We start from the raw sequence: 57671 nt of genomic DNA on the forward strand, positions 1-57671 counted from the left end.
ATTATAAAGAATCTTAAAGTTCAAGAATAGTTTTTTGTTTTTTTACTCCTAAAGTCAATCCACCACCGCGTCATCTCGAACATGCCAGTCAAGATGTGTTATTTGAGATAAGCGTGTGGCATGGAGACCCTGAATCAAGTTCAGGGTGATATGTTATTGAAGTGATTTAAACCGATTCCCCATAATTTCCCAATATTTATCACGACTTTCTTCTGATAAAAACGATACGTCAATTAAATATTTTGCCATTGATTTTTTCTGTTCAAACCGGCTAAAAATATTCTGTATCTGTTTGTTATTCAGCCCCAGGTTGCTACCAAATCTTTCAAAATGTTGACGATTTAATTTTCTTTTCTTTCCTTCTAAGCTAAGTGCCAATTCCTCGTTATCAGATGGATTTGCCAAATTCACATTAAGCAAGTCGTATGCAGGAGATAGCACCCAATTCCCATCCTTTTGGATCATGGAAAAGTTCTTCAAGTGCATATCATTATTGCCAGTTAAAAAGCAAAAAATAACCAGCTCGAAATATTTTAATTGATCCATAAGTGTTTCTGCTGAATATTGTCGCAATGCTTTGCCTATTCGTTCCATTGTACTCTTGTATTTGTCTACTGCTTCAGTAATTTGAAACATATCGAGCATATGGATTTTTTGACCTTCCATGGTTCTGTCAATTCTTTTGGTGATGTATGCTAATTCACCAGAATTAAGCTTTATCAAACTTGATGGAACAATTTGGATACCAAATAGCTCCGCAATTTTCATCGTTAGATGTTCATTTTCTGGCATTTCAGGGTAGTTGCTTGAAGGGGGTTTGAAAATATAATTTCCACCCAATGCTCCCACCACGGTAAGTCTTGTGACATTTTTTTGGTTTAATGTCTCATTAATTAGCGAAAGTGAAAGTTTGGGCTGTACTCCTGGTACGGCGATATGATGAGAAACCACCTCTTTAGCCAACTCATTCATTTCGTTTAAAGAATAGTTTAACATTGGAAGTGTCTTGCTGCCAAAAAAAGCCAGACTACATTTTGGGTGGTAATTAAATTGCTCTTCTGCCAATTCACCATAGCAGTATAAACATTTCTTATTCATTTGCTTGATTTAAAGGTTTTACGCTTACGGCTCCGATGCAATTTTGGCAGCATGCTAATAATAAACCCATTCGATCGTTTGGGTTGATTTTATAATGAGTTTTCGCAACATCCAAAAGCCATCCCTCGGGTATAAGTCCTTCAAAAAAAGGAAACAAGTATTTTTCATAATAGGGATACTTGCTTACTGGCATAGTGAATGTTAAAAATTGATTAGGATGATTATTTATATAGTGTTCATCATATTGAAAAATGAAATGACCTTCATTTGTTTCTGTTAAAATACCAGCCAGTACGTCTTGATAGAATATTTCAGCTGTTCTCATTATCTAAGCTTTTATTTATTTCAATTTCTTTGTAGGCTATAGGTGCCAGAGTATATCCAAACATGGAAAGCACATGGTTTACCTTTTCTAAATTGAGGTTCCCCTTGCCTTGTTCAATTTTTCGGATTACTGTGAGCGCAACACCAGCTTTTTCCGCAAATTCTAATTGCGTAAGTCCAGCTTGTTTTCTTTTTTCTTTGAGAAAGGTACTTAGCAGTTTCATTATATGCTTTTGCAGTTATTTTATCAAAAATAGTCATAATATATCTAATTACATATAATATATTAGATTATGCATATATTATATTTTAAAGCATATAATATTTATTAGTAATGAGAAATTATATTGAATATGTTTTAACCTAACGACAAAAACCACCTTGTCATTATAAACATGCCAATCTAAATGTGTTATTTAAGATAAGCGTGTGGCATGGAGACCCTGAATCGAGTTCAGGGTGACAGGCTATAAAAAAATTCAAATAAATTTAATGCTAGAAATAAGTATTGACTGCAAATTCAAACTGTTCCATAAAAAGAGTTTTAAATGCCGAAATGTTGTTTTGTTCATAAAACAAGAGCATAGCTTTTTTATACTCGATAGAATCAACAGTCCTAAATGAAATTGGGCAATGTTTATGGTGGATTAAACAGGCATTACTGACAATCCTAGCCGTCCTTTTATTGCCATCATCAAATGCTTGTAAATAGGATAAAAGTACCAAAAGTAGCAAGGCCTTTTCAAAAACATTTTGTTTTACATTAACCAAGTCACACATCAGGTTCAAGGCCTCCCTTAATTGATGTTCATTGTCTAATGGTTTATAGTTGGTGCCCGAAATACCAACCCGGTGATTCCGAATATTTCTCTTGATCCCAAGCTCTTTTACAAGTATGCTATGGATGTCTTCAATGCGATTAACTTTTATTGGGTTTAGATAATCTGGATGCATGATTATAAAATCAATGGCTTCTTTATGATTGAGTAACATAACGGCTTCTTCCTTTGTTTTTCCATCTGCTGTCAGCTTTTCTTTTAACAATCTTTCTGTTTCTAGTAGAGAGTAGGTATTGCCTTCAATTTGTGAGGATTTCCAGCTTAAATCAATTGCTAATCTTTCTAATTCATTTTCATATTGGGAAGAACTTAATAAGTTAATGTTGTTTTGAAATTGCTTTTGAAGCAATTGAAGTTTTTCCAATTCACTCTGGCTGAATAATTCAACCTTCGGCAATATCTCACTAATGAGCTTGAAATTAAATGAGGATTGTATTTTGCGGTCATCTATATCTTGGGTGAAATACTCCTCAATGTCAATCTTGCGTATAATTGAGTAAGAAGTACTTAACAGATATTTTGTTCCCTTTCCTTTACCTTCTTTAGAAATATAATTTTGTTCAATGAGGTTATTTAGGCTCCTTTTTATGGTAGCATATCCTTTAGTGCTTGATATTCCATCATATATATCTTTAGAGGAACTTAAAGGATTGTTTTCGAGAAATTCTAAGATTATGGTATCCAAATTTTTCATTTGTGGCTCATTTTTATTCATTATATAGCTCAAAAGATCTTTTTTATGAGCTCTAATATAATAAAAAATGGGCTCTATTTATATTAGAGCTCAAAATAATATTATTTATAGCTCATCTTGTGATTTTTTTTAGCTTTATATGGCTTATGATTGAGCTTTATTTATAATTTTTCAGAGCTTATTTTTTTACGCCTAGTATCAAATCACCACTGTGTGATCTCGAACATGCCAGTCAAGATGTGTTATTTAAGATTAACGTGTGGCATGGAGAACCTGAATCAAGTTCAGGGTGACAGGCTATTAAAAAAGGTCATTATTTATTCATTAATATTTTTTTACCCGAATGAGATTTCTCCACTCATCACGTTCTTATTTAGATCCACTTTCCTAGCTGAGTGTTCGAAATGAGGACGGGTTTCACATTATTTGCTAACATCGCGACAAGCCTGGCATGTTAAAAACGAACGAGCTGGCTGGTACTAGTTGTTACATTATTTTTTATCCCAAATATTTCTTAGATTTAATGTTTTAACATTCAAATTTTAATTGCTTTTTGTTAATTAAATAATTTGTTAATTATCCTATATTTGTCATTTAGAAACCATAAATAGCCTTGTTTAGTCAAATAAATATAGTACCTCGTTGGATCATCTTTTGTCTGGATCTGCTTGTCTGTATTTTTTCTTTAGGTTTTGCCTATTTCTTGAGATATAATTTCAATATCACGGAAATTGATAGCGCTGAATTCAGTCGTAATATTCTATTATTTACGCTACTCAATAGCATTGTTTTCTTGGCTGTTAAGACCTATAGCGGCATTATTCGCTATACCAGTGCGCAGGATTCTTTCCGCATTCTATTTTCCATTATCATCAGCAATGGATTCTTTTTCATTGCCAATCTGCTGCTAGTTAGTTTTGGTCAGTTGCCTTATGTTTCGAATGTTGTCCTGATTATCAATGGTTTAACTAGCTTTCTTTTCCTACTCACCTATCGCGTGATGGTCAAATATTTCTTCATGTACATGAAGAATTTCCGCATGGATAAACGTCGGGTTGTTATTTATGGTGCTGGCGAAATGGGCATTGCTGCAAAGCGTACCCTCGATCATGATACCAAAGTAAATATGGCTCTTATTGCTTTTATTGATGATGATCCACGTAAGTCGGGGAAGTCTATTGATGGTATTAAAATATACCATACTAATGAATTTAGAAGCTTGTTTGCAGAGGAAAATATTGAGGATTTAATTATTGCTAGCCATAATATTCCGCCACAGAATAAAAACAGAATTGTTGATATCTGTCTGGAAAAAGATGTTAAAGTTTTAACCTTGCCACCGGCACGTTTTTGGATTAATGGACAGCCTAATGCTAAGCAATTACAGCAAATAAAAATTGAGGATCTTCTGGAAAGGGAACCTATTGTGATTCACAATGATATTATTAGCAATCAGATAAAAGGGAAGCGTATTTTAGTAACAGGAGCTGCAGGTTCTATTGGCTCTGAAATTGTACGTCAATTAGTCAAATTCCATCCACAAATGATTGTTTTGAACGATCAATCGGAGAGCCCCTTGCATGAATTACAACTCGAGTTAGAAGAAATGAATCTCGAGAATAATTTCCATACTTATATTGGTGATGTGCGAGATAATTGTCGCATGGATTTACTATTCCAAACCTTTAAGCCACATTATGTCTATCATGCCGCAGCTTATAAGCATGTGCCTATGATGGAGCATAATCCTTCGGAAGCGATAAGAACGAATGTATTGGGAACCAAAACCATTGCTGATCTTTCTGTAAAATATGGGGTAGATAAATTTGTGATGATCTCTACCGATAAAGCAGTAAATCCAACCAATGTGATGGGTGCTTCTAAGCGTATTGCTGAGATTTATGTGCAGTCGCTTTTCAACTCTTTTAGGGAAAAAGGAAGCACCATTTACTCCAATGGATTAAGTCATTTGAACGATAAAGAAGGCGAAGTAAAAACTAAATTCATTACCACCCGCTTCGGGAATGTATTGGGATCTAATGGTTCGGTAATTCCGCGTTTTAAGGCGCAGATTGAGCGTGGCGGACCGATAACCGTAACTCACCCAGATATTACACGTTATTTTATGACCATTCCGGAAGCTTGTCGCTTAGTGCTTGAGGCTGGTTCAATGGGCGAGGGTGGCGAAATTTTTATTTTTGATATGGGCGAGTCGGTGAAGATTGTTGAATTAGCCAAGAAAATGATTCGTTTAAGCGGTTTGGTGCCAAATCAAGATATTACCATTGAATATTCGGGCTTAAGACCAGGAGAAAAACTGTACGAAGAGCTATTAAATGATCTTGAAAATACGAAGCCTACACATCATGAAAAAATCATGGTGGCACAAGTGAGGGAATATGATTTTCAAACAGTGAGTGCTTCCATCGCTAGTTTAATAAAGGTGAGTACGCAGTATAAAGATCGCCGGGTGGTTATGATGATGAAGGAGCTTGTCCCAGAGTTTAAGAGTAATAATTCCATTTATGAGGAGTTGGATGGGGTAATTATTCCCGTATTGGAAGAATAAGTTTTTTCCTATTGCTATTCATTTATATCAAACAACAATAACATTAAATTTATATGTCGAGAATCAAATTTGTTGTTTTTTTAAGCCTATTTGTTACTTTTTCTGCCTTCTCTCAAAGCATCCCATTAGGCACTCCAGCCGTGGATGATTATTTGCGAAGAGCCCAATTAAGTGGAGAACTGAACCCTAATCTTTCTTTTACGGTAAGGCCCACCATGCCTTTTTCTGTAGATACTATTTCGGCTGAAAATTTCAATAATTTATTTTTACCCATGAGCCTTAGCTCTGAAAGATCAAAGAATAGAAATGGATTACATATACTCCCTGTTTCTTTGCTTCAGCGTTATAACAGTCATCCGTCTTATCATATGAATGATGGAGCTATGATTCCCGGTAAAGGTTATCAATCGCTTATTTCTGCTGGTGTTTTTGCAAAATTAGGTCCGATAAGCCTGCAATTAAGACCGGAATATATTTATGCGGCTAATGCCGATTTTAATGAGTTTAAGTCGCATAATGGGTCATCAGACCTACCCGTTCGTTTTGGAGAGGATCCCTATTCCAAATTATTATGGGGACAAAGTAGTTTTCGTATAAGTTTTGATCCTGTTTCTCTTGGGATATCGAATGAGAATTTGTGGTGGGGTCCAGGGATTAAAAACTCCTTATTGATGAGTAATAGTTCCACAGGATTTAAGCATTTAACCTTGAATACTACTCGCCCAATAAGAACGCCAATTGGTTCTTTTGAGACTCAAATAGTAGCAGGAAAATTGGAGGAGTCTGGTTTTTCAAATGTGAGGAGCGAAGATTGGAGATATTTATCAGGTATGGTTTTGAGCTATCAGCCACGCTGGCTGCCTGGAATATTTGTAGGTTTTTCCCGTGGTTTTCAAATTTATAGCAAAGAGAACGATGGTAGTTTTGGCGATTATTTTCCAGTTTTTCAGGCTTTTCAAAAAAAGAATACAAATGAGGATGCAAAGGCAAGAGACCAAGTTACCTCATTATTTGCACGTTGGTTATTTAAAGAATCAAAAGCTGAACTCTATTTCGAATATGGCTTAAACGATCATGCTTATGATTTACGTGATTTCCTTAATGCTCCAGAGCATGCTAGAGTATATACCTTAGGAATGAATAAGCTCGTTTCTTATCAAGGCAAAAAGGATGAGTTTATACAAATAGCTTTCGAGCTTTCACATCTGGAGCAATCTATTGATCGTATTGTTAGAGATGCGGGTGAATGGTACACCCATAGTCAGGTATATCATGGATATACCAATCGTGGTGAGGTTTTGGGAGCAGGTATTGGTCCGGGGGGTAATTTCCAATCCCTACAAGTAAGCTGGGTTAAATCATTAAAGCAAATAGGACTACAATTTGAGCGTTATGAGCATAATGGAGACCTTGCAAATGCCTATGGATTAGGTCAGTGGGTAGATTTTAGTGCTGCTGCACTTTCCACATGGGATTATAAAAACTTCCTTTTGAATGCTAAATTACAGGCTATACAATCGGTTAATTACCAATGGCTGTCGGGCCCTTATGGTTCGCCAAATAAGAATGCCTTTCATATCAATGCCGAGCTTGGAATAATGTATAGGTTTTAAACATTAAGAGTCTGATGGAATATACTAAAAATAAACGAGATTACCAAATATCTCTAAGAAGGGGCTTTATAGGATATTCTATACTATTATTCAGCATCTTTTTTTTGATGTCTTGCAAAGGATTACAAAAAGATACGGTTGTATATTTTAATGATTTTGAGGGAGAGTTACTTACCAATATTACAGATGGTAAGGTTGAGAAGTACAATGGGACTAAAGTATTGGGAAGATATTCTCAACATGGTTTTACTTTAAATTTAAAGGACTTGCCAGTTCATAACATGATGCAAATAACTTTTGATTTGTACATTCATGATACCTGGGATGGTAATACTGTGAAGCCCGAGGGTCCGGATATTTGGATTATGAATATTGATCGTTGGAGTGCCGTTTATGCAACATTTGCCAATGGTTTATTTACAGACTACAGGCAATCTTATCCTGTTTTGCAGCCCAATTATGATCCTAATACAGGCTTTTTATTTATAAACAATAAGCCCAATAGTAATGCGATTAAAACTGACCTACCGGGTGCATGTAAATTAAGCGATAAGAAAGGAGGGACAAGTATGTACCGAATTACTCGTACCATTGAGCATCATGAGAGTAGTTTTGAATTGGGTTGTTATGCCCAGTTAGAAGACTCAGATTTGCCTAATAAAAACTGTAATGAGAGTTGGTCTGTTGACAACCTTAAAATAATGACCATTGAACTTAAATAGCTTTATGCCACTAAATAGAGTTTGGAATTTTTTGCTTTTGATGCTATTCGCTTCTTTGGAGGTATTTAGTCAGACATTACCTGTTGGCACTCCCGTATTGGAGGATGCCTACCGTAGATCACAATTATTGGGTCAAAGCGATTCACTTAGCTCATTTACTATCCGTCCTATTTCTAATGATGGAAATCAATTTATGGAGACTAAAGCTTCAGTTGATAGTGTAAAAAAGGTTTTAGATCTTTTGTATATCAGTAATAAGTATCAATTCCATGGAGGCAAAGGTGTTATTCGTTTGCTTCCTATAACTTATCAGCGTCAGTATAATTCGCTACTTCCTTATGGTTGGAATGATGGAGCCATGATTCCATCAAAGGGAATTCAAACGCATTTAAGTACGGGTGTTTATGCTCAATATGGTCCATTGAGTATTCAACTTAAACCAGAGTATGTCAATGCTGAAAATTTGGAATATGATGGTTTTGCAGCAGAGCAATTTGATATAGTTTGGGCAAATTATTATGATAAATATTATAATGTTTCTGAGATTACTGATCGTTTTAACGATGAGGTTTATAATAAGTTGAATTGGGGTCAGTCAAGTATTCGCTTAACATTTGATCCTGTTTCTATTGGTTTATCTAATGAGAATTTGTGGTGGGGACCAGGGCATAGGAATTCCTTAATTATGACGAATAATGCACCGGGATTTAAGCATATAACATTAAATACCTCTCGTCCTGTTCAAACCAAAATTGGTTCATTTGAGGCGCAAATTATTGCAGGTCGGCTAGAAAATTCGGGTGTTTTACCTCCGGAAGTTAATCGAGTTTATGAGCAACAGGCGCTATATATTCCGAAGCGCGATGATTGGCGTTACCTTTCGGGATTGGTTTTTACTTTCAATCCGAAATGGACTCCGGGACTATTTATTGGAGCTAGCCGAGTTTCGCAGATGTATAATCAGGATTCGGGTAAGAGTCCCGCAGATTTTTTACCACTCCTTCAGCCTTTTGAAAGTAAATTGGCAGCAGAAGCCAGAGACCGCTATTCTACGCTCTTTTTTAGATGGGTATTAAAGGAGGCACATGCTGAGATTTATGGCGAGTATGGCCATCAGGGTAAAAAGTCTTTTGGAGATTTCTTGAAGGAGCCTGATAGAAATGCAGCCTATATGTGGGGCGTAAGGAAATTATTCCCTTGGAGCAGAAGACGTGCTGAATTTTTGCAAGTGTTTTTAGAGTTCACAGAATTACAACAAGCTTATGTACCTGTTAAGGGTGGATGGTACACTAGCACTAATATCCGACAAGGATATACGCATAATGGGCAGGTGCTAGGTGCTGGAATTGGTCCCGGTAGTAATTTGCAAACCCTTAATATTAGCTGGGTGAAGGGCCTAAAGCGTATTGGTGTTCAAGGAGAACGCTATCTCCACAACAACGATTTTTATTATCAGATGTTTATCAATCCGCCGGATTATAGAAAGCATTATGTAGATATGAGTGCTTCTGCATTTCTAGATTGGGACTTTAAAAACTTTATTCTTAGTGCAAAAGGGACTGTGGTACGTTCATTAAACTATCAATATGTTTTATATAATAGACCAACGGCATATTTTGTAACTGGCTGGGATCGAATTAATTATCAAGCGAGTTTTGGTTTAACCTATCGCTTTTAATTCTATTCTTTTTTATATAAATCCAATAAATACTTGCAGCAATAAGTATTAAAATTTCGCATGCGATAGTAGCAATGGCTGCTCCTAATGCGCCATAGTTAGGTATGAGGAAGAAGTTTAATGCGATATTAATTAGGATCATGATTAGGTTTAGCAGAACCAAGAATTTGACTTTTCCGATGGCTACCAGGTTATTGCTGATAGAGCCGTAGATAAAAACAATTGCCAAATACCAGACTAATACCTTAAATGTGGGGATAGATTGATCATATTTTAGCTCAAAGAAGAATTTAAAGATGATATCTGAGCCTAGGAATAGAAAGCTGCTTAGCAATATACCAATTCCGCCTAAATAGTAAAGTGCGATATACTGAATACGATTGAATTTATCTTTTTGCTGTGAATACTTAGCTAAGCTTGGGAAAATGGCAGTCATGAATGCCCCTGAGATGAACATGAAAGGATAAATAAAGCGTGTTGCCCCCGAATAATATCCTACCTCTGTGCTGCCCACCATTTTTTCTAGCATAACAATATCAATTTTATTATAAATGATATTTGCGGCCATTAAAACAGTGAATAATAGTCCCTGTTTAATAAATGAAAAGCTTGATGAAAAGTCAATTTTTATTTCAAATAAATAGGAGAATTCTTTTTTTAGCTTGGTATAAATTAAGAGAAGTGAAAGAACAATGCAGTTGATAAATCCTAAGAAAATAAAATATTGAAGTGGGGCTTTATAGTAAATCCCAAAGAGCATAAATAGTAATTTTAAGGCGCTCAGAGTAATGTCTTTATAAAAGACAAGGTCTTTTCTGTCCGATGCAATAAGAATGGCAAGCATGGGCGCAAACAGGCTGCTAGCAACCACGCTCAAGCCGAAGACAATAAGTAAATAGAAATCTGTGGTCGAATTTGTGGTATAACTGAATAATACAATTAAAAGGAGCATAATCGCACTGATTAGTATTTGTGCTGATTGTGCTTTGGAGTAGATACTTTGAATTTTATCGGGATTCTGACTACTTTCTTTAATGATGTGCTGAGTAAAGCCACCATCAGCGAAAAAGGCAAATATTGAAATAAACTCGATGATATAAATGTATTTCCCATATTCAGGGATGGGGAGGTATCGCATCAAAAATACTAAACCGATAAAGCCTAGTACTTGTACAATCATGCTTCCTGCTACATATACCGCCGAATTTTTCAGTAATTCTTTTTGCATTAGCTATTCAGTTTTTCGGCTAGTTTTTTAACAATTTTAGTCCACACGAAATTATTCATCGAAAAATCCCTAATGGCTCTAAATTTTTCTTCAGATAAATAATTTGGAGCGATACTTTTTTGTATTGCCATAGCAAAGTCTTGTGCAGTGGGTTCAGCAATTATTCCGTACTGGCCATTTTCAGTAATGTGCTTAGCACTTGATACGGGGCTAGTTATGATGTGGTTTCCAAAGTAAAGTGCTTCTGGAAAGGCGATAGGGAAGCCCTCATGTCTGGAGCTTAAACAAAATATTTTAGCTTTATTATACCAATCGAACAATTCAAGCCTATCGCTAATGTTTCCAGTGAAAATCACTTTATCTTTTAGCTGAGGAAGCTCTTGGAAAAAAGTATTTATATGTGATTTAAATTCTTCTTCAATTGGCCCTATGATATACACTTTCCAATCCTTTAAATCGATTAATTTTAATGCATCAAGAAGTAATTCGGTGTTTTTCTGATCTGTTCCAATTCTTCCTACTGTTAGGATGATATTTTCTTTCTCTTGATATGGCTTAACTAAAATTTCTTGTTGTATGGATATATCATCTATACCATTGGGAATACAGATGAGTTTATCTTTTAATTCGGGATAAACTTGAAGCAGATATTGTTTTGCATCTTCACTTTCAACGGATAGGATATCAGTGAATTTAAAAATCCAGCTTGTAAGAATCTGAAGAAAATAGTTTTTGATTTTATAATTGGAGAAGAAAAAGGAGTTATACTTTTTAAAGAAGAGGATATCCATATCTAGTTTGATATAAGATTTACCTTTAGGATTAAGCAATTTATAGATAAGAAGATAGAGGAAATTCCCTTTTTTAAAATGGAATAGATTTAATACATCGATTGTTTTTGAGTGGGATAATAGATAGCTTAAAATGCCAATCTCAAAATAAAATATTCGTCCTTTTTTGGGGATCAATGTTAATTCTAAGCCTTTTACTTCTTTATTTAGAAAGCTATAACTTTCGGTATTTTTATAGCTCACAAGATTGGAATGAAAGCCCTCTGTTTTAAACATAAAATAGGGAAGCTGACCTACATCTTTAACGAGGTGAAAGTTCTCCGCATCGGTAAATATAGTTGTAAAGGTTTTTTTTTGCTTCATCTATAAATTAGCCCCAAAAATGTGTGCATTAAAATTGAAAAAAGGGAAAGCTACCAATCAAAATTTTTCATTTTCTTTCAAAGCTACGATTTCTTGTTAATTTGTAAGAGGTGGATGTGAGGCTTTTTGTTTGGCATTATTCTATCAAATGTGCGCTGATATTTTTGATAATTAAAGGTATTTTTGTTTTTTAATAAATTTTATTCTGTTTTTACCGCTTATTGCTGAAATGATGAAGAGTGAGCCGCCATCTTTTATTTATCCACCAATTTCTGTTGCCATAGCAACTTATAATGGAGCAAAATATCTTGAGGCGCAGCTTGATTCTATACTTTCTCAAACGCTAAAACCTGCCGAAATTATTGTTTGTGATGATAATTCTACTGATGGCACTCAAGAAATTCTTGAAAAATATCAGTCGAGGGGTGATTTAAAATTTTTTGTCAATGCCGAACGATTGGGCTTTATTGGCAATTTTAAGCGTGCGGTATCGCTCACAGCTCCTGAAAATTATATCGCTTTATCCGATCAAGATGATATTTGGCTAGACACTAAAATTGAGTCGGCGGCTAAGCTTTTACTCAAAATTGATGAGGTAAATAGGCCAAGTATGGTTTATTCCGATTTGGTTCTTGTAGATGAAAACTTAAACGTCTTAAATCCATCTTTTAGGGATGAGTTGGGTCAGAGTACTTATAAGCACTGCTTAGAAACGCTTTTATTTGGTTGTTTTGTAAATGGCTGTACCATGTTGATGAATCCTAAAATGAGGGCTTATTTTCCTAGTATTCCGGAGCAGGGGACTTTAAATCATGATACTTGGATGTCATTAATTGCTTATACTTTTGGGAAGGTATCGGTTGTGCCAGAATCTTTGATTTTATATCGAAAGCACACTAATAATGCTACTGATTTAGTCAGTTTAAGTAAAATGACTCGGTTCCAAAGATTATGGCATGAGGTAAAAAGGTCCTTCAAGCAAAATGATCTTTTTGAAGATCAGATTAGTTTTGTTGCAGAATTTTATCAGGCCTTTAACAAGGAGCTTAGTCAAGAACAGGACCTTTTACTTCAAAAATTCATAAAGTTGAAGGCTAAGTCCTATTTAGAAAAGAAAATTGCCTTGAGAAGTTTTTTTCGTGGTAAATGGAAGTAATTTAAAGCTTTGATGAATTAGATTTTGTAATCAAAACATAGAGGCAAGCAATTAATCCCATAATCATCATCCCATAAACTATTGATTTTAAATATCCTGTTCTGTTCTTTAAAAGGGGGAGTTCAGGTTCATCAACTATTTGAAATGTAGGGGTTTCTTGTAGGAGCAAGGTGCGACTTACCTCCAAATTTTTTACTATCTCTGTATAAATTGATTGTAGCACAGTTTTATCTCTCTGCTTTAATTCGATGTTTACATTTTGTGTAACATAGGCAGGATTTTTATCAAGCATAATTTCATTTGCTGCTATGGCCGTATAGGTTTTACGGTTTAATAAGTTTTCGATGCTATCGGCACGTGCTTGCAAGCGATTAATATTGTTTTTTTGACGCTTGGTCTTTGTTTCAATATAAAAATTGGTTGCCTGATCAATTAATCTTAAAGTAAATAGCTGCGCAACTTTTTCATTGTGCATGGTTACTGAGGCTTCGAAGAAGCTTAGTTTTTTATCAGTTTTTCCAACGGCAAGTTCTTTTTCTTTGATTCTTAGGATGATTACTTGCAGCAAACTATCTTGTAATCTTGAATATGAATCTGGGTTGGCTGGGAAGTTAATGGCTGTACCATTATTATACTTATCGCCCCAGGTCTGACTTAATTTTGCTGTTTTAGCGTATTGATCGGCAATGGTGATATTGCTTTTCTCATCATAGGGGCTAAGCAGCGTATTTTTAATCATTTTATTACTTCGAAGTAATTGCTGAACATTGTCGCCAGCAAGCACTCCTCCTGTTCCAGAAATCCCACCAATATCGAATCCTAATTGCCCGGCAAGTCCAGAAATTAATGATCCGCTACCACCTTTGGCTTCCTCTACAACAAATGAAAGTTTTGCGGTATAGCTAATTGGTTTTAGCCAAGCATAAACTATTCCGAATACAGCTCCTAAAATAGAGATAGCTATGATTTTAAATCGAGATTGCCATAAGTAAAGAAAATCTGCCTTTCGTTTTTCAAAGATATCTCTGAATGAAAATTCAGGTTCATATGGGTATATTTCCTTACTCATTTTATTTATTTAAAATTGCGATAAGTCCGATAAGTGCCGTCACAGCCGATGTGATGCCAGATATTTCGGCAAAGCCGAGTCTGAATTTACTATTTGGATTCCTCTTTGGGACAGTAATTGTACTTCCAGGTTTAACTGCAGGATAGGTTCTGAAAAAGAGGAAGTTATTTACTGGCTTGTTCAAGCCATTTGGATATTGAACATAGGCTCCTTTCATGAAAGCATCTTCCGTTGCTCCACCAGTAGAATTAATGTAGTATTTAAACCTTCGCCCTTGATAACTGATGTATTGAGGATTGCTAACGGCACCAGAAACCTTTACAAATGAGATTACTCGAGGCACATATAGACTATCGCCAGGTAGTAAGATCATGCTTTCTCGCGCTCTTGCATCTAAATTGCTTTTACTTAAATCAAGATCTACTCTAATTCCATTTCTATAAATTTGTGTACTCTCTAAAGAACCGTAAGGGTTAATTCCGCCAGCTCTTTCTAAGAAATCTAATGCTGTTTCATCACGCTTTTGTACTGCATATTCTCCTGGGAATAAAACTTCACCAGTTACGCTAATATTACCTAGAGGTCTGAAATTTACGAGTCGCGGAACATTCACATAATCCATTGATTGAAGCTCAATATCTGCCTCAGCTTTATCAATATTTATATTGAATGTTTCTACCAGTTGATTTGCTACGCTATCAGATTTGTTTTTTATGATTCTTGATATTTCAATATTATGACCCGCCGCCTGCTCGTTTAGTCCGCCAGACATGGCAATTAAATCCGAAAGTTTCATCCCTTTACGGAAGAGCACTCTTCCTGGGTTTCTCACATTCCCATTAATAACTACGTACTGATCGCTTATGAATTCAGATATGCTTTGAATAACAACAGAATCTTCTCTAAGTAGGGGAATATCTTTTAGTCCTTTAACAATTTCAGAAGGTTTGAAAGAAATTAGTTCTTTATCTAAGTTAGGGAGTGTTCTTTTGATGTAGGCACTTTCTAAATAGGCGTCTTCTGTTAAGCCTTCGGCTTTTTTCAAGAGTGCTGAAAGGCTAAAGCCGGCACTTAGCTCATAAGTCCCTGGTCGGTTTACTGCTCCTTGTAAATTAACTCGGTTTGCGTATCTGTTTTGAATTGAGCCAATGTGTATGATATCTCCATTTTTAGGTACAAAATTGCTGAACAAATTGGCAGGAACATCTTTTACTTCTCTTTCCTTTTCATTTATTTGATCAATTTTAGCAATGCTTTTGTAGGCTATATCTGTAAAACCACCCGCATATTGAATTAAGTCATCCAATTGCTCTTCAGCTTTTAGCTCATAAATTGCTGGTCTTTTTACCTCACCTTTAATGGCTACTCTCTTTTTGTAAATAGGGAAATTGATAACATCTTGATCTTCAAGGCGTATATTTCCTTCCATTAGTCCTTTTTGTAAAAAAGTATAAAAATCGACTGTCTTATAAATTTTGTTATTTCTGATAATTTCGATATTTCTTAAAGAGCCATTTATTGCTGGTCCGCCTGAATGATAAAGAACATTAAATAGTGTTGCTAAGGAAGTAATTGTATAAGAACCTGGTGTTTTAACCTCACCTACAAGAGTAACTTTTATTGTTCTTGGGTTTCCTAAATTTATGCTCAGCTGACTTTGACCGCTATTTAATGCGGGATAGACAGTAACCATTTTCTTTTTTATAATTGATGTTGCTTGCTCAATGGTAAAACCATTTAAAAATACTATGCCAGCATAGGGAATTTGAAGTCTGCCCTCCGGACTAATTTTTGTGCGGACGCTACTTTCATTGAGTCCGGTTAGTAAGATGATTAATTCATCTCCTGGACCCAGAATATAGCCTTTTGGAGTTGCAACATTAAAGTCGGGGTCAAATTTGATGTTTGTTTGGTTAAAGAAATCGGTTCCAAAAATGCTTAAATCAGAAAACTGATCGGTATTTACAGGAGCGATAGCCTTTGGTTTTTTAACCATATTTAAGGTGTCTCTACTAAAGTCAATATTGTCTTTTTTGTTTATTTCAGAGATTTTAACGCCACCTTTATTGAGTCCAAGCACATTAATTCTTTCTTTAAAAAGATTAATTTCTATTGGATCCATACCTTTTTGCTCCAAAAGTTTGTAGGCGTCTTTTTCAGTTAATCCAAGGTCTTCTATTTTTTTCCATGCCTCTGTAATTTGAGAATCTGAGAGCTGGTTTACTTTAATAGCTTGAAGTTTATCGAGCGATATATTTTGGGCTAAACCTTGTTGAAAGGAAAAGATAAGACCAGTTAAAAGTATAATTATTAGAGCTTTGATTCTCATGCAGACTTTTATAAAATTATAGAAATATTACAAATATAAATATTTAATACAATAAGCACTCTTGCTTAAATTTAGCAATTAATAACAAACAACAGTTTTAAAAGCCGTATGATATTCCAAATCTGAATTCGTTAGGGATAGCCTTGGGTTGAAGATTTGGGCGAATAATACCTGCTTGTTTGAAATAAGTGGCTCTTAAATTAAGTTCATTTAATAATTGAAATTTCACTTCAACTAATAATTGTTTTTGAGGAACGTAATTATTGGCAAGAAATTTAGGTTGAGGCTCGGCATAATATTGATCTTCGAGGCTTCCATCTTCGCCTTTACGGATATAATCATATTGTACCCGGGTACTTAAGCGGGCGATAGGATTATACTTGAACCACAGGGTAAATCGATCTGCATTTTGGCCTATCCAGTCGCCAAGTGTATAATTCTGATTGGTATAATTTTGTGCCGGGATTAAATTTTGGTAAACAAATGGGTTGATTCTTGCATACTCTGTCCCCAAAGTGAGGTAAGGAATAATAAGATCTGTTATTGATGCGCCAAAATTAAAGCCGATTTGATTTCTGTTTTTCTGACTATTAAAAGCTTCAGAGATTCTTATTTCATCAATAAAAAGACTAGAATAAAAATGAGTGTTTTTAATATGGTTTCTTGATGAAGCTTGAAAGAAAAACTGACCATTGGAGCCTGAATTTATACGATAACGACTAGAATATTGGTCGTAAGCTTTAAAGAACATCAGCGGAATGAGGTAACCTGCATCAATTCGATCACTATAAATGATAGATTCACCGATGCTTAATGATAAGCCTTTTGTTGGGAAAAAGTTTAAGCTATGTGTGGCCATAAATTTATGGACAAATAGTTCTCGCTCAGTCCCATAAATATCGTTTCCTTTGCCGTATGTGCGGTTAGAATCAACAATTGCAGATTGCAGCCAAGCATGTGCATAATGAAACTTAAGCCATTTTAATGGTTGATAATCTAGTCGTATAAAGGGGTAAGCCGGTGCTTTATCCGACATTACTATCCTGCCACTTTCTCCATAGCCCCATAATAAATTATCATGCCCGATACTCATTGAGCCATTTTGCCAAGCATAGGTTATATTTCCTCTGAACTTGGTATAGTTAAGAATTTTAGGGTTTTTATCGACATTTTCAGTCTTAACTATTCCACCTTCATTATTAAATTGTTTGATGGTGTCGATACCAGTTCCAGTTTCGGTATTATCAGTAAAATAGGTTTGGAATGAGAAGTTTTTCCCAGCATGTCCCCAAAATTTGAGTCCGTTGCTTTGCTTGATAATGCTCTTTTCTAGTCCCTGTGTAGTTTCTAAGCCGATAACTGCATCAGCCCTCAGCAAAAAATCATTTTTTTTAATGGATAGCATTCCCAATCTATTATTGGCATCTTTTTTAAAAAAGTTTGTCTGCTCTTTCATTTCAGGCTTAAATTCTGAAAATTCTTGCTCATAAAAAGCGAGTTCCTTTTTTTCGGTGTTAGTGAATTTATGGGAAGAGTCTCTAAGAATGGAGAGGCTTTGAGAAATATTCTTTCTGCTTAGAGGGAGAATAAAATCTGAAAGCTCAATATATCCTTTTTGTGATTGACGGGTTAGGAAATCATGTATGGGATGTTTGGGGTTTTCCCAAACAACTTGAGCATTTAGTTCATTAGTATTGGTTACTATCAGAGAAACTAATAGAAAAAAGATAAAAAATAATTGCTTTTTAATGTTAATAAGCATTTTGATCCCCTTTTATTGTCAGAATGATAGTTTGCAATATAATTTGACAGTCGAGCCAAAATGTCCAGCTGTGGATATAATAAAGATCATAATTAACTCTCTTTTGCATGGAGCCTGGAGCTGAAGTTTCCCCTCTACATCCATTAACTTGTGCCCAGCCAGTAATTCCTGGTTTTACCAAGTGTCGGAGCATATATTTATCTACATGTTGAATGGACGATATATTTAGTGGGGTTACATGTGGTCTGGGACCAACAACAGACATATCGCCTTTAAGAACATTCCAAAATTGTGGGAGCTCATCGATGTTTAATTCTCTAAAAATTTTCCCTAGAGGGGTGATGCGGCTATCGTTTTTGGTAGCTTGTAAAAAGTCGCCATTTTCATCTGTCTCCGGACTCCCATGGTGCATTGTTCTAAATTTGTAGCAATTAATTTTCCGATTATTTAGTCCCCATCTTTCTTGTTTAAAAAACACGGGGCCTTTAGAACTTAGTTTAATTAATAATGCAAAAAAGGGCATGATCCAGATACCGATGAATATGAAAAATGCAATAGAAAATGCGATATCAAAGCTTCTTTTCAGCAATTTATTTCCCCATCTATCTTGAGGTAGGGAACGAAAATTGATTACTGGCAATAGCCCTATGGTATTAATGCTGATGTTACTTGATGCATAGAGGTAGAGATCTGGAATAATTCTTACTCTTTTAGCATGATAATCGCAAGTTTCTATGCAGGCACTAATTTGTTCGTGTTGTGAATTCGGTAAAGCAATAATTACCTCATCTACCGTTGTTTCGCTTAGTATGGTATTTAAATCACTTATTTTTCCGAGGTATTTGGATCCATTGAGTTTTGTATTTTCATCATCAATAAATCCAATACATTTATAGCCATAATAAGTGTGAAGGTTTATGGTATCATAAAAATCTTTTGCTGAGGGTGTAGAACCGACCAATATGATTTTTTCCTGCAAACGTCCGCTATAAAATACACTATGCAGATATTTTCTAAAAATATACCTAAATAGAATTGTGAGTATAAAGAGAGTTGGGAAGTAAGTGAACAGAAAGTTATTGCTTAATGTGAGTGTATTTCTAAAGAAAAAAAGGAAAGAAGTTAGAACAATAGCAAAGAGAATTAAAGTTACTAAAATATAGATTATTTCTTCTGCAAACCTATTGGATCTGAGGTCTTTAGATAAGCCTGATACCGTTGCTGCGCCGTACCAAGAAATCATTGAAATTAGTATAAAAACGAAAGAATCTTGACTGCTAGTTAGGACTCCATTGCTAAAATAATCCGCTATCAAAAAAGACAGAATGAGTAGAGGAATATCAATTAAATGTTTAAATCCGTTATAAAGAAAATAAGGTCTCGTCATGGAGAATTATGCTCGCGTTTTATTAGTAATATTATTCATTGCTAACTGATAAGCCGTTGTAACAGCATCCCAGTTATATTTATCAGTTAATCCAGAGGCGACTTCTTTTTTAAGTTTTTGCACCAATTCTGGTTTACTTTCAAGTATATTAAAAGCGTAATTTAATGATTTCGTATCCTCATCAAAGAATAGGCCAAGTTCGCCATTTCTTAGCATTTCTTTATTAAATTTTGTATTTAAAGCAAGTATCGAACAATTATTAGACATGGCTTTTAGCATTGCAGGGTTTGTTCCACCAAATTTATGTCCATGAATATAAGTAAAACAGTTTTGATATAAGGCCATAAGTTCCTCATTATCTCGAACATAGCCAATAAAATTAACCCTATGGCCTGCATTTTTCTTTAAAGATTCTGCATAAACATCTTTATAGGGTACATCACCAACTACAACTAGCTTTTTTTGCGAGTTAGACTCTAAATATGCTTTAATAATTAAATCAGCATTATTATCGGGTATTAACCGACCCACAATGAGGTAATAATCGTCTGGGAGAATATTAAAACGGCTTAATAGAGAAGAATCAGCTTTTTTAAAGGCTGGTGCACCATAGGCAATAACTAAAGAATCTTTTTTAAATTCTTCTAAATACACATCGCGCATTGCCTCGGCATCAGTAATTATCAAATCGTATAATTTTGTAGCAAGTTTTGCTGCGAAACGAAAGTATAATGCCCCTAAACCTTTCCATTTTGGCCTAAGCCATTCTAATCCATCAACATTAATGATTGTTTTTTTGCCAGTTATTTTAGGTATCCATCCCATTGGTCCGGCAGCTAGATTAACCACCAAAATAACATCTACACTACTAAATGTGGCATGTAGAATAGATAAAAAAGAATGAACTATTTGATTTAATGATTTAGTTTGAATTGTTGGAATATAATGAAGATGAATGCCATTTATCATTACTGGCTTTTTATCAAAAAGGTCTCGCTGACAGTAAATATGTACGTCTACTCCTTTTTTAACTAAACGTTCGCTTAATTCCTTTACAAATGTTTCAAAACCTCCATAAACATAAGGATAGCCGCGCGTGCCAATGATAGCTACTTTCATTCAATTGGTTAAATCACTCTGATGAGGTATTGGTTAAAAGCATCAATGGAATTGTAAACCCATGATTTTTTTGCTATTTTAATTTTTAATAATAAATCAAAATCAGCCTATTCTTCAAAAATATTAAATTATTTGTAAAATGTGCGCTTAATAATTCCTTTTGATATTTATTAAAGATTATTAATCAAAATATCTTGATAGAGGTTTAATATTTTCTTTTTATGGATTTCTAAGGTGAAATTTTGCTCTACTCTTTCGATAGATCTTAATCCAAATATTTGAAGTTGATGTTTATTATTTAGAAAATATTCAAGTTTCTCGAGAAGGTCCTTAGAGTTTTGATTTTCAAATAAAAAACCATTCCAAGCGTCAGAAATTTGCTCTGTAGTGCCTCCTAAATTGGATCCAATAACAGGTAAACCCATACTCATCGCTTCAATAATTACTCCCCCAAATGGTTCAGGTTCGCCTGAAGGCAATACAAAAACATCAAATAATCGATAAAATGGAAGCGGATCATCTAAATGCCCTAAAAAGTGAATGCGATCTTCTAGATTAAATTTTCTAATTAAGTTGTTAAATTCCTCTTTTTGGGATTCATATCCAGGTACATAGTCTCCAATTAGGATTGCTTGAATATTCCTTCCTGTTTTTTGACTTAATAAGCCAATGGCCTCAATTAAATATTCTTGGCCTTTTCTTATTAAACGTATTCTTGATGTGCATCCGATAATAAGATCCGCATCTTTTAATTTATTTTCAAGTTCGGCAGAGGGCTGCGCTACTTTAGGTATCTCTGGGATTTCAAATCCGTTATGAATGGATTGAACGTTTTTGGCCTGTTTAAATTGAATAGCCATTGCTTGGGAAACGCAAACAACTCTATCTGAAAATCTTGTCATGTATGCAGCGTAAAGCGGCCAAAACTTTTTGAAATCGCCAAACCACTCTCTAATGTGCCAAATATGTTTTTTGCCACTTAATTTTGCAGCGAGTGCAGGTGCAGGCACTACTCCAGAATTAGTATGGATGATTTTAATATCATATTTTCTAATGGTTTTTGTTAAAAAGATTAAATTTTTAAAAAAACGCAGGAGGGTGGGTAAAAGATATTTTATTCTAAATGACTTTCGAGTAAAAATATAAAGGCCATCATAAACTATTATTCTTTCAGCCGAAATTAGCTTATTTAAGTTAGTGTATAATTGCCCCATTTCTGGGATTAAAACGAAAACATTATAATTTTCATTTAGAATTTTTGTCAATTTTAGTAATGAACGACTCGCGCCATACATATCTCCACTATGGCCAACTAAAAGGATATTTTGTTTCATGAATTGAATCCAAATTTAGTTTCATGCTGTCTATACCATTCTAAAAAGCAAAATAAATTCCAAACTAAGCGTTTGTTAGTTCCTATTTTCTGCCCTTTGTAATCTGTCCAAAGTTGCGCAATTTTTTCAGTAACCAAATAGGGGTTATTTTTTAAATTTTCATTTGAAAATAAAAAGCTTGAAAGGTCTGATAGGCTCGAATTTAACCACTTATCATTGGGAGTTAAAAATCCATGTTTTGGCCTTTGAGAAATTGAGTCTGCTATTGAAGCAGGAAGTTTCTTTTTTAAGAGCTGTCGTAAGTAATTTTTTGATTCGAAATTATGCGAATTAAAATGCCTAGAAGAGCTTAGTACAATTTCTATAAGCTCATGGTCTAAAAATGGGGTACGTGCTTCTACGCTACATGCCATCATCATGCGATCGGTTTTTACCAATAAATCATCTGGAAGCCAAGTAAGAAGATCAAGCATTAAGCTTGATTCCAATTTACCTGCTTTCTTATGAAATTGATTTAAAAAACTATGAAATTGATTCTCATAATTACCTATTTCTCGATTTTTTCTATTTAAAAATTGTTTGCCTAAATCGGGACTTATAATTGAGGTCCAGCGGGATGTTCCAATATCCTTTTTAAATGAATTGATGCTTTTTAGTTTATTTTTAATTTTATCGAATTTGTGGATTCCTAAACTAGAGATTACATTAAAAATTTGCTCTGCTCCTTCAAAAGGCAGCTTCCCAAGTCCGTAATAATATTTTTCATATCCGTAATGTTCATAACCATGAAAAAGTTCATCTGCACCTTCTCCCGATAAGACCACTTTGACATGTTTACCTATCGATTTGGAAATGAGATAGGTGGGTATCATTGCCGAATCACCAAAGGGCTGATCGGCATGAAACACAGATTGCGAAAAATTGTCGGCGCTTATATCCTCTAGATTGAGACTAATTAAATCAATATTGAGTGCAGAACTAACTTGTTTGGCATAGCTTGATTCATCTATATTTTGGTCTGAAAATCCAACATTAAAAGATTTAACTTTTGTTTGAGATAATTCAGTCATGTAACAAGCTAATAATGAAGAATCTACTCCTCCACTAAGCAAAAGCCCTACATCAACATTGGAAACGAGTCTGTATTTTACACTTTGTTCAATCAATTGATCAATTTCATCTAGACTGGGTATTTGTTTTCTAGTTCCTACATGATCAAGCATGTCCCAATAGACAATTGATTTTTTTTGTTTGGTTTTCAGGTTATAAATTAAAACTTCACCTGCTTTTACTTGATTAACGTTTTTATAAATGCTTTGTGGACTAGGAATATATTGAAGGGATAAGAAGTTGAGTAAACTTTCTTCATTTATTTCTAGTGGGATATTTTTAAATGCATGAAAGAATTTGACTTCAGAGGAGAAAATCAATGTTTCTTCATTTTCATAGATGAACAATGGTTTTTTCCCTATTCTATCACGAGCAAAGATTATTTCATTTTTTTCTTGATCGTAAATAACAAGGGCAAACATTCCTCGTAATTGCTTGCAAAAATCTGCCCCGAATTGGGCATAAGCACCTAAAATTACTTCTGTATCTGTGTTGGTTCTAAATTTTTGACCATGGTTTTGTAAGGTCGTGCGGAGTTCTTGGTAATTATAGATTTCGCCATTAAATACGATGATATAGCGTTTACAGCTTGATTCGAAGGGTTGGTTCCCATTAGAAGAAAGGTCTAATATCGATAGACGTCGATGTCCTAAACAAAGTATTTCATTAGACCAAATATCTTTATTGTCGGGTCCCCGATATTCCATCCTATCTAAGGCATGGTTAAGCGGATCGAGAAAATTAGATTGAAAGTCAGGATCTTTTTTTTTTGTTATTGCTCCAATTATCCCACACATAATTAGATATTGCCTGTTTTAATCATACAATTGAATAATTAGGATTGATCATATCTTTATTTACGGCTTTTAATAACTTTAGCTGGCACACCACCAACAATGCTGTAAGGTGGAACATCCTTTGTTACCACACTTCCGGCGGCAATAACTGATCCACGGCCGATAGTAACACCCGCTAAGATCACGGTATTTGCTGCAATCCAACAGTCATCTTCAATTTTCACAAATTCTCTTTTAACGCCTTGCTCTTTTATGGTTAAGTCGGGGTGGTCAAATAGATGGTTTTCGGCATAGATACTTACTCTAGGCGACATCATAACATTATCGCCTATTTCGATATATCCAGAACAACCGATGTATGAATATGGGCCAATGCTAGAATTATTCCCAATTTTCAGTCCCTCACCAATTGCTGAACCGTAAATATTTGTCGGTCTGATAATTGCATGTTTGCCAATAGTAACCCGATTGCCAACTACAATACCTCTATAGGTCATGCAATTTACCTCAGCATAATCTTCCACGATAAAATCTCGACCAGCACTTAAATGTCGTGCATATCGGATAGACGCGCCTTTGCCAACCATTACCCATCCACTTGATTTTTTAAAGAATAATCGTTGGAACATTCCACGAATGAAAAAAAATGAAAGGCGAAAAAAGGTGTTTAGAATATCTTTACTATGCCATTCGGATGGAAAACGTTCCACAATAAATTTGTATCGTCGAAGGAATGAAGTTTCTGATTTCATAAAGTTTTGACAAATCGATATAAATTTGAATTTCCTAATCGGTTTTTTTCAAAAATTTATCTTTACAAATTTAATAATCTATCTAAATTATAAATAAGAGTTTGGTTCACTATAATCTGAATAGGTTAATTCATGTTCAATCATATTCTCAATGATTTTATTGAGCCCTATTTTTGCCTTCCATTGTAGCTCATCATTTGCCTTACTTGGGTCGGCTCTGCCTATTTGAAGATCAGTTGGTCTTCTAAGAACTTCATCTATGACTACGTGGTTTTCCCAATCAAGGTCTAAAGCTTTAAAAGTAATATCTATAAATTCTTTAAGGGTATGACTTTTTCCAGTGGCAATGATATAATCACTAGGCTGATTTTTCTGCATCATTAGCCACATGGCCTCAACATAATCAGGAGCCCAGCCCCAGTCGCGTTCAATATTGATATTACCTAGGCTGATCTTATGCGATTTGTCGCGATAGATTTTGCAAGCACCAGAAATGATTTTTTTTGTAACAAAATGCTCAGGCCTTAAGGGCGATTCATGGTTAAAAAGAATCCCTGTACATGCAAAAAGATTATAAGCTTCACGGTAATTATCAATTTGCCAAAATGCTGTTGCTTTTGCAATGGCATAGGGGCTTCGGGGGTGGAAAATAGTATTTTCATTCGCAGGAATGCTACTGTCTCCAAAACATTCGCTTGATCCTGCATTGTAAAGTTTAATGGGTAAATTACTGAATCTAATGGCCTCTAAAAGGTTAAGATTTCCTGTACTGATGCTATCATGAGTTTCATGAGGTTGCTCAAATGAAAGTCGCACAGAGCTTTGTCCCGATAAATTATAAATTTCGTCGGGCTTAATTCTATTTATGTATTCTAGCGTATTGCCAAAGTCTGTGATATTAATAGAAATTAGCGTTATTTCATCTTTTATACCAAGAATTTTCAAGTTATTGAATGAACAGGTGTGGGCATCACGCGATGCACCAAAAACTTGATATCCCTTTTCTAATAAGAATTTAGCAAGGTATGAACCATCTTGTCCTGAGACTCCACAAATTAAGGCTCTTTTCACTTATTTATTTTTAATGTTTACCTAGTAATTTAGTGATTCATAAATAGAGCATAAAAATGCTAATTTTTATTGACAGCTTCTTTAAATATTTTGATTAATTCTTTGGTAGTTTTCTCCCATGAAAATAATTTAAGTCTTTTGCTGCCTTTTTGAATGAGCTCATCTCGTAGTTCTGCTTGCTCTATAACTGCTTTTATTTTGTCAGCAATTTCTTGAGTGTTAAATGGATTAAATGATAAAGTAGCCTCTGCGCCAACTTCTTTTAAGCAGGTATTATTGGATACAATTACGGGTATTTGGTAATGAAAAGCCTCTAATACTGGAAGGCCAAATCCCTCATTGGTAGAAGGAAACACGTATAAAAATGCATTTTTATAAAAAAAGCTTAGCTCTTCTTCACTTGCATAACCATGCAATAAAACGAAATCCTGCAAATTTAGTCTTTTTATAGTTTCAAGTATTTCAATGCTACCGTCAAGTTCATTCTTGGAACTGGGTAGCCCTACAAGCACCAAGGAATATTCTGTGTGGCCGGTATCTCTAACAAGCTTCAATGCTTCGATAAGTCTGACTAGATTTTTTCTTTTTTCAAGGACCCCAACATGTAGCAGATATTTTGTTGTAGGCAGTTTGAATAAAGGTTTGAAGTTTGGGTTTGCTTCAATTTGGGAATTAATTTTTGGAGCCAGATGGATTGGGATTATCTTTTCTGAATCAATGCCTGTAAAATGTACAAGTCTGCTCTTTGAATATTCAGATAATGTGATGATGTATGGACATCTTCTCGCAGCTCCAATTCCAATTGTATGGAACATTTTTAACCAATATGGATTACACTGCTCAGGATATTCATAAAAAAATGAATCGTAAAACATTGGAATAGGCTTAAAGCCAAGGTGTAAATAAGGTACGAAATAATCGGTGCAGAAAAGAATATCACAATTATTATAATATGCTTTTACTGGTAATACAATTTGTTTCCAGACAAAAAACCTTAAATGTTCTATTATTTTTAGGAACTTATTAGGGCCTGAATAAACTTTGAAAGGAGAGTCTAAATATTTAATTTCACAATCATATGTATTCTTTCTAAACTCAATAAGTATTTGTTCTAAATAGGTTCTAGCACCAGTCTTGGCAATTTTAAGATCCCTTATATCAATACCAACAGTGAGTCTTTTTGTCATACCATGCAAATATAGGCTTCTAAATCATTAAAATATGAAACATTAATTTGATAGTAATAAATATTCGATTTACGTTTATTAAATTTCTCTTAAATTAATTTATTTTTTTGACAATGCGTTTTTTGAAAGCAATTTTTACTGATGTATATAATGTTTAAAGAGTTCAATTGATTTAGGATTGCAATTATTAACGAGCCATCCGACTAAATAGATTATATTTGCATATTTAGTAATTACCAATAACCTTTAAATAAGGAAAACCACATTAATGTCAATAAAGGATATATTTAAATCATCTGATGATCCACAATCTTGGGGTAGTAAATTCAGAGACAAGAGATTTAAATTCTTAAGTGCAAAGCTTGAAACTATGCCCAAGCCAGTGAAAATTCTTGATATAGGGGGGCTCGAATCTTTTTGGACTAATAGGGGTTATGGTAATAATCCAGATTATCTCATAACTATTTTAAATTTAGAGAAAGGAGAGTCTTTGTACACCAATATCAATATGATATCAGGTAATGCAATAGATCTTAAGGAGATAGGGGATAGAGAATTTGATCTAGCATTTTCTAATTCGGTAATTGAGCATCTCCATACCTTTGAAAATCAAGTTAGTATGGCTTCTGAAGTGCGACGTGTTGGTGTTTTATATTTTGTTCAAACACCAAACAAACATTTTTTGGTTGAACCACATTATGTATTGCCTTTTTTCGACTATCTACCAGCTAAGATTAAATATTTTATTCTAACAAAAACAAAGTTTAGTCGACTAAAAAAATGGACTGATAGTGATGCGAGGCAATATATTTCAGAAATAAGGCTGTTAACATTGTCAGAATTCAAACAAATCTTTCCTGGGAGTAAGATGGATAAAGAGTATTTTATGGGACTTTTAAAATCATTTACCGCTCATAATTTTTAACAATTACGTTTTAGGAGTCTCTTTTTTCATAATCATATTAATGAAAAGTCCAGCAAGTAACCAGCTGATATAGGTTATGTATGAGTAGGAGTCTAAATTTGCTGTAATGAGCGGTAATGTAGAGCCGATTTTAAAGAGGAATAGCGTTAGTGCTACAGACCTTTCCTTACCATCAAGATGCGGATACCATTTATAGGTGTAAAATATTAATGCGAAATGCATGAACACATAAATGATCACTGCAATAATTCCTGCTTGAACTCCTAGAATGATAAATTGATTTTCGCCGCCAATTGTTGAGCCGAGACTAACAGCAACCCTTCCTGAGGTGCCCAATCCGAGACCAAGAGGATTACTCATAATTGCTTCAAGCCCTGATAACCAGGCAAGCCAGTGACCCATGCCAGATTCATCTTGTAGGGTTATAGTTGAGATTATATAATTATAAATGTCTTTATCGGCGAGTATGTATGTTACGTAAAGCATGCATATTAAAATAAAAACATTGCATCCTAAAAGTAGCTGCTTCTTTTTTGCAATTAGTGCATAAACGTAAATAATAAAAAAGTAGCTCGCCATTGATGATCGCGAAATTGAAAAGATCATGGAAATGAGGGTAGCTGCAATTGCCATCATTCCCAATTTACTTACATTAAATTTATTTTCGCGATTGGTAAATAAACCAGCTATAACAGATAATGACAGAAGTGTTGCTGAGGCATGCTCAAGGGGGTCTGAAAAGAAACTTGCAAAACGTTTAACTCCACCCTCTGAGCGCTCAAAAGTCCATGTTAATCCATAATTCCCTTCAACTTCTTGGCCAAAAAAGTAATACACATATTCTGAGTAACCGGTTGATGATTGGAAGTGTTTATCATTTATAACCTCCAAAATAACAAGTGCTGCTGCTGCGATCGCAACTATAAGGATATAATGAAAATATTTTTTTATGTAGATGAGTTTTGGATCTATCAGTCGGCCGCAAAAGTAAATTAATACAAAAAATGATGTGCTTTTAAAGGCCAGAAGGCGTTCCATAAAACTGAAACTACCTATTGGAAAAACAACATAAGAAAATGTATATAAAAAGTAGCCAAGTATGGCGTAATCGATTACATGTAATCTTATTTTTTCCTTTAAATTCCATAATACTGAGCCTAGCATACCCAGTATGATAAGCTCTTTTAAGGGCTGAAAAAGAGGAATGTATGATTTTAAGCCAAAATTAAATAATATGGAAAGTGTAGAATTGTAAATTGATAATCCAAAGATTAGGAAGAAAAATCCTCCTTGTGGATTTTTTTGTAAAATAGCTCTAATTGAAGTAAAAAAAGCAGAAATATACAGTAATGGAAAAATTAACATATTGTATATTATATCATGTTATGATTTGTGAGATATATGGTTTTGTGTGGTAAATGCTAAAGATAAATAAAGCATTTTCTTTTCAAAACTAAATAATCTTCTATTTTTGCCAATATCATGAATGTAATTTATACAGTATGTAGTATTAATCATCTGGGAAGGGCTTTGTCTCTAGCAGATTCAGTTGCTATTCACTGCAAGCAGACAAGATTTTTGATTTGCTTGACTGATACATTAGACCATGATCTAATTTCTAAAGGCAGCGAGTTTATCTTCGCTAAAGACATGAATTTACCTTTTTTAAATGAAATGTTTTCGAAGTATACTCCTTTGGAACTAAATAGTGCTTTAAAACCCTATTTTGGAAATTTCATTTTTGAAAAATATAGTGATGTAGATCAGCTCATTTTTCTTGACAGTGACATTTTGCTTTTTTCTGATCTTTCTCCTGTTTTTGAAGCATTAAAATCTGATAGTATTATCCTAACTCCTCATTCTTTCACTTCTATATCTGCTGGTAATGGTTTTGACGACAGAGATTTTTTGAGATCAGGGATATATAATGCCGGTTTTTTTGCACTGAAGAGAGATAAAAATGCATTTGCTTTTCTAGATTGGTGGATGGTAAAACTTCGTAATCAAGGTTTTTTTGACTCACGGCGTGGCATGTTTGCAGAGCAATTATGGATGAATTTAATTCCATTGTATTTTGAAAATGTTCATGTATTGAGACATCTGGGTTGTAATGTTGCTCATTGGAACATGCATGAGCGTTTTATTACACAAGTAGATAGTCGCTGGTATATTAATGAGAATACACCTTTGATCTTTTTTCATTTTAGCGGTGCAACAATTACCTGTTTAGAAGATAATTTGGTTTCTAAACACCATAAAAAGTATAATTTTGAAAATAGACCGGATGTTTATCCTTTATTTAAGATTTATATTGAATCACTTAAAAAACATTCATTCGAAAAATACAATCAGTATTATTCTGTAAGTTCCAAATTAAGAGTGAAATCGGTTTTAATCATTAAAATAGCTGAGTTTTTGAAAAAGCTTACCAAGCGAATGCTTTATAGTTTTCGGAATTAAATCAAACTCTTTTTATGGTTATAGTTTAATTCTATGTCTATCATGAGCCATAATAGATTATTTTACTAGCTCTTTTATTATAAATTTTTAGCTGATTTGTGAAATTATAATTTTAACAAGGTTTAGAAATATACCTTATTATTTTTCAGATGAATACCTGAAGCCACTATAAGAATTCAGGAGTTCTTTATCACTTAATAGGTATCCATCTTCTTTTCTTCCAAGAAAATAGAGTCCACTTGCAGCATCAATACTTCCTTTTGTTTTATTGAGTATTATATCGAAGTATTTTACCCAAAAGAATAGAAAAGTACCTGTATAACTTAATATACGATCTACTTTTTTACTGTTGGCAAAGCTTGTAAGAAAATATTTTAATGACCAAGTAAGTGAGGAAGCAGCACCAGCAATAACACCACGCTGTATTTCTCTAAAATTTCTAAACATCCGTCGATGGCCGATATCTGTAAATCGAAGAAAATCATATTTGCCACCATGTACTTGTTGCATAAATGGTGTTTCAGCATAAATTAGTCCACCGTTTTTAAGCACCCTATTCATTTCATTAACACATTTAAAAGGATCTAGAACATGCTCTAAAACTGCTTGAGCTATAATTAAATCGAAACTGTTATCTGCAAAAGGAATTTCGTGAGCATCACAAATAATCGTTGTATTAGGTCCGTATGAAACATCTGTTTCAATCAATAGATCCTCGTCTTTGAGAATATTTTTCAGGTGTTTTATCCCTACTCCATCAACACTTCCACCTAGAATTAGAATGCGATTATTGGAGTTTTTCTTGATGAGTTCACTTATATTAAGATAATTTTTTTCACTTATATTATTGAAAGTGATATCGGGTTGTATCCTTTTAAGGAAGCCAATAACGGGATTTTTGTAAGTTTTAAAAAAGATATCCTCTTTTTGTTCAAAATCTTTTTGTTCAAATAAATCGTTGTGCGGGTTGATTAGTATAGGTATCCCATGGTAAACTGGATAGCTTGAATCACAAGAATCATCTGAGCATAAATACTCCTCATTATTTTTTAATAGTGGTTTTTTGCAACATGGGCAGGCAATGATTTGTTCGAGTGAATTAAAATTCATTTAAGGAATAATCTATCTTTTTAATATTTTCTGGAATTGTGAATTTTAAATAATTGAATTTTAGAATTAAACATTCCCTACGATGCCATCACCCTCGATGCCCTACTAATAGCAAAAGATTTAACCGTTTTTACTATTCCCTGAGCATCAAATCCGCATTCAGCCCATAATTCAGGCTGTTCACCATGTTCTACAATACGATCTGGAATACCTAATCGTACCACTTTTGCTGCATAATTATGATCGGCCATAAATTCTAAAACTGCAGAGCCCATTCCGCCTTGTAGGCAACCGTCTTCTACGGTGACTACATATTTGAATTTTTTGAAGACCATGTGGAGTAATTCTTCATCAATGGGCTTTGCGAAGCGCATATCGTAGTGAGCAGGATTAATACCTTCGGCATTCAAATCAGCGCAAGCCTTAACTGCCTCATTACCAATGTGACCGATGCTAAGGATTGCTACTTCATCGCCCTCACAAACTGTTCTACCTTTTCCAACTTCAATGGCTTTTAGCGGACGACGCCATTCAGGCATCACCCCATTTCCGCGTGGGTAGCGAATGCTAAAAGGACCCATGTTTTCTTGCTGGGCGGTGTACATTAAATTTCTTAATTCCTCTTCATTCATTGGAGCAGAAACCACCATGTTTGGAATGCAACGCATGTATGCCAAATCGTATGCACCATGATGTGTTTGTCCGTCGGAGCCCGCAAAACCCGCACGATCCAAGCAGAAAACAACATTTAATTTTTGGATGGCCACGTCATGAATTACCTGATCATAAGCTCTTTGCATAAATGAAGAGTAAATATTGCAAAAAGGAACCATTCCCTGAGTAGCTAAACCGGCCGAGAAAGTAACTGCATGTTGCTCGGCAATACCCACGTCAAAAGCACGGTCAGGCATAGCCTTCATCATGATGTTTAGTGATGAACCTGAAGGCATCGCCGGAGTGATACCCATGATTTTCGAGTTCTTTTCTGCCAACTCAACTATGGTATGCCCAAAAACATCTTGGTATTTTGGTGCCGTAGGTTTATCGTTAACGGTTTTTTGGATTTCTCCAGTAATTTTATCGAAAAGTCCCGGTGAGTGCCATTTTGTTTGATCTTTTTCTGCCAAAGCATAGCCTTTGCCCTTCACTGTTACGCAGTGGAGCAATTTGGGACCGGGAATATCTTTTAAATCCTTTAAAACTTTTGCAAGGTGTTTAACATCGTGGCCATCTATCGGACCGAAATATCTGAATTTAAGAGCCTCAAAGAAATTACTCTTTTTTAAGAGTCCGCCTTTAATACTTTTCTCAATTTTCTTAACAATGTCATGCGCATTGGGTCCGAGTTCAGAGATTTTGGTTAATACACTAGAAATATCATCTCTAAAGCGATTGTAAGATTTAGAGGTAGTAATATCTGTTAAATATTCTTTTAAAGCACCAACATTTGGATCGATCGACATACAGTTATCATTCAGGATAACCAAAACGTTTGAATTTTCTATCCCTGCATGGTTTAGCGCTTCGAAGGCCATTCCGCCAGTCATTGCACCATCGCCAATTACAGCCACATGCTGTCTGTCTTTTTCACCTTTATATTGAGAGGCAACAGCCATTCCTAAAGCCGCCGAGATTGAGGTTGATGAATGTCCTACACCAAATGTATCGTACTCACTTTCAGACCTTTTCGGAAATCCACTGAGACCTTTATAAATCCTGTTAGTGTGAAAAGAAGCTCTTCTGCCAGTTAAAATTTTATGTCCGTATGCCTGATGTCCTACATCCCATACCAACTGGTCGTAAGGTGTATTTAGCACATAGTGTAAGGCCACAGTTAATTCCACTACCCCAAGGCTAGAACCAAAATGTCCACCATTTACTGATACGGTATCAACAATAAATTGTCTGAGTTCAGAACATATACGCTCAAGATCCTCTTCTTTAAACTTTTTCAAGTCTGAAGGATAATTGATTTGCTCTAAAAGTGCTCCTGCCTTAACTTCCATGTAGGATTTAGATTTTTGAACCGCAAAAATAACTTATTTGTCAAACATTTTCTTTTTTTGACTAAGAAAGATCAATGAAAATCAATAAGCTTTAGTAATACTATTGTAATATATCAATAATTCTTAAAATATAAAATGAGGGTTGAATATATTTTGATTTTCCTGTTTGGACAGGTCGCGACCTGTCCTCAAAGACACGTATGATATATATTAAAGGACAGATCTCGACCTGTCCCTACCTACGAATAATGCTTAAACATTAAGAAATTAAGATTATTAAGGAAGAAGCCCCTAAATAATCCTAATTTCAATCATCATAATTTTATCTAATAGGTTAAAGACTCAGCATTTTATTTCCTTCTTAATTTTTCTTAATTTCTTAATGTTTTTTAATTTTTAACATTGAATTTAAGGATAGCTTGCGAATTTCTATTAATCTATTTCATTGGTATCAAAGCGGACAGGTCGCGACCTGTCCCTACGAAAAATTAAGAATTAATGTAAAACTATGTACTAACTACTATGTATTAACTACTACCTACTAAGTACTAATTTCCCATATTCAATAGCGAAAACTGATTCCAATTTCTTATTTTTGAAACAATATGCTTTCTACCGACGGTTTTGAGATACGCCTTCCTCAGTTTGAAGGTCCTTTCGATCTGCTTTTATTCTTTATTGAACGAGATGAGCTGGATATTCAGGATGTGCCAATTGCTCGTATAACGGACGATTTTCTGGATTATTTGCATCAAATGAATTCATTAAATATTGAAGTAGCGAGCGAATTTATTTTCGTGGCGGCAACTCTAATGCGCATCAAAGCCAAAATGCTCTTACCTCGCCCTGATTTGGATGATGAAGGCAATGAAATTGACTTGAAGCGTGATCTGATTCAAAAACTTATTGAATATAAAAAGTTCAAAGAAATTGCAGAGCACTTCAAAACGCTTGAAGATGAGCGTTTTAAGCAAGAAAAAAGAGGTAGTATTAGCGATGATTTGAAGCAAATTGCCCTCCAAGCTGAGCCTGGTGAAGAGCTTGAATCTTTAAATCTTTATAGGTTAATGCTCACCTTCCACAGAGTTTATGATAGGAGTCTGCAGCGCGATAATAAGCAGCAGCATGTGGTAGAGCAATATCCTTATCAAATTGAGACACAAAAGAAGGTAATTGATCAGCTTCTTGCAATAAACAAGAGACTGGATTACAATAATTTGCTGGCAAATTCGGATAATAAAGTCCATTTTGTATATAATTTCCTTGCCATGTTAGAAATGCTGCAGCAGGATTTGATTACCATACAAACCGGTTTAGGTTATAATAATTTTTGGATTGAGCCTAAAATCAGTTCAATCCATTCTTAATTTGTATTTTTACACGTAGAAACCCATATTTACATCAACATATAATTAAACCATCCATGAAGAGAGATAAACTTATATTCAGCCTAATAGATGAGGAGCAGGTACGTCAAGAAACGGGACTTGAATTAATAGCTTCCGAGAATTTTGTTAGTAAGCAGGTTATGGAAGCTGCAGGTTCTGTGCTTACCAATAAATATGCTGAAGGCCTACCTGGTAAGCGTTATTATGGTGGATGTGAGGTTGTTGATGAGGTTGAAAATATCGCTATTGAGCGTGCTAAGCAGTTGTTTAATGCTAGCTGGGCCAATGTGCAGCCACATTCAGGCGCACAGGCAAATGCAGCGGTATTCTTAGGATTGTTAAATGCAGGAGATAAAATCTTGGGTTTCGATCTGTCGCATGGTGGGCACCTTACGCATGGATCTCCAGTAAATTTTTCCGGTAAAATCTATAAGCCTCATTTCTATGGAGTTGATCGCGAAAGCGGATTAATTGACTACAAGAAATTAGAGCAAGTAGCTTTGAAAGAAAAGCCGAAACTTATTATTTGTGGCGCTTCGGCCTATTCGCGCGATTGGGATTATAAATTTATTAGATCTGTAGCTGATGAAATTGGCGCTTTAGTATTGGCTGATATTTCTCATCCTTCTGGCTTAATTGCCCGTGGTTTGCTAAATGATCCACTTCCGCATTGCCATGTGGTAACTACTACCACGCATAAAACATTGAGAGGCCCGAGGGGTGGAATGATCTTATTGGGTAAGGACTTTGAAAATCCTATGGGACATAAAACTCCGAAGGGAGACATTAGAATGATGTCTTCGGTATTGGATATGGCAGTTTTTCCGGGCACTCAGGGTGGACCGCTAGAGCATATTATCGCTGCAAAAGCCATTGCCTTTGGCGAAGCTTTGAGCGAAGATTATATGAAATATATTATTCAGGTGAAGAAAAATGCAGAAGCTATGGCCGCAGCATTTGTTAGTCGTGGGTATCAATTAATTTCGGGCGGGACTGATAATCACATGATGCTTATCGACTTGAGAAATAAAAATATTACTGGTAAGGATGCTGAAAATGCTTTAGGCGAAGCGTCAATCACGGTTAATAAAAATATGGTTCCTTTTGATGATAAATCACCATTTGTAACTTCAGGTATTCGTGTGGGTACCGCTGCTGTGACCACTCGTGGTTTAAAGGAAAAACACATGGAAAAGATTGTGGAGCTTATTGATGAGGTAATTACCAAACCGGATAGTGCTACTAATGCTAAAAAAGTAAGTAAGAAGGTGAATGAAATGATGGGAAAGCATCCGCTTTACGCGAAATAATTTTATTATTAAATAGTATGATCCCTCATTGCAATTGTGATGAGGGATTTTTTTTGGGTAATAATTCTAAGCAAGACAGATTTTGTGTCGCTGTGCATGTCCCCCTCTCCGAGGGGGTAGGGGGAGGTTTAATAAATAATCACTTTTCTGCCAAGTAGTTTCCACCCCCTTTTATTCCCCCGCCTGCGGGGGATAAGGGCGCATATTCACCCCTGATAAATTAGCGTATTTGTTTTTAAAGCTCGATTTTAATTTTGTTTCAATCAAGGAGTAAAGTGTTAATTCAAACACCTCATTCCGCATAAGCAATTGTACAGATACTAATTTTTACTCCTTCAATTTCCTGTAGTAAAAGACTACAAGCCTCTAAAGTTGCCCCAGTTGTCATTACATCATCAATGAGCATGATATGCTTGTTTATCAATTCTGATTTTTCTTTGACATCAAAGGCGCTGACTAAATTTTCATATCGCGCATAGCGTGATTTCTTGGTTTGAGTTTCTGTATTTTCAAGCCTCACCAAATTTTTGGTGTTGATAGGGATATTCAGGATCGCTGAAAGTCCCTTAGCAATACATTCACTCTGATTATAACCTCTTTTTTTAAACTTTGCAGGATGCAGTGGAATAGGCATAATTAAGTCTGATTTTTTGAAAATATCTGACCTTTTTAGCTCATAGGCATAGAGTTCACCGAGGCGGATGCCGGTCTCCGGACTTTTCCTATACTTCAGTTTATGCATCATGTTTTGTATTCTGCTGCCCTTGCGGAAATACAAGAAAGCAATGGTCTGCACAAAAGGGAATCTGCCCCATAATTGCCTGGCCATCTTGTTGTTAGGGTCTTCGTGAAAGTTTGTTTGTGGGAGATGATAGACACAGTTGGTGCATATTATACGCTCATTTTTGAATAAACTTTTGCCACAAGCAGCACAAAGTTCAGGAAAGAACAGAGCTAATAAATCTCCTAAATAGCCTAAATTTTTTTTCATGATTTAATTTAGGATTTGAGAATGGGATTGAACTCTAGTGTGTCGACTTATTTAGTAAACGGTAGGTTTTGCCGCGATTTAACCGGGTACGGTGACAATATCGACCAGAGGAGCTCTCTGATGATTGATAGAATTCATCAAATAGGAAGGTAGGGACAGGTCGCGACCTGTCCTCTAACTCCATCAAAAAACCATCACCATTTTTATCTTTATGAACCTTAATTTCTTAATGTTTTTAATCTGAACCATTAAGGGATTAAGAAGAATTAAGAAATAGATTAATCACAATTATTTCACAGATTTTTTCGCGTCTCAGCGTCATTGCGAGGGTTAATTAATGTTATTAAAATCAATATAAATGACGTTAAATTGCAATGTACTAAATTTTCAACTGATTGATTTTATTTATTGCAATGGATTGAAATCCGTTGCTACAAGATGGGTCGTCCCGATGGGACTGGTAAATAGTTCAATACTGGTAAATACATAAAAGAGCCAAGGCTCGACCCATATTTTAAGGCAGGAATTTATTCCTGTTCTGTACCCATGTGAATAGTTAATGGTTCGTCATTGAAAGGGTTAATTAATGTTATTAAAATCAATATAAATGACGTAAAACTAGAACTCGACATAAATTTCAACTGATTGATTATTAATGAAGTATAAAAAATGTCAATTGTAGAACATCCCTGTGAGATCCTCACTGCGTAAATCTCCTTAAATCTGTAGGAGAAAAAATGGAGCAATTGGCTGGTACGGTGACAACACCGACCAGAGGAGCTCTCTGATGATTGATAGAATTCATGAAATAGGAAGGTAGGGACAGGTCGCGACCTGTCCTCTAACTCCATCAAAAAACCATCACCATTTTTATCTTGATGTGCCTTAATTTCTTAATATTTTTTAAAATGTACCATTAAGGGATTAAAAAAATTATTAAATCTTAACTCTTCACAGCCAACTGCCCACAGGCAGCGTCAATGTCTTTCCCTCGGCTTCTTCTAATATTGGTATTGATGCCGTTTTTACGGAGATGTGCCGCAAATGCTTCAATTTTATCAATCCCCGCATTTTCATAATCGGCAAAGCTGATTGGGTTGTACTCAATAATATTTACCTTACAAGGGATATGTCGGCAGAATTTTACAAGCTCCTCGGCATCGCTAATATTATCGTTGAAATCGTTAAAAACGATGTACTCGTAGGTAACGGGATTTTTAGTCTTGGAATAAAAATATTTCAAAGCCTCAGCCAATGCTTTTAAAGAGTTTTGCTCGTTAATAGGCATAATGGTATTCCGCTTTTCATCATTTGCAGCATGGAGAGAAAGGGCTAAATTAAATCGGACCTCATCATCCCCCAGTTTTTTAATCATTTTGGCAATGCCTGCAGTTGATACCGTAATGCGCTTGGCAGCCATGTTTAAGCCGTCTTTTGCGGTAATTCGCTCCACCGACTTTAATACATTAGCATAGTTCAAAAGAGGCTCACCCATACCCATGTACACAATATTGCTCAATGGAATTCGATAGTTCTCCTTCGCTTGCTTATCTATTAAAACTACTTGATCGTATATCTCATCGGCATTTAAATTACGCTTACGATCCATGTATCCCGTAGCACAAAATTTGCATGTCAGACTACAGCCAACTTGTGAACTAACACATGCCGTCATGCGGTCGGTTGCCGGAATTAAAACGCCCTCAATAATATTATTATCATAAAGCATGAAGGTGCTTTTTATGGTTTTATCGGCGCTAAATTGCGATTGATGTACCTTTACATTATTAATTGTAAAGCTTTCCTTCAATTTCTCTCTCAATGCTTTGGAAAGATTACTCATCTCCTCAAAATCAGTACAGGATTTCTCCCATAGCCACTCATATACCTGCTTAGCCCTAAATGCAGGCTCTGCAATGGAGATGAAGTGCTCTTTTAGCTTATCAGGGGATAAACTGCGAATGTCTATTTTTTGAGAATCTTGCATTATTTGCAAAAATACGAATTTTTTGTTCATTCACCGCGTAGGGATAGGTCGCTATCTGTCATTAAGAGTACATAGTATTAAGTACATAGTATTTAGATAGAAAGGACGCAAATCAGTAAAATTTATTTTTTTGGTACCTCCACCTTAATAACCTTAATGTTTGAACTATTTGTTCTATATTTTACTTTTTGTGTAAACCTATTTCAGGACAAGACAGTCGCCAGTCTGACAAAGATAACTCATTTCCTACCTCCAAGAACTAGGCTTCGAGAACCTCAGCCACCGGGTAACTGATAACCTACATCTGTCAACAGACAACTCTCCACCTTAGATGTCGCTAGCCTGACAACTGACAACTGCCAACCGATACCACCCCCTACAATTTGCCTTTCCACTTTAATCTCCTACTTTTGCTTTATGCCTAGATACCTCAGCGCAGATTATATTTTTCCAATTAGTTCTGAACCTATCAAGGATGGAATAATCATGCTTCATGAGTCGGGCGAGATTCTTGATGTATTTAGCCCCAATCAATTTTCTGATCTATCCGCACCTATAGAATATCATAAAGGCATCATTGTCCCAGGCTTTGTAAATGCACATTGCCATTTGGAGCTTTCGCATATGCTCGGTAAAATCCCCCAAAGAACTGGCTTAGTGAGTTTTATCAAGTCGGTAATTACTCAAAGAGCAGCCGATGAAGCAGAAGCTTTAGAAGCCATGAAAATTGCCGACCAAAGCATGTTTGATAATGGCATTGTTGCGGTTGGAGATATCTCAAATATGGCTCTATCGGCTTCAGTAAAAAGGAATAGCAAAATTTTTTACCATACTTTTATCGAGCTTCTTGGCTTTGATCCCCAAAGGGCTAAAATGGTATTCCAAAAGGCAATGGAACTGCAGACTGAATTTTTGCCGCTCAAAACATCTATCGCCCCTCATGCCCCATACTCGGTCTCAAAGCAGCTTTTCGGATTATTGAAATCCTATTCCGACGAGCATAATAACCTTTTTAGCATGCATAATCAGGAAAGTGAACCTGAAAACGAATTTTTCTTAAGTAAAAAAGGCTCTTTCATCGATTTCTATAAAATATTAGGTCTAAATATTGATTTTTTTGAAGCTCAGGGGCAGACTTCCTTACAATCGGTTTTGCCATTAATCTCTGATAATCAGAAGGTTCTGCTTGTTCATAATACCTTTACAAATGCTGAGGATATCGCCAAAGCGAAAGAATCAAACAAAGAATTAAATTGGTGTTTTTGTCCCAATGCAAATCAATATATTGAAGGTCAATTGCCTGATATTGAATTATTTATAAATTCGGGTTTTAATATCACCCTCGGGACTGATAGTTTAGCTTCGAATGAAAAACTGTGTATCTTATCTGAAATGCAAAGTATTAAAAAGTATTTCCCTCATCTGCCAACGAGCGAAATGATGAAGTGGGCAACTATTAATGGGGCACAATTTTTAGGGATAGATAAGACTTTTGGATCCATTGAAAAAGGGAAAATTCCAGGCTTAAACCTTATTTCAGGTGTTGAAGGGATGGAGATAGGGCCTTTTTCAAAAGTCATGAGACTGATATAAATCATTTTAGCCATGAATGCAATAAAAAAACTATTCAATATTGAGTATCCCATTATCCAGGGGGGTATGGTTTGGTGTAGTGGCTGGCGTTTGGCTTCGGCGGTAAGTAATAGCGGCGGACTAGGATTGATTGGGGCGGGATCGATGTATCCAGAGGTTTTGCGAGAGCATATTCAGAAATGTAAGCTTGCAACAGATCGTCCTTTTGGCGTAAATGTTCCTCTCTTATATCCTGATATTGAGCAGATTATGAATATAATCGTTGAGGAAAAGGTGAATATTGTTTTTAGTTCGGCGGGGAATCCTGCCTTGTGGACTCCCTTTTTGAAGGAGAATAATATTTCTGTGGTACATGTTATTGCCAATAAGAAATTTGCTCAAAAGGCGGAGCAATGTGGCGTTGATGCTATCGTTGCCGAGGGATTTGAAGCTGGCGGGCATAATGGACGCGAAGAAACTACAACGCTATGCTTAGTGCCCGAAATTTGTGATGCGGTATCTATTCCGGTTATTGCTGCCGGTGGAATTGGGAGTGGAAGAGCCATGCTCGCTGCCTTTGCCTTAGGTGCTCAAGGAGTACAAATAGGTTCTTTATTTGCGGCTTCAAGCGAATCATCGGCACATGCAAATTTCAAAAATGCAATTATTGAAGCCCAAGAAGGGGATACCAAACTTAGTTTAAAGTCGCTCGTGCCAGTCCGTTTGCTCAAAAATGATTTTTACTCTCAGGTAGCTAAGGCTGAGGCCGAAGGGGCCAATAGACAAGAATTAATGGATCTTTTAGGCAAGGGAAGGGCAAAAAAAGGAATGTTTAATGGTGATTTGGTAGAAGGTGAGCTTGAAATCGGACAAATTGCATCGGCTATTCATGAAGTTAAACCTGCTTCCCAAATTCTTAATGAATTATGGACAGAATTTCTGCTAGAGAAAGATCGATTGAGTAATTTAAAATTTTAATAGATGAAACATTTAGATATTGTAGTAAGCGGCAAGGTGCAAAAAGTATCGTATAGAGCTGTGATTAAGGCAGTTGCCGATCAGCTTGGGATAAAAGGGACTGCACTAAATAAGCCTGATGGGACTGTTTTCATTGAAGCCGAGGGTGACGATTTTTCTTTAGAGCTCTTTCTTGAATTTTGCGAAAAGGGTTCAGATAGGTCGGTAGTAGAAAATGTAAGTCCGACGGAGGGCGAATTAAAAAACTATCGTAATTTTGAAATTGTAAAGAAATAATTTTATTCATGCTAAACCATAACCTCCTTGTCAGCAATTAAGAAATTTGCCGGTCAGACTGCGATTTACGGGTTTACCACTGTAATTACTCGTTTTCTAAACTTCTTTCTTACCCCAATTTATGTGGGGCTCTACTCCCCAAAAGTGTATGGTATCTTTTCGGTGATGTATAGTTGGGCCTCCATGCTCAATGCGGTGCTGGCTTTTGGGATGGAAACAACCTATTTCCGCTACTTAAACAAGTATGAAAACGATAAGCAGAAGGTGTATAATAATACCTTTTTCACGATTTTCATGTTGGCATTAATTTTCCTGCTTTTTAGTGTTTTATTTGTCGATGATATTGCTGCATGGATGCAAATGGGTGATGTTTATGACCCCGATTATGCCCGGTATATCAATTATTTTATTTATATTCTTGTACTTGATGCCTTGGCAGTCATTCCTTTTGCCAAATTAAGAGCCGATGGAAAACCTATCCGCTATAGCTTCATCAAAGTGCTTAATATTTTAACTTTTGTAGGATTTAACCTGCTATTCATTTTTATTTTACCCCTAATTATAAAAGAGAATTGGTATGGTGCAGAGTTTATAAGCTCTTGGTATAGAGATTCTTGGGTTGGATATGTATTTATTTCAAACCTGATTGCGAGTTTGATAACCCTATTACTTTTATTACCCGAACTATTTAAATTAACCTTCAGTTATGATTTCAAATTGCTGAAAGAGATGTTTATTTACAGTCTGCCGGTTTTAATTGCCAATATCTCCTTCATCATCAATGAAAATATCGACAAGGTTTTTTTAGGAAAATTATTGCCTCCAGGGATATCTGATCAGGAGGTAGGAATTTATGCGGCATGCTGTAAAATCGCTATTTTTCTAAGTATTTTCATTAATGCATTCCGCCTCGGGGCTGAGCCATTTTTCTTTAGCCATGCGAAGAATAAAAATTCGGGCGAAACCTATGCCAAAATCATGAATTATTTTGTGATTGCTGTATGCTTGATCTTTGTTTTTCTGGTAGCCAATATTGAACTTTTAAAGTATTTTATTAAGGGTAAAGATGCGGCAGAACAGGCTATGTACTGGTCGGGATTAAAGATTGTACCTATTTTACTATTCGCTTATGTGAGTCTTGGAATTTATATCAATCTTTCCATTTGGTATAAATTATCTGATCAAACACGCTATGGTTTATATATTTCGGGTATTGGGGCGATTTTAACAATCATCCTAAACCTAATTTTTATTCCCCAATACGGCTATTTAGCTTCCGCATGGATTTCACTAACAGCTTATACGGTGATGATGGTACTTTCTTATATCTGGGGACAACAAAATTATCCCATTCCTTATAATCTTAAAAGGAATTTGGTCTATCTGCTAAGCTCCCTTTGTATTGTTTTTGTCGCATTTGTAGTATTTGACCGTAATTTACTGATTGGGAATGCCCTCTTTCTTATATTTGCCGGAACAATAATTTTTATTGAACGTAAAGAGTTAAAAGCAATTTTCGGCCTAAAATGACAATCAGGATAATAAATAAATCGGAGCACCCACTGCCAGCCTATGAAACTTTAGCTTCGGCAGGGATGGATTTGAGAGCAAACTTAAGCGAGCAAGTGCTATTAAAACCTATGGAACGTAAATTAGTCCCAACCGGTTTATTTATCGAGCTACCCCTAGGTTTTGAGGCTCAAATCAGACCTAGAAGCGGTTTAGCATTGAAGTATGGCATTACGGTTTTAAACTCTCCTGGTACCATTGATGCCGATTATAGGGGTGAGATAAAAATTCTGCTTATCAATTTCTCTGATACCAATTTTGAGATTAATAATGGTGATCGAATTGCTCAAATGATTGTGGCTAAGCATGAGCAAGTAATTTGGGAGGCTGTAGAATCACTTTCAGACACCCTTCGTGGTGCGGGTGGATATGGCCATACGGGATTATAAAAGACATGAAGAGCGCCGGATTACTTATTATCATTTCGATTTTTAGCTCATTATTTGCTTTTTCGCAAAAAAATGAGTATATTAAGGATAATGTTAATCCCACAGCAGAAAAAACACTAAGCTTTTCTGAAAATCAACAAGAAAAAGAATTGTTTTTTGCAGGCCTAGAAGAAAAAATCGCTTCTAATTATCCTAAAGCACTTATCCATTTCGAGAAGGCTTTAAAGTTAAATTCTAATAATCATGCCGTTTTATTTGAAATGGCTACTATTCATTTGGAAGCAAAAAGCTTAGATCAAGCCGAGTTCTACATTAAAAAAGCCCTTAGTCTAAAGTCTGATAACGAATGGTACTGGATTTTACTTGCCGATATTTATAAAAAGTCTAGTAAAATCTCCCAGCTGATTCCCGTTTTAGATGAAATTTTGAAGCTTTCATCCCAGCAGGAAAACCATCTTTATGATAAAGCAATGGCCTACCTAGCTCTAGATGAGATTGATAAAGCATTAGATGTTTACCGTGAGATAGAGAATAAATTTGGCTCTTCAGAGGATCTTAGTTCCATGAGGCTGGCTGTTTTAATGCAAAATAATAGGTATGGGGAAATCGAGAAAGAGATTAACAATCAGATACTTGCAAAACCTCAAGAGGTAAAAAATTATATCTATCTGAGCGAGGTGCTTGTTAAATCAGGTAATCGTAGCAGGGCCATTGATATCCTGCAAAAGGCAAAAACTCAATTTCCTGCAAGTGGTATGCTTCGATTGGCGCTTGCCGATCAATTTACTGCATTAAAACAGATGGAAAATGCATTTGTAGAGCTTAAAGTAGCTTTTGAAGATGCTAATTTAAATATTGATGAGAAGGTAAGGATTGTCCTTTCATTTTTTCCCATGTTTGCTGAGATGAAGGCTAGAGCTTATGCCAATGAGCTTGCCAAAATCACAGTAAAAGTTCATCCTAATGAAGCGAAAGCTTTTGCGCTTCAAGGTGATGTGCTTTTTCAGGAGCGTAAATTTGAGGAAGCTAAAATATCATATAAGAAAGCATTAGAAATTAATGATCAGGTATATCAAATTTGGGAACAATTATTGAGTATTGAGCTTAATCTTGGCCGTTTTAACGACTTAATTGCGGATGGGAATAAGGCTTTAACTATTTTCCCTAATCAAGCCAACCTATACCTTTACACCGGGATTGGCTATGCTCAACTTAGGAACCATGAAAAAGCAATTGTATTTTTAAAGGGGTCCTTAGAGCTCGAACCGAGTGATAAAGAAATAGTGGTGCAGATTTATGCGAGTTTGGGTGACTCATTTAATGCATTGAAAAAATATTCTGAATCAGATGATGCTTATAATCGCGCACTTGTGCTTGATCCCAATAATTCCTATGTATTAAATAATTATGCGTATTATTTATCGTTAAGAGGAGAGAAACTTGTGGAAGCAGAGAAAATGTCGAGGAAGTCATTGGAGCTTGATCCTAATAACCCCTCTTCAGAAGACACCTATGCTTGGATTTTATTCCGCTTAAAGAGATATTCGGAGGCAAAAAAATGGATTGAAAAATCAATTCAAGGAAAGCCTGAAAATAATGCTACCCAGCAAGAACATTATGGAGATATTTTATATTTCCTTGGGGATGAGATGAATGCGATTGAAAAATGGAAAAATGCGAAGGCTCAGGGTGGTGGATCAGAAAAATTGAATAAAAAGATAGATGAGAAAAAATACATTGACTAAACTAATTTGCGGAATTGCATTATTGGCATTTTTTGCATCCTGTAAGGCTAAAAAACAGCTTTTACCGGCTACTCTTATTCCTAAAGTGATGGCAGAAGAGCCTGAGTCTGATTTAGCAAAAATTGCTAAAATTAATGCGATAAAGCAGATGAACACTGTTTTTAACACCCTTTCGATTAAGGCAACAGCCAATCTAAACATTGATAATAAAAACAATGAGGTAAATATGAATATCCGAATCAGAAATAAGGAGGTGATTTGGGTATCTGTAACGGCCATTGCTGGATTAGAAGTTGCTCGTGCATACATCACTCCAGATAGTGTTAAAATTTTAAACCGTTTAGATAATATTTACATTCAGAAACCATTTAGCTATATTTATGACTTTACCAATGAGCGCATCAATTTTCAAACCTTGCAGTCCGTTTTGCTGGGAAATGCAATAGATGAGTTTATTAATGAGGATACAGCGGTAAATTTGGAAGGAGAAAATGCTTTTTTGAAAAGTGTTTTGACCTCCATGATTTATGATTTCAAGGTTGACTCGCAGAATAAAGTACTAGTAAATCAGCTGAATGATTCGGAGGCAGGGCAAGAGCTTTTAGTGAATTATTCTAATTTTATGGCTATTAATGAGCAATTGATACCTCATTCGGTAAGCATGAATTCAAAGGCAAAAAATAAGGCTATTAGTCTGGATTTAAATTATTCAAAGGTAGATATGGATACCAAATTTGAGTTACCTTTTAGGGTTCCAGAGCGCTTTTCGATAAAAAATTAAATACATTTGTTAGAATGAAGAGTTTAAAGTGCATTTTTTTCTTGTTTTTCTTCAGCCTAGCTTCCCAGGCTTTTGCTCAGAGTAGTTCTGATCTTAGAAGGCAAAAGGAGGCTTTAACGCGGGAGATAGAGTCACTTAATCGCAGTTTAAATCAAACAGCGAACAATAAAAATTTATCCCTAAAGGAGATTAGGGCATTGAATGCACAGATACGTTTGCGTGAGAAAAAAATCAATGTCATTAACTCGGAGGTTAAACTGTTAGACAATCAAATTTCCGATAATACCAATACTGTCAGGTCGCTACAATCTCAACTAAATAAGCTTAAAAAAGAATATGCGGCCATGGTTTTATTTGCCTTCCGCAACCAAAGTGCTTACAATAAGCTCATGTTTATTTTTGCTGCCGAAAATTTCAACCAGTCTTATAAACGCTTAAAATATTTGCAGCAGTTTAGCGAGTATCGTAAAAAGCAAGCACGTTATATTGAAGGAACGCAGAAAGACCTCAATGTAAAAATTGTAGAACTTGATCGTAATAAGCAGGAGAAGAATAATTTGCTGTCTGATCAGCAAAAGGAAAAAAAGACACTTGGTATTCAAAAAAATAGTAAGTCGAAGGTTTTAACTAGCTTAACCACTCAGGAGAAAAAGCTAAAGCAGGAGCTTACGCAAAAGCAGAAAGAATCGGCGAGATTGAATCGTGCCATTCAGAATGCGATTAATCGTGAAATTGAGGAGGCTCGAAGACGGGCTGAAGCAGAGGCTAAGGCTGAACTTGCTAAGGCTAAAGCAGAAAATAGAGCCGCTCCAGATGCAAGGCCAGTGGCAAGTGGGTCGAGTATTTTATCGGCCACCCCTGAATCTGCCAAATTATCGTCCGATTTCCTTGGCAGTCGTGGTAATTTACCTTGGCCTGTAAGCAATGGAATGGTTATTGAAGATTTTGGTAATCATACAATCGGCAGAAATGTGACTGTTGAAAACAATGGTGTAGATATTAAAACGGCTCCAGGATCACAGGTAAGGGCAGTATTTGCAGGTGAGGTTGCTGCCGTACAAAACATTTCTGGGTCTTATGCAGTTTTAATCCGACATGGTGAATATTTCACGGTTTATTCCAATTTAAAAAGTGTTACTGTATCAAGAGGACAGAAAGTTACGTTAAAGCAAAGCATTGGGGTAGTAATTACTGACCCTGTAGATGGAACAACTGAAGTACACTTTGAGGTTCGTAAAGGTGCCACTCCTCTGAACCCTTCAAGTTGGCTATCAAATTAATTTTAAAATTTAAGGTGTTTAAATTGCTTATATTTGTATATTGATTTTTGTAATATGTATAATTTGATAATGTTATTTTTGAATATGGGCGGGCCTGAGCTCGTACTGATATTCGTTGTAATTTTACTTTTATTTGGAGGGAAAAAGCTTCCTGAGCTTGCTCGTGGACTAGGAAAAGGATTGAGGGAGTTTAAGGATGCCTCGGATGGCATTAAGCGTGAAATTCATAATAATATCAATACCGTTACAGAGGCTGCAGAATTAGAAAAAGCAGCCGCTTCAAATCCTGTGAATAATTATCGGGATACGGAAAATTCTTATTCAGAATCACCAAATAGTTATGGTGTGCCTTCAGGTGGTGCGACTTATCCAGACATGGATGCGCCAACATCAGATAGTCATACTACAGAAAATAATTCAAGCGATGAAGCCGCTTCAGGCGAGGTTATGCCTGGCGAAAATGCTTCTGAAAACACAAAAAACGCACATTAAATAAATTATCATGTTAAATTCAATTTTATTGTTCATGGGACTTGGAGTTACGGAAGCAGTGCTTATCGTAGTGGTTGTCCTATTAATGTTTGGCGGTAAAAAAATTCCGGAACTTATGCGCGGATTAGGCAAGGGTATTAAGGAATTTAAAACGGCCTCAAATGGCGAAGGTGAAACACCTTCAAAAGATCAGGACGCTAAATAATTATATTTTGAATGATCTTTTTGTTTGTCATTTTTATGACGATCAGGAGGATCATTTTGTCATTTTGCCTTTTGGGAATCTTTAGAGACGATAGAGAGCCAAACCCTGGCTGGCATATAAATGGAATCTCATTTCAAAAATGAAGATCTTCATATTTTTAAATTTCTAATCACATCAACCAAGGCATGGAAGGTATTTCTTCTCTTTCCACTATTCAGTCGGCATTAGCAAAGCAGGATAAAAACTTTACTTTACCCATTTTGCTTGAGCATTACTTAAATCGTATTGCCAAAAATCAAGATTTAAACGCTTTTGTGGAGGTTTTTGCCGATGAAGCACGCAATCAAGCTCAAGTAGTTCAGTCGAAAATCAGCGCCGGTACCGCCGGTAAACTGGCAGGAATGATTATCGGCATTAAAGATAATATCTGCTTTCAAGGTCATCAAGTTTCTGCTAGTTCAAAGATTCTTGAAAATTATGTTTCTCCATTTTCTGCTACAGTAGTTGAGCGTATTCTGGCTGAGGATGCCATTATCATCGGGCGTCTCAACTGCGATGAATTTGCAATGGGGGCCTCAAATGAAAGTTCATATTATGGTCCCGTAAGGAATTTTGCAGATCAAAAAAGGGTCTCAGGTGGCTCATCAGGTGGCTCAGCAGTGGCTGTACAAGCTGGATTGTGCCTTGCAGCTTTGGGGACTGATACGGGTGGATCTGTCAGACAGCCGGCTTCTTTTTGTGGTGTTGTGGGACTAAAGCCTAGCTATGGCAGAGTTTCACGTCATGGAATTATTTCCTATGCCTCCTCATTCGATCAAGTTGGTCCTATAACAAATTGTGTGGAGGATGCAGCTCTTCTCTTAGAGATCATTGCCGGTCCCGATCAATACGATAGCACTGCCTCAAGTAAAACTGTCCCAGTTTATTCAAAAGAGCCTCAGTCAAATGAGAAGCAGAGAATTGCCTATTTATCGGAGGCTTTGAGCTCTGCGGGACTAGATCCGGAAGTAAAACAAGCTTTTGAAAGAAGTATTGCATTACTCAAGGATGCGGGGCATGCGGTTGAGCCTGTTTCTTTTGAGTACCTCGACTATGTAGTTCCTACTTATTATATTTTAACGATGGCAGAGGCATCCTCCAATTTAGCAAGATATGATGGGGTGCACTATGGATATCGGAGTGCACGTGCTCTCGACCTAGAATCGACTTATAAAAGCTCACGATCAGAAGGTTTTGGTGCAGAAGTTAAGCGCAGAATTGTTTTAGGAACTTTTGTGCTTAGTGCGGGTTATTATGATGCATATTATGCCAAGGCACAGAAAGTTAGGCGATTGATTCGTGATAAAACCGATGAGATTTTAAGAAATTATGATCTAATTATGCTTCCAACAGCACCTACACCGGCATTTACCATTGGTGAAAAAAGTGATGATCCTATAGTTAGTTACTTAGCTGATATTTTCACCGTTCAGGCATCCTTAGCTGGAATTCCGGCTATTTCATTGCCTGCAGGCAATAATAAAGAGGGTTTACCGTTAGGGATACAGTTTCTAGCTCCTCGCTTTGGCGAGAGTAATTTGTTAAACTTTTCAAAAATGTACTGCAAGCTTATATGATCTAATAATTGGGGGTGGAGAAGAATAATATTCTTTAATTATTAATTACCTTTAATCAAACCTATGCTTAAAACGGTATTTTCTCTCTTATTTTTATTTTCTCTCTCTTGTGGGATATTGACCGCATCCGAGAAAGATAGTCTTATAGTTTTCGATGCTAATCATTTAAATATCAATAAATTACAGCTAAATCAGGACTCAATTCCTAAAAGTGTTTTCATCGGAAATCCGATTGTGCCACTTTCTAATGGTATTTTTCAAACTAGGTTGGAGTCTATCCGGAAAGAGGTGGATCTATCTTATAATGAGCATGTTCAGAAATATATTGATACCTATCTCAAGAGAAAAGAACATATTGGTAAAATGCTGGGATTGTCGAAGTATTATTTCCCAATTTTTGAAAAGGCATTGAAAGAATTTGGACTTCCTGATGAGTTAAAGTATATCACGGTTGTTGAATCAGCCTTAAATCCCAATGCTGTATCTAGATCGGGTGCTGTGGGTCCTTGGCAGTTTATGTACACTACAGCCAAAGGCTATGGTTTAACAATGGATAGCTATACCGATGAGCGGAAAGACCCTCAAAAGGCAAGTCTCGCTGCTGCACAATATCTTTCGGATGCCCATAAACGTATTGGCGATTGGCTTCTGGCAATAGCTGCATTTAATTGCGGTACGGGTGCCGTTACGCGTGCTATCGCCAAATCTGGTGGCGTAGCAGATTTTTGGAAAGTCCGTCCTTTTTTGCCACTCCAAACTCAAAATTATGTGCCTGCTTTCATTGCTACAGTATATACTATGAGTTATCATCAGGCGCATGAAATTGCTGAAAAACCTGCCGATTTTAGTACTAGTACTGATATTTTTCCTGTGACTAAGCGAATTTCAATTAGCAGTATCGCTAAAGCTACTGAGCTGGATGTGAATGAATTATTAATGTTAAACCCTTCTTATAAAAAGCAAATTATTAATGGAAGCAATCTCCTGCCGATGCCCTTGGTGGTTCCATCTTTGGCCAGTGCGAGCTACTCGTCTCTTTATGAGCTGTTTAATGGGCAAGACGAGGACACAACTGCTAACTTAAGTATTAGCGCGAATCCTGAGAATAAATCTAAAATCGGACAAAAAAACAATGAAAATTCTTATTTTCAATACATTGTGAAGGCTGGAGATACACTTTCGGGTATTGCTGGTAAATTTAAGGGAACTACAGTTTCAGGCATCAAAGTACTTAATGGATTGAAAAGTACTGTATTGAAACCTGGAATGCGCCTCAAGATACCTAAAATCTAGTTTTATTAAGATTCATGTTAGATAGTCAATGTTTATAACATCAGTATAGAAAAGAATTGTAATTTTGCGCCACTGATCAATTTCCAATTTAATGAGCAAGACTAATCGTAAACAAGACGCACTAGATTATCATTCACAGGGCCGCCCTGGGAAAATCCAGGTTGTACCTACAAAGCCTACAAATTCACAACGTGATTTATCACTGGCCTATTCGCCAGGGGTAGCTGAGCCATGTTTGAGGATTGCCGAGAATAAGGAAGATGTTTATAAATATACCGCTAAAGGCAACCTTGTTGCTGTAATTAGCAATGGTACAGCCGTTTTAGGCTTGGGCGATATCGGTCCGGAGGCTGGAAAACCAGTGATGGAAGGTAAGGGATTGTTATTTAAGATATTCGCTGATATTGATGTATTTGACTTAGAATTAGATACACAAAACATCGATGAATTTGTGATGATTGTGAAGGCTTTGGAGCCTACTTTCGGTGGAATAAATCTGGAGGATATCAAAGCTCCTGAATGCTTTGAAATTGAGAGTCGCTTAAAGGAATGTATGTCTATTCCAGTAATGCATGATGATCAGCATGGTACAGCAATTATTTCTGCTGCTGCCTTGATTAATGCCTGTGAGCTTCAAAAGAAAAAACTTGAAAAAATTAAGATTGTTGTAAATGGGGCAGGTGCCGCAGCAATCTCATGTACCAGACTTTATGTAAGTCTTGGTTGTAAAAAAGAAAATATTGTAATGCTCGACCGTTCGGGCGTTATTCGTAATGATCGCGATAAGCTGGAAGGTACTAAAGCAGAATTTGCTACTAGCCGTAAGATTGATACCCTAGCTGATGCGATGAAGGATGCAGATGTATTCATTGGTTTATCATCACCGGATGTATTAACTGCCGAAATGCTTAAAACAATGGCTAAAAACCCTATTGTTTTTGCCATGGCAAACCCTGATCCTGAAATTGCCTATGACCTTGCTATAAAAACAAGAAAAGATATCATTATGGCCACTGGTCGCTCTGATTATCCAAATCAGGTGAATAATGTTCTTGGTTTCCCTTATATTTTTAGAGGTGCCTTGGATGTTCGTGCAACGGGTATCAATGAGGAAATGAAAAAAGCAGCAGTAATTGCGATAGCTGAGCTTGCTAAGAAGAATGTTCCTGAAGCAGTAAATCTTGCCTACAATTCAAAAAATCTGAAATTCGGTAAAGATTATATTATTCCTAAGCCTATTGATTTGCGACTTATTACTTCGGTATCTCCAGCTGTTGCAAAGGCGGCAATGGAGTCTGGTATAGCTCGCAAGCAAATTACAGATTGGGAGGCTTATAAAGAGGAGTTAAAAAGCAGACTTGGTTTAGATGATAAATTATTGCGTACAATTACCAATAAAGCTAAATCATCGCCAAAGCGTGTTGTATTTGCTGAAGCCGATAATTATAAAATATTAAAAGCTGCTCAAATTGTTCGTGATGAGGGTATTGCTATTCCTATTTTATTAGGAGATAAAGAAAAAATCTTCAATATAATGTCGGAGCATGATCTTGAGCTTGATGGCGTAACTATTATTAATCCACTTGATGATATCAATACTTGCGCTAAATATGCCGAATTTCTTTATGAGAAGCGCCAGAGACGAGGAATAACACTCTTTGAAGCTAAAAGGCTGATGAGAGATCGCAATTACTTTGGTGCTGCAATGGTGCAGTTTGGTGAGGCTGATGCTTTGATCTCTGGATTAACCAAGGATTATGGATCAACGATAAAACCCGCTCTTCAACTAATCGGTATTGAAGAAGGTGTAAATAGAGTAGCTGGGATGTACATGATGCTTACCAAGAGAGGCCCTGTATTTTTTGGCGATACCACGGTAAATGAGAATCCTACCGTTGATGAATTAGTTGATATTACAGCTTTGCTTGATCATTCTGTAAAGCGTTTTAATATTCAACCAAGAATTGCCATGCTTTCTTACTCGAATTTTGGCTCTAACGATGGAATAGTGCCACAAAAGGTGCGTCAAGCAGTAAAAATACTTCATGAACAGCGTAAAGATATCATCGTAGATGGTGAGATGCAGGCTAATTTTGCCATGAACCCTGACCTTTTAAAGGATAATTACCCTTTCAGTACTTTGGCTGGATCGCCTGCCAATGTGTTGGTTTTCCCGAATCTTGAATCAGGTAATATTGCCTATAAATTATTACAAGAATTGGGTGGAGCAGAAGCGGTTGGTCCGATTTTACTTGGCTTAAATAAACCAGTTCACATTTTGCAATTAGGCAGCTCGGTGCGTGAGATAGTAAATATGGTAACCATTGCTGTGGTTGATGCTCAAACAAAAGATGACCTGAAATTGCCAGTTGTTAAGCGAATGAAGGATGTGATAAAAAGAGCGCTAAAGTCAAAATAATCGATTTTTAGAAATTATTTTAATTTAAACTAAACTTTTTAAAGATGTATGCGTATATAGATGGTAAATTGGTATTTAAATGTCCTACCTACGTAGTTATTGATGCGGGAGGTGTGGGTTATCAAATTAATATATCATTGAATACCTATGGGTCTTTACAAGAAACAGAGCGTTGTAAATTATACACTTGGCTTCATGTTAAAGAAGATGGGCATACTTTGTATGGCTTTCATGATGAAGGTGAGCGCCGTTTGTTTTTACATCTTATTTCGGTATCCGGAATTGGACCGAATACCGGCAGAATGATTTTATCATCAATTACGCCGGCAGAGATACAAACTGCAATAGTGAAGGGTGATGTTCCTTTAATTCAAAGGATTAAAGGAATTGGGCCTAAATCTGCACAACGAATGATTTTGGAGTTGCAGGATAAGTTAAAGAAAGAGGGACCTGATTCATTAATCAGCATGCCAAGCCATAGTACCGCTAAGGAAGAGGCATTGTCGGCTTTAGTGATGTTAGGTTTTTCAAAGAGTGTTGCTGAAAAGGCTTTAGATTCGATTATTAAGTCGGGAGCTGAAGATTTATCGGTTGAAGTTTTAATAAAAACCGCTTTAAAGAGTTTATAATTATTTTACAGATTGTTCGAAAATTGAAGAGTGCAGCTACGTTTTATTTCAAGATTTTTTTAAGTGTCTTGATTATGCTTTATGCAGGGCAATCTTATGCTCAAACTGTTCCTGCAAAAAAAGATACGTCAAAGCTGGTATATCCTTTTCAAGACTCAAAGGGTATAGAATTAAAAAAGCAAGCGGGAATTTTCCTTCCCAAACCTTCTAATATCCAAAGAAGTGTTGAGTTTGATCCAATTTCTAAGCGATATATTATTCGTGAAAAAATTGGCGATCGACTTTATCGCGAGCCTCAATATTTAAGTATTGAAGAATATCAGAAGTATGAAAATCAGCTCATTAAACGTAATTATTGGCGTGAATTAGCCGATTTACCCCTTGCCGAAGCACGTGAGCCTGGCTTTATCCCTCCAGTAAAAATAAATAGTCGCTCGTTTGAACGAATTTTTGGTGGAAATATCATTGATATTCGTCCACAAGGTTCTGCCGATCTTACCTTCTCTGGACGACTAACCCGCAATGAAAATCCGATGTTCAACGAACGTCAGCGCCGTCAGGGTAATTTCGATTTCAATCAACGTATCCAAATGAATGTGGTTGGCCAGATTGGTGAAAGAATGAAAATTGCTACCAATTATAATACAGAGGCGCAATTTGATTTTGAAAATCAGGTAAAAATTGACTTTACGGGTAAAGAAGATGATATTATCAAAAAAATTGAGGCGGGGAATGTGAGTCTCCCACTTAGTTCTTCACTAATTACGGGTAGTCAGGCGCTATTCGGACTAAAAACGCAGCTTCAGTTTGGTCGTTTAAATGTCACTAGTATTTTCTCTCAGCAAAAGTCGCAGCAACGTGAAATAACCATTACAAATGGTTCTCAGCAGAATGAATTTGCTATTTCTGCGGATAATTATGAAACTAATAAACACTATTTCTTAGCTCAATATTTCAGAGATAATTACAATAAATCGCTTCAAAATATTCCTATTAATAGTTCGCCTGTAAATATTACTAAAATTGAAGTTTGGGTAACCAATCGTGCCAATACTACCTCAAATTCTAGAGACGTTTTGGCATTTCTTGATCTCGGTGAAAACAAAGTTTACAATACTACTCAAGTGCAAGGTGGATCCGGCTATTCTGTTTTGCCTGCGGGCTTTGCGGGACCAGGCTTTGCACAACAATCGAACAATCTATTGCAGGTGCTGCCTCCCGGATTAAGGCAAACAAATTCAAACGATGCAAACTCCTTTTTTCAATCCGCTCGTGGTGGAACAGACAACTTCGCCAAGCTTACTTTTGCTCGTAGTTTAACTGAAAGAGAATATATTTTAAACCCTCGTTTAGGATATATTTCCCTCAATACAGCCCTTAATGCCGACGAAGTACTCGCCGTAGCATTCCGCTATACCATCAATGGTCAGGAATATCAAGTCGGTGAGTTTTCTACCGATATTTCTGTGAACAATTCCACTCCGGAAGTGCTCTACGTGAAATTATTGAAAAATGAAACCCTCAAAACGAGTCTGCCAACCTGGGATTTGATGATGAAAAACATCTATACTCTTGGCGCTTATCAGGTTAGTCGTAACGACTTTAAACTAAATATTTTCCGTCTTGATGAGGAAACGGGTATTGAAAAACCTCAAATTACGGAGGGTCAAAATACAAACAATAAACTATGGATTCAAATGACCAATCTGGATAATTTGAATCAGCAAAACGACCGAAAGCCAGATGGTTATTTCGACTTTTTGGAAGGCATAACCATTGATCCGCTAAACGGGCGCATTACTTTTCCTTTGGTGGAGCCTTTTGGTTCTGATCTCGCCAAGCGATTTAATCCAGTGTCTGAAGCTGCGCTCATCGAAAAATATGTGTACCAACCGCTCTATGATTCTACAAAGGTTATTGCACAGCAGCTATTTGCTAAGTTAAATAGGTATCAAATTCGTGGGACATATCAGTCACAAGGAGGCTCCGAATTTCAGCTGAATGCAATCAATGTGCCACCAGGTTCGGTGCAGGTTATTGCGGGTACTTTACCTTTGCAAGAAGGAGTTGATTTCACCGTTGACTATAATATTGGCTTGGTAAGGATCTTAAATCAGGCATTATTGAACTCTGGGCAGCAGATTAGAATCAAAATGGAGAATAATGAGCTTTTTGGGATGCAACAGCGCTCGCTCACCGGCTCCAGGTTTGATTACAAGGTTAGTGATAAGCTTAATTTGGGAGGTACAATCATGAACCTTACTGAAAAGCCACTCACACAAAAGGTAAATTATGGCGAAGAGGCTATTTCAAATACTATTTGGGGCTTTGACGTAAATTATAGCTCTCCTTCAAGATGGCTGACCCGCATGGTTGATAAAATACCATTTATCAATACGAAGGAGCCTTCAAGTATTACCTTTTCGGGCGAATATGCACAGTTTATTCCGGGACATCCAAAGGCATTAAATTTTGCAGGAAGTAGAAATGGTGCCAGTTATTTGGATGATTTTGAGGCTAGTAGATCATTAATTGATATAAAAAGTGCTATTCCTTGGCAAATTTCTGGTACACCTAAGCTTTTTCCTGAATCTAACCTGAATAATGACCTTGCCTACGGCTATAATCGGGCGCGATTAGCTTTTTACAATATAGACCCTATATTTTTTGTTACTGGTAATACGCTTACCCCCGAGAATATTAAAAGAGATAAAGACGAAATGTCTAATCATTATGTAAGGCAAGTATTTGAACGTGAGGTATTTCCTTTCAAAGAGTCGAATACTGGTCAAGCGATTATCCTGCCCACTTTCGACCTCGCTTATTATCCAAACGTTCGTGGACCTTATAACTTTACAACTACTGGTTTAACACCAAATGGTAATCTTCTAAACCCAAGAAGTAGATGGGGAGGCATATTTAGAAAGCTTGATACCAACGACTTTGAAGCTCTAAACATCGAATTTATTGAGGTGTGGATGCTAGATCCATTTATTTATAATAAAAACAGTCAGGGTGGCGATTTATATTTCAACCTAGGAAATATCAGCGAAGACATTCTGAAGGATGGACGTAAAGCGCTAGAAAATGGTCTTGCGCCAGATGGTAATCCCGCTAAAACTGATCAAACAGTTTGGGGTAGAGTCCCAAAGCTTCAACCAGTGATTCAGGCTTTTGATAATAACCCTACAGCCAGACAGTTTCAAGATGTAGGTATTGATGGATTAAGCTCAACAGACGAACGCCAGCAGTTTGGCA

The 57671-nt window shown here is 36.0% G+C and carries 46 protein-coding genes (2 of these 46 cut by a window edge); 25 read left to right on the top strand and 21 right to left on the bottom strand.

The features are described 5' to 3' along the window. Positions 1-30, top strand: the 3' portion of a protein-coding gene (locus tag QZ136_RS00490) for a nucleotidyl transferase AbiEii/AbiGii toxin family protein (RefSeq protein ID WP_291399358.1). The gene continues 825 nt to the left of window position 1, outside the view; the window shows 30 of its 855 coding nt (coding positions 826-855); the start codon falls outside the window, past its left edge; its stop codon occupies positions 28-30. Between the two features lie 123 nt (positions 31-153). Here QZ136_RS00490 and QZ136_RS00495 read toward each other — a convergent pair whose 3' ends face one another. From QZ136_RS00495 to QZ136_RS00510, 4 genes are all read right to left on the bottom strand, one after another. Then, positions 154-1098 carry a HipA domain-containing protein gene (locus QZ136_RS00495; protein ID WP_291399359.1) on the bottom strand — a complete coding sequence of 315 codons (945 nt, stop codon included), beginning with the start codon at positions 1096-1098 and terminating at the stop codon, positions 154-156. Beyond that, on the bottom strand, positions 1091-1423 hold the full coding sequence (locus QZ136_RS00500) for a HipA N-terminal domain-containing protein (protein WP_291399360.1): 333 nt from the start codon (positions 1421-1423) through the stop codon (positions 1091-1093). The genes QZ136_RS00495 and QZ136_RS00500 overlap by 8 nt, the downstream gene beginning before the upstream one ends. Beyond that, positions 1410-1646: a helix-turn-helix transcriptional regulator gene (locus QZ136_RS00505; protein ID WP_291399361.1), complete on the bottom strand. Its 237-nt coding sequence runs from the start codon at positions 1644-1646 to the stop codon at positions 1410-1412. Before QZ136_RS00505 ends, QZ136_RS00500 begins: the two co-directional genes overlap by 14 nt. A gap of 271 nt (positions 1647-1917) precedes the next feature. Further along, positions 1918-2976: a Fic family protein gene (locus QZ136_RS00510; protein WP_291399362.1), complete on the bottom strand. Its 1059-nt coding sequence runs from the start codon at positions 2974-2976 to the stop codon at positions 1918-1920. Between the two features lie 682 nt (positions 2977-3658). Between QZ136_RS00510 and QZ136_RS00515 the strand changes: the two genes are divergently transcribed. The 4 genes from QZ136_RS00515 to QZ136_RS00530 all read left to right on the top strand — a co-directional run bounded on the left by QZ136_RS00515 (position 3659) and on the right by QZ136_RS00530 (position 9537). Further along, positions 3659-5524: a nucleoside-diphosphate sugar epimerase/dehydratase gene (locus QZ136_RS00515; protein WP_363244537.1), complete on the top strand. Its 1866-nt coding sequence runs from the start codon at positions 3659-3661 to the stop codon at positions 5522-5524. Between the two features lie 53 nt (positions 5525-5577). After that, the gene (locus QZ136_RS00520; RefSeq protein WP_291399364.1) at positions 5578-7137 is read left to right on the top strand and encodes a capsule assembly Wzi family protein; all 1560 of its coding nucleotides are present in this window, start codon (positions 5578-5580) and stop codon (positions 7135-7137) included. Between the two features lie 107 nt (positions 7138-7244). Further along, positions 7245-7859, top strand: a complete 615-nt coding sequence (locus QZ136_RS00525; RefSeq protein WP_291399365.1) for a hypothetical protein — start codon at positions 7245-7247, stop codon at positions 7857-7859. A gap of 4 nt (positions 7860-7863) precedes the next feature. Then, positions 7864-9537 (top strand): capsule assembly Wzi family protein, encoded by a 1674-nt coding sequence (locus QZ136_RS00530; protein ID WP_291399366.1) that lies wholly within the window; start codon positions 7864-7866, stop codon positions 9535-9537. Here the strand turns inward: QZ136_RS00530 and QZ136_RS00535 are convergent. Beyond that, positions 9497-10765 carry a flippase gene (locus QZ136_RS00535; RefSeq protein WP_291399367.1) on the bottom strand — a complete coding sequence of 423 codons (1269 nt, stop codon included), beginning with the start codon at positions 10763-10765 and terminating at the stop codon, positions 9497-9499. The genes QZ136_RS00530 and QZ136_RS00535 overlap by 41 nt on opposite strands. Continuing rightward, positions 10765-11919, bottom strand: a complete 1155-nt coding sequence (locus tag QZ136_RS00540) for a glycosyltransferase family 4 protein (RefSeq protein ID WP_291399368.1) — start codon at positions 11917-11919, stop codon at positions 10765-10767. The genes QZ136_RS00535 and QZ136_RS00540 overlap by 1 nt, the downstream gene beginning before the upstream one ends. A 229-nt stretch (positions 11920-12148) precedes the next feature. Between QZ136_RS00540 and QZ136_RS00545 the strand changes: the two genes are divergently transcribed. Continuing rightward, positions 12149-13075 carry a glycosyltransferase family 2 protein gene (locus QZ136_RS00545; protein ID WP_291399369.1) on the top strand — a complete coding sequence of 309 codons (927 nt, stop codon included), beginning with the start codon at positions 12149-12151 and terminating at the stop codon, positions 13073-13075. Position 13076: 1 nt separating this feature from the next. On the opposite strand, the gene QZ136_RS00550 is transcribed toward QZ136_RS00545, so the two are convergent. The 10 genes from QZ136_RS00550 to QZ136_RS00595 form a co-directional block, all read right to left on the bottom strand. Beyond that, positions 13077-14144: a Wzz/FepE/Etk N-terminal domain-containing protein gene (locus QZ136_RS00550; RefSeq protein WP_291399370.1), complete on the bottom strand. Its 1068-nt coding sequence runs from the start codon at positions 14142-14144 to the stop codon at positions 13077-13079. A gap of 1 nt (position 14145) precedes the next feature. Then, complete coding sequence (locus QZ136_RS00555; protein ID WP_291399371.1) at positions 14146-16473, bottom strand: SLBB domain-containing protein; 2328 nt, start codon at positions 16471-16473, stop codon at positions 14146-14148. Between the two features lie 97 nt (positions 16474-16570). Further along, complete coding sequence (locus tag QZ136_RS00560) at positions 16571-18235, bottom strand: capsule assembly Wzi family protein (RefSeq protein ID WP_291399372.1); 1665 nt, start codon at positions 18233-18235, stop codon at positions 16571-16573. Continuing rightward, complete coding sequence (locus QZ136_RS00565) at positions 18225-19622, bottom strand: undecaprenyl-phosphate glucose phosphotransferase (RefSeq protein ID WP_291399373.1); 1398 nt, start codon at positions 19620-19622, stop codon at positions 18225-18227. The genes QZ136_RS00560 and QZ136_RS00565 overlap by 11 nt, the downstream gene beginning before the upstream one ends. A 6-nt stretch (positions 19623-19628) precedes the next feature. Next, the gene (locus QZ136_RS00570) at positions 19629-20741 is read right to left on the bottom strand and encodes a DUF1972 domain-containing protein (protein WP_291399374.1); all 1113 of its coding nucleotides are present in this window, start codon (positions 20739-20741) and stop codon (positions 19629-19631) included. 170 nt (positions 20742-20911) lie between these two features. After that, positions 20912-22075, bottom strand: a complete 1164-nt coding sequence (locus QZ136_RS00575) for a glycosyltransferase family 4 protein (RefSeq protein ID WP_291399375.1) — start codon at positions 22073-22075, stop codon at positions 20912-20914. Then, positions 22072-23982 carry an asparagine synthase (glutamine-hydrolyzing) gene (gene asnB, locus QZ136_RS00580; RefSeq protein WP_291399376.1) on the bottom strand — a complete coding sequence of 637 codons (1911 nt, stop codon included), beginning with the start codon at positions 23980-23982 and terminating at the stop codon, positions 22072-22074. Before asnB ends, QZ136_RS00575 begins: the two co-directional genes overlap by 4 nt. Positions 23983-24038: 56 nt before the next feature. Further along, positions 24039-24734: a DapH/DapD/GlmU-related protein gene (locus tag QZ136_RS00585; RefSeq protein ID WP_291399377.1), complete on the bottom strand. Its 696-nt coding sequence runs from the start codon at positions 24732-24734 to the stop codon at positions 24039-24041. An 87-nt stretch (positions 24735-24821) separates the two neighbouring features. After that, entirely contained in the window at positions 24822-25805 is a 984-nt protein-coding gene (locus QZ136_RS00590) for a GDP-mannose 4,6-dehydratase (protein WP_291399378.1), read from the bottom strand. A gap of 59 nt (positions 25806-25864) precedes the next feature. Then, positions 25865-26992: a glycosyltransferase family 1 protein gene (locus tag QZ136_RS00595; protein ID WP_291399379.1), complete on the bottom strand. Its 1128-nt coding sequence runs from the start codon at positions 26990-26992 to the stop codon at positions 25865-25867. Between the two features lie 268 nt (positions 26993-27260). Here QZ136_RS00595 and QZ136_RS00600 point away from each other — a divergent pair, with 268 nt between their 5' ends. Further along, positions 27261-27917: a class I SAM-dependent methyltransferase gene (locus tag QZ136_RS00600; RefSeq protein ID WP_291399380.1), complete on the top strand. Its 657-nt coding sequence runs from the start codon at positions 27261-27263 to the stop codon at positions 27915-27917. A 3-nt stretch (positions 27918-27920) separates the two neighbouring features. On the opposite strand, the gene QZ136_RS00605 is transcribed toward QZ136_RS00600, so the two are convergent. Next, positions 27921-29282 carry a hypothetical protein gene (locus tag QZ136_RS00605; RefSeq protein WP_291399381.1) on the bottom strand — a complete coding sequence of 454 codons (1362 nt, stop codon included), beginning with the start codon at positions 29280-29282 and terminating at the stop codon, positions 27921-27923. 222 nt (positions 29283-29504) lie between these two features. Here QZ136_RS00605 and QZ136_RS00610 point away from each other — a divergent pair, with 222 nt between their 5' ends. After that, the gene (locus tag QZ136_RS00610; RefSeq protein ID WP_291399382.1) at positions 29505-30377 is read left to right on the top strand and encodes a hypothetical protein; all 873 of its coding nucleotides are present in this window, start codon (positions 29505-29507) and stop codon (positions 30375-30377) included. Between the two features lie 138 nt (positions 30378-30515). On the opposite strand, the gene QZ136_RS00615 is transcribed toward QZ136_RS00610, so the two are convergent. Together QZ136_RS00615 and dxs are read right to left on the bottom strand one after the other, a co-directional pair. Beyond that, positions 30516-31487 (bottom strand): methyltransferase domain-containing protein, encoded by a 972-nt coding sequence (locus QZ136_RS00615; protein WP_291399383.1) that lies wholly within the window; start codon positions 31485-31487, stop codon positions 30516-30518. A 77-nt stretch (positions 31488-31564) separates the two neighbouring features. After that, positions 31565-33493: a 1-deoxy-D-xylulose-5-phosphate synthase gene (dxs, locus tag QZ136_RS00620; RefSeq protein WP_291399384.1), complete on the bottom strand. Its 1929-nt coding sequence runs from the start codon at positions 33491-33493 to the stop codon at positions 31565-31567. 605 nt (positions 33494-34098) lie between these two features. On the opposite strand from dxs, the gene QZ136_RS00625 reads away from it, so the two are divergent. Both QZ136_RS00625 and glyA read left to right on the top strand, forming a co-directional pair. Continuing rightward, the gene (locus tag QZ136_RS00625; RefSeq protein WP_291399385.1) at positions 34099-34860 is read left to right on the top strand and encodes a segregation/condensation protein A; all 762 of its coding nucleotides are present in this window, start codon (positions 34099-34101) and stop codon (positions 34858-34860) included. Positions 34861-34916: 56 nt separating this feature from the next. Next, positions 34917-36191, top strand: coding sequence for a serine hydroxymethyltransferase (gene glyA, locus QZ136_RS00630; RefSeq protein WP_291399386.1), 1275 nt, complete (start codon positions 34917-34919; stop codon positions 36189-36191). Between the two features lie 292 nt (positions 36192-36483). On the opposite strand, the gene QZ136_RS00635 is transcribed toward glyA, so the two are convergent. Then, positions 36484-37182: a ComF family protein gene (locus QZ136_RS00635; protein WP_291399387.1), complete on the bottom strand. Its 699-nt coding sequence runs from the start codon at positions 37180-37182 to the stop codon at positions 36484-36486. A 943-nt stretch (positions 37183-38125) separates the two neighbouring features. After that, positions 38126-39169: a 23S rRNA (adenine(2503)-C(2))-methyltransferase RlmN gene (rlmN, locus tag QZ136_RS00640; protein WP_291399388.1), complete on the bottom strand. Its 1044-nt coding sequence runs from the start codon at positions 39167-39169 to the stop codon at positions 38126-38128. Between the two features lie 417 nt (positions 39170-39586). Between rlmN and QZ136_RS00645 the strand changes: the two genes are divergently transcribed. The 15 genes from QZ136_RS00645 to sprA all read left to right on the top strand — a co-directional run. Next, complete coding sequence (locus QZ136_RS00645) at positions 39587-40762, top strand: amidohydrolase family protein (protein WP_291399389.1); 1176 nt, start codon at positions 39587-39589, stop codon at positions 40760-40762. Between the two features lie 12 nt (positions 40763-40774). Continuing rightward, a complete protein-coding gene (locus QZ136_RS00650; RefSeq protein WP_291399390.1) occupies positions 40775-41719 on the top strand; it encodes a DUF561 domain-containing protein in 945 nt (314 codons plus the stop codon). Between the two features lie 3 nt (positions 41720-41722). After that, positions 41723-41995: an acylphosphatase gene (locus QZ136_RS00655; protein WP_291399391.1), complete on the top strand. Its 273-nt coding sequence runs from the start codon at positions 41723-41725 to the stop codon at positions 41993-41995. A 27-nt stretch (positions 41996-42022) separates the two neighbouring features. Next, the gene (locus QZ136_RS00660; RefSeq protein WP_291399392.1) at positions 42023-43525 is read left to right on the top strand and encodes an oligosaccharide flippase family protein; all 1503 of its coding nucleotides are present in this window, start codon (positions 42023-42025) and stop codon (positions 43523-43525) included. Then, a complete protein-coding gene (dut, locus tag QZ136_RS00665; protein WP_291399393.1) occupies positions 43522-43953 on the top strand; it encodes a dUTP diphosphatase in 432 nt (143 codons plus the stop codon). The genes QZ136_RS00660 and dut overlap by 4 nt, the downstream gene beginning before the upstream one ends. A 5-nt stretch (positions 43954-43958) precedes the next feature. Continuing rightward, a complete protein-coding gene (locus QZ136_RS00670; RefSeq protein ID WP_291399394.1) occupies positions 43959-45698 on the top strand; it encodes a tetratricopeptide repeat protein in 1740 nt (579 codons plus the stop codon). Next, on the top strand, positions 45676-46479 hold the full coding sequence (locus tag QZ136_RS00675) for a DUF4292 domain-containing protein (protein WP_291399395.1): 804 nt from the start codon (positions 45676-45678) through the stop codon (positions 46477-46479). Before QZ136_RS00670 ends, QZ136_RS00675 begins: the two co-directional genes overlap by 23 nt. Before the next feature lie 14 nt (positions 46480-46493). Continuing rightward, positions 46494-47759 (top strand): peptidoglycan DD-metalloendopeptidase family protein, encoded by a 1266-nt coding sequence (locus tag QZ136_RS00680; RefSeq protein ID WP_291399396.1) that lies wholly within the window; start codon positions 46494-46496, stop codon positions 47757-47759. 69 nt (positions 47760-47828) lie between these two features. Further along, positions 47829-48251, top strand: coding sequence for a twin-arginine translocase TatA/TatE family subunit (locus QZ136_RS00685; protein ID WP_291399397.1), 423 nt, complete (start codon positions 47829-47831; stop codon positions 48249-48251). A 10-nt stretch (positions 48252-48261) separates the two neighbouring features. After that, on the top strand, positions 48262-48456 hold the full coding sequence (gene tatA, locus QZ136_RS00690) for a twin-arginine translocase TatA/TatE family subunit (protein ID WP_291399398.1): 195 nt from the start codon (positions 48262-48264) through the stop codon (positions 48454-48456). Positions 48457-48641: 185 nt separating this feature from the next. Beyond that, entirely contained in the window at positions 48642-50072 is a 1431-nt protein-coding gene (gene gatA / locus QZ136_RS00695; RefSeq protein WP_291399399.1) for an Asp-tRNA(Asn)/Glu-tRNA(Gln) amidotransferase subunit GatA, read from the top strand. Between the two features lie 63 nt (positions 50073-50135). Further along, a complete protein-coding gene (locus QZ136_RS00700) occupies positions 50136-51365 on the top strand; it encodes a lytic transglycosylase domain-containing protein (RefSeq protein ID WP_291399400.1) in 1230 nt (409 codons plus the stop codon). A gap of 91 nt (positions 51366-51456) precedes the next feature. Continuing rightward, positions 51457-53784, top strand: a complete 2328-nt coding sequence (locus QZ136_RS00705; protein WP_291399401.1) for an NADP-dependent malic enzyme — start codon at positions 51457-51459, stop codon at positions 53782-53784. 44 nt (positions 53785-53828) lie between these two features. Beyond that, complete coding sequence (ruvA, locus tag QZ136_RS00710; RefSeq protein ID WP_291399402.1) at positions 53829-54413, top strand: Holliday junction branch migration protein RuvA; 585 nt, start codon at positions 53829-53831, stop codon at positions 54411-54413. A gap of 74 nt (positions 54414-54487) precedes the next feature. Continuing rightward, a protein-coding gene (sprA, locus tag QZ136_RS00715) for a cell surface protein SprA (RefSeq protein ID WP_291399403.1) crosses the window boundary here: on the top strand, positions 54488-57671 show its 5' end (the start). 3818 nt of this gene lie beyond the right edge of the window; only the first 3184 of its 7002 coding nucleotides appear in the window; it begins with the start codon at positions 54488-54490; its stop codon lies off the right edge, out of view.

This window comes from Daejeonella sp., assembly GCF_017495225.1.
In the GTDB taxonomy this organism is placed as follows: domain Bacteria; phylum Bacteroidota; class Bacteroidia; order Sphingobacteriales; family Sphingobacteriaceae; genus Daejeonella.

Coding starts and splice junctions, on each gene's coding strand:
- asnB (WP_291399376.1), bottom strand. CDS start 23,982: ATGTGTGGGATAATTGGAGCAATAACAAAAAAAAAAGATCCTGACTTT.
- rlmN (WP_291399388.1), bottom strand. CDS start 39,169: ATGCAAGATTCTCAAAAAATAGACATTCGCAGTTTATCCCCTGATAAG.
- gatA (WP_291399399.1), top strand. CDS start 48,642: ATGGAAGGTATTTCTTCTCTTTCCACTATTCAGTCGGCATTAGCAAAG.
- QZ136_RS00605 (WP_291399381.1), bottom strand. CDS start 29,282: ATGTTAATTTTTCCATTACTGTATATTTCTGCTTTTTTTACTTCAATT.
- QZ136_RS00535 (WP_291399367.1), bottom strand. CDS start 10,765: ATGCAAAAAGAATTACTGAAAAATTCGGCGGTATATGTAGCAGGAAGC.
- QZ136_RS00680 (WP_291399396.1), top strand. CDS start 46,494: ATGAAGAGTTTAAAGTGCATTTTTTTCTTGTTTTTCTTCAGCCTAGCT.
- QZ136_RS00530 (WP_291399366.1), top strand. CDS start 7,864: ATGCCACTAAATAGAGTTTGGAATTTTTTGCTTTTGATGCTATTCGCT.
- QZ136_RS00675 (WP_291399395.1), top strand. CDS start 45,676: ATGAGAAAAAATACATTGACTAAACTAATTTGCGGAATTGCATTATTG.
- QZ136_RS00495 (WP_291399359.1), bottom strand. CDS start 1,098: ATGAATAAGAAATGTTTATACTGCTATGGTGAATTGGCAGAAGAGCAA.
- QZ136_RS00635 (WP_291399387.1), bottom strand. CDS start 37,182: ATGAAAAAAAATTTAGGCTATTTAGGAGATTTATTAGCTCTGTTCTTT.
- QZ136_RS00525 (WP_291399365.1), top strand. CDS start 7,245: ATGTCTTGCAAAGGATTACAAAAAGATACGGTTGTATATTTTAATGAT.
- QZ136_RS00540 (WP_291399368.1), bottom strand. CDS start 11,919: ATGAAGCAAAAAAAAACCTTTACAACTATATTTACCGATGCGGAGAAC.
- QZ136_RS00670 (WP_291399394.1), top strand. CDS start 43,959: ATGAAGAGCGCCGGATTACTTATTATCATTTCGATTTTTAGCTCATTA.
- QZ136_RS00565 (WP_291399373.1), bottom strand. CDS start 19,622: ATGACGAGACCTTATTTTCTTTATAACGGATTTAAACATTTAATTGAT.
- QZ136_RS00655 (WP_291399391.1), top strand. CDS start 41,723: ATGAAACATTTAGATATTGTAGTAAGCGGCAAGGTGCAAAAAGTATCG.
- QZ136_RS00645 (WP_291399389.1), top strand. CDS start 39,587: ATGCCTAGATACCTCAGCGCAGATTATATTTTTCCAATTAGTTCTGAA.
- QZ136_RS00570 (WP_291399374.1), bottom strand. CDS start 20,741: ATGAAAGTAGCTATCATTGGCACGCGCGGCTATCCTTATGTTTATGGA.
- QZ136_RS00685 (WP_291399397.1), top strand. CDS start 47,829: ATGTTATTTTTGAATATGGGCGGGCCTGAGCTCGTACTGATATTCGTT.
- QZ136_RS00555 (WP_291399371.1), bottom strand. CDS start 16,473: ATGAGAATCAAAGCTCTAATAATTATACTTTTAACTGGTCTTATCTTT.
- glyA (WP_291399386.1), top strand. CDS start 34,917: ATGAAGAGAGATAAACTTATATTCAGCCTAATAGATGAGGAGCAGGTA.
- QZ136_RS00625 (WP_291399385.1), top strand. CDS start 34,099: ATGCTTTCTACCGACGGTTTTGAGATACGCCTTCCTCAGTTTGAAGGT.
- QZ136_RS00615 (WP_291399383.1), bottom strand. CDS start 31,487: ATGAATTTTAATTCACTCGAACAAATCATTGCCTGCCCATGTTGCAAA.
- QZ136_RS00500 (WP_291399360.1), bottom strand. CDS start 1,423: ATGAGAACAGCTGAAATATTCTATCAAGACGTACTGGCTGGTATTTTA.
- QZ136_RS00550 (WP_291399370.1), bottom strand. CDS start 14,144: ATGAGTAAGGAAATATACCCATATGAACCTGAATTTTCATTCAGAGAT.
- dut (WP_291399393.1), top strand. CDS start 43,522: ATGACAATCAGGATAATAAATAAATCGGAGCACCCACTGCCAGCCTAT.
- QZ136_RS00700 (WP_291399400.1), top strand. CDS start 50,136: ATGCTTAAAACGGTATTTTCTCTCTTATTTTTATTTTCTCTCTCTTGT.
- ruvA (WP_291399402.1), top strand. CDS start 53,829: ATGTATGCGTATATAGATGGTAAATTGGTATTTAAATGTCCTACCTAC.
- QZ136_RS00575 (WP_291399375.1), bottom strand. CDS start 22,075: ATGAAACAAAATATCCTTTTAGTTGGCCATAGTGGAGATATGTATGGC.
- QZ136_RS00705 (WP_291399401.1), top strand. CDS start 51,457: ATGAGCAAGACTAATCGTAAACAAGACGCACTAGATTATCATTCACAG.
- QZ136_RS00600 (WP_291399380.1), top strand. CDS start 27,261: ATGTCAATAAAGGATATATTTAAATCATCTGATGATCCACAATCTTGG.
- QZ136_RS00505 (WP_291399361.1), bottom strand. CDS start 1,646: ATGAAACTGCTAAGTACCTTTCTCAAAGAAAAAAGAAAACAAGCTGGA.
- dxs (WP_291399384.1), bottom strand. CDS start 33,493: ATGGAAGTTAAGGCAGGAGCACTTTTAGAGCAAATCAATTATCCTTCA.
- QZ136_RS00545 (WP_291399369.1), top strand. CDS start 12,149: ATGATGAAGAGTGAGCCGCCATCTTTTATTTATCCACCAATTTCTGTT.
- tatA (WP_291399398.1), top strand. CDS start 48,262: ATGTTAAATTCAATTTTATTGTTCATGGGACTTGGAGTTACGGAAGCA.
- QZ136_RS00520 (WP_291399364.1), top strand. CDS start 5,578: ATGTCGAGAATCAAATTTGTTGTTTTTTTAAGCCTATTTGTTACTTTT.
- QZ136_RS00650 (WP_291399390.1), top strand. CDS start 40,775: ATGAATGCAATAAAAAAACTATTCAATATTGAGTATCCCATTATCCAG.
- QZ136_RS00595 (WP_291399379.1), bottom strand. CDS start 26,992: ATGACAAAAAGACTCACTGTTGGTATTGATATAAGGGATCTTAAAATT.
- QZ136_RS00560 (WP_291399372.1), bottom strand. CDS start 18,235: ATGCTTATTAACATTAAAAAGCAATTATTTTTTATCTTTTTTCTATTA.
- QZ136_RS00510 (WP_291399362.1), bottom strand. CDS start 2,976: ATGAATAAAAATGAGCCACAAATGAAAAATTTGGATACCATAATCTTA.
- QZ136_RS00585 (WP_291399377.1), bottom strand. CDS start 24,734: ATGAAATCAGAAACTTCATTCCTTCGACGATACAAATTTATTGTGGAA.